The organism is Xenorhabdus sp. KK7.4, assembly GCF_963876465.1.
In the GTDB taxonomy this organism is placed as follows: domain Bacteria; phylum Pseudomonadota; class Gammaproteobacteria; order Enterobacterales; family Enterobacteriaceae; genus Xenorhabdus; species Xenorhabdus stockiae.
Genome location: NZ_CAWNQF010000067.1, coordinates 285,479 through 343,149 on the forward strand (window position 1 = coordinate 285,479; position 57,671 = coordinate 343,149).

44 protein-coding genes (2 of these 44 running past the window's edge) are annotated in these 57,671 nt (G+C 43.6%); 33 read left to right on the forward strand and 11 right to left on the reverse strand.

Annotated features, from left to right (window positions below):
* From prlC (AACS90_RS09265) to AACS90_RS09310, 10 genes are all read left to right on the forward strand, one after another.
* Nucleotides 1-1,344: the 3' portion of an oligopeptidase A gene (gene prlC / locus AACS90_RS09265; protein ID WP_099120408.1), read on the forward strand. 699 nt of this gene lie to the left of the window's left edge; only the last 1,344 of its 2,043 coding nucleotides appear in the window; the start codon falls outside the window, past its left edge; it ends in the stop codon at nt 1,342-1,344.
* Between the two features lie 487 nt (nt 1,345-1,831).
* A complete protein-coding gene (locus AACS90_RS09270) occupies nt 1,832-2,107 on the forward strand; it encodes a helix-turn-helix domain-containing protein (protein ID WP_099120409.1) in 276 nt (91 codons plus the stop codon).
* A complete protein-coding gene (locus AACS90_RS09275) occupies nt 2,100-3,344 on the forward strand; it encodes a type II toxin-antitoxin system HipA family toxin (RefSeq protein WP_099120410.1) in 1,245 nt (414 codons plus the stop codon). Before AACS90_RS09270 ends, AACS90_RS09275 begins: the two co-directional genes overlap by 8 nt.
* A gap of 126 nt (nt 3,345-3,470) precedes the next feature.
* On the forward strand, nt 3,471-5,513 hold the full coding sequence (gene prlC, locus AACS90_RS09280) for an oligopeptidase A (RefSeq protein WP_099120411.1): 2,043 nt from the start codon (nt 3,471-3,473) through the stop codon (nt 5,511-5,513).
* 17 nt (nt 5,514-5,530) lie between these two features.
* Nucleotides 5,531-6,274, forward strand: coding sequence for a 16S rRNA (guanine(1516)-N(2))-methyltransferase RsmJ (rsmJ, locus tag AACS90_RS09285; RefSeq protein ID WP_099120412.1), 744 nt, complete (start codon nt 5,531-5,533; stop codon nt 6,272-6,274).
* A 210-nt stretch (nt 6,275-6,484) separates the two neighbouring features.
* On the forward strand, nt 6,485-6,640 hold the full coding sequence (gene xyeA / locus AACS90_RS09290) for a XyeA family cyclophane-containing RiPP triceptide (protein ID WP_099120413.1): 156 nt from the start codon (nt 6,485-6,487) through the stop codon (nt 6,638-6,640).
* A gap of 62 nt (nt 6,641-6,702) precedes the next feature.
* Nucleotides 6,703-7,881, forward strand: a complete 1,179-nt coding sequence (gene xyeB / locus AACS90_RS09295) for a cyclophane-forming radical SAM/SPASM peptide maturase XyeB (RefSeq protein WP_099120414.1) — start codon at nt 6,703-6,705, stop codon at nt 7,879-7,881.
* 18 nt (nt 7,882-7,899) lie between these two features.
* Nucleotides 7,900-8,814, forward strand: coding sequence for a hypothetical protein (locus tag AACS90_RS09300; RefSeq protein WP_099120415.1), 915 nt, complete (start codon nt 7,900-7,902; stop codon nt 8,812-8,814).
* 106 nt (nt 8,815-8,920) lie between these two features.
* Nucleotides 8,921-10,060 carry an HlyD family secretion protein gene (locus AACS90_RS09305; protein ID WP_241538167.1) on the forward strand — a complete coding sequence of 380 codons (1,140 nt, stop codon included), beginning with the start codon at nt 8,921-8,923 and terminating at the stop codon, nt 10,058-10,060.
* Nucleotides 10,032-12,197 (forward strand): peptidase domain-containing ABC transporter, encoded by a 2,166-nt coding sequence (locus tag AACS90_RS09310; RefSeq protein ID WP_099120417.1) that lies wholly within the window; start codon nt 10,032-10,034, stop codon nt 12,195-12,197. The genes AACS90_RS09305 and AACS90_RS09310 overlap by 29 nt, the downstream gene beginning before the upstream one ends.
* Before the next feature lie 89 nt (nt 12,198-12,286).
* Here AACS90_RS09310 and gdhA read toward each other — a convergent pair whose 3' ends face one another.
* Complete coding sequence (gene gdhA, locus AACS90_RS09315) at nt 12,287-13,630, reverse strand: NADP-specific glutamate dehydrogenase (RefSeq protein WP_099120418.1); 1,344 nt, start codon at nt 13,628-13,630, stop codon at nt 12,287-12,289.
* Nucleotides 13,631-13,897: 267 nt separating this feature from the next.
* The gene (uspA, locus tag AACS90_RS09320) at nt 13,898-14,329 is read right to left on the reverse strand and encodes a universal stress protein UspA (protein WP_099120419.1); all 432 of its coding nucleotides are present in this window, start codon (nt 14,327-14,329) and stop codon (nt 13,898-13,900) included.
* A 337-nt stretch (nt 14,330-14,666) separates the two neighbouring features.
* Here uspA and uspB point away from each other — a divergent pair, with 337 nt between their 5' ends.
* Nucleotides 14,667-14,999 (forward strand): universal stress protein UspB, encoded by a 333-nt coding sequence (uspB, locus tag AACS90_RS09325; RefSeq protein ID WP_099120420.1) that lies wholly within the window; start codon nt 14,667-14,669, stop codon nt 14,997-14,999.
* 96 nt (nt 15,000-15,095) lie between these two features.
* Here uspB and pitA read toward each other — a convergent pair whose 3' ends face one another.
* Nucleotides 15,096-16,586, reverse strand: a complete 1,491-nt coding sequence (gene pitA, locus AACS90_RS09330; protein WP_099111019.1) for an inorganic phosphate transporter PitA — start codon at nt 16,584-16,586, stop codon at nt 15,096-15,098.
* Between the two features lie 321 nt (nt 16,587-16,907).
* On the opposite strand from pitA, the gene AACS90_RS09335 reads away from it, so the two are divergent.
* On the forward strand, nt 16,908-18,110 hold the full coding sequence (locus tag AACS90_RS09335; RefSeq protein WP_099120421.1) for an NAD(P)/FAD-dependent oxidoreductase: 1,203 nt from the start codon (nt 16,908-16,910) through the stop codon (nt 18,108-18,110).
* Nucleotides 18,111-18,250: 140 nt separating this feature from the next.
* Here AACS90_RS09335 and AACS90_RS09340 read toward each other — a convergent pair whose 3' ends face one another.
* Nucleotides 18,251-19,144, reverse strand: a complete 894-nt coding sequence (locus AACS90_RS09340; RefSeq protein WP_193757119.1) for a LysR family transcriptional regulator — start codon at nt 19,142-19,144, stop codon at nt 18,251-18,253.
* A gap of 90 nt (nt 19,145-19,234) precedes the next feature.
* On the opposite strand from AACS90_RS09340, the gene AACS90_RS09345 reads away from it, so the two are divergent.
* The 7 genes from AACS90_RS09345 (at nt 19,235) to AACS90_RS09375 (ending at nt 25,381) form a co-directional block, all read left to right on the forward strand.
* A complete protein-coding gene (locus AACS90_RS09345) occupies nt 19,235-20,602 on the forward strand; it encodes an MFS transporter (protein ID WP_099120422.1) in 1,368 nt (455 codons plus the stop codon).
* Nucleotides 20,581-20,982, forward strand: a complete 402-nt coding sequence (locus AACS90_RS09350; protein WP_099120423.1) for a hypothetical protein — start codon at nt 20,581-20,583, stop codon at nt 20,980-20,982. The genes AACS90_RS09345 and AACS90_RS09350 overlap by 22 nt, the downstream gene beginning before the upstream one ends.
* A 372-nt stretch (nt 20,983-21,354) precedes the next feature.
* A complete protein-coding gene (locus tag AACS90_RS09355; RefSeq protein WP_099120424.1) occupies nt 21,355-22,329 on the forward strand; it encodes a methyltransferase in 975 nt (324 codons plus the stop codon).
* Nucleotides 22,330-22,489: 160 nt separating this feature from the next.
* A complete protein-coding gene (locus tag AACS90_RS09360; RefSeq protein ID WP_099120425.1) occupies nt 22,490-23,434 on the forward strand; it encodes a flavin reductase family protein in 945 nt (314 codons plus the stop codon).
* 8 nt (nt 23,435-23,442) lie between these two features.
* Nucleotides 23,443-24,738 carry an aromatic ring-hydroxylating dioxygenase subunit alpha gene (locus AACS90_RS09365; RefSeq protein WP_099120426.1) on the forward strand — a complete coding sequence of 432 codons (1,296 nt, stop codon included), beginning with the start codon at nt 23,443-23,445 and terminating at the stop codon, nt 24,736-24,738.
* Nucleotides 24,728-25,204 (forward strand): aromatic-ring-hydroxylating dioxygenase subunit beta, encoded by a 477-nt coding sequence (locus AACS90_RS09370; RefSeq protein ID WP_099120427.1) that lies wholly within the window; start codon nt 24,728-24,730, stop codon nt 25,202-25,204. The genes AACS90_RS09365 and AACS90_RS09370 overlap by 11 nt, the downstream gene beginning before the upstream one ends.
* Before the next feature lie 9 nt (nt 25,205-25,213).
* The gene (locus AACS90_RS09375) at nt 25,214-25,381 is read left to right on the forward strand and encodes a hypothetical protein (RefSeq protein ID WP_193757120.1); all 168 of its coding nucleotides are present in this window, start codon (nt 25,214-25,216) and stop codon (nt 25,379-25,381) included.
* 111 nt (nt 25,382-25,492) lie between these two features.
* On the opposite strand, the gene AACS90_RS09380 is transcribed toward AACS90_RS09375, so the two are convergent.
* A complete protein-coding gene (locus AACS90_RS09380; protein ID WP_206601825.1) occupies nt 25,493-26,677 on the reverse strand; it encodes an MFS transporter in 1,185 nt (394 codons plus the stop codon).
* A gap of 652 nt (nt 26,678-27,329) precedes the next feature.
* On the opposite strand from AACS90_RS09380, the gene AACS90_RS09385 reads away from it, so the two are divergent.
* The 4 genes from AACS90_RS09385 to AACS90_RS09400 are packed head-to-tail and all read left to right on the forward strand — an operon-like array spanning nt 27,330 to nt 33,156.
* Nucleotides 27,330-28,460, forward strand: coding sequence for a LuxE/PaaK family acyltransferase (locus AACS90_RS09385; RefSeq protein WP_099120428.1), 1,131 nt, complete (start codon nt 27,330-27,332; stop codon nt 28,458-28,460).
* A 1-nt stretch (nt 28,461) separates the two neighbouring features.
* Nucleotides 28,462-30,891, forward strand: a complete 2,430-nt coding sequence (locus tag AACS90_RS09390; protein WP_099120429.1) for an acyl-CoA reductase — start codon at nt 28,462-28,464, stop codon at nt 30,889-30,891.
* Nucleotides 30,892-30,909: 18 nt separating this feature from the next.
* Nucleotides 30,910-32,151 carry a phenylacetate--CoA ligase family protein gene (locus tag AACS90_RS09395; protein WP_099120430.1) on the forward strand — a complete coding sequence of 414 codons (1,242 nt, stop codon included), beginning with the start codon at nt 30,910-30,912 and terminating at the stop codon, nt 32,149-32,151.
* 12 nt (nt 32,152-32,163) lie between these two features.
* Complete coding sequence (locus tag AACS90_RS09400; RefSeq protein WP_099120431.1) at nt 32,164-33,156, forward strand: GNAT family N-acetyltransferase; 993 nt, start codon at nt 32,164-32,166, stop codon at nt 33,154-33,156.
* On the opposite strand, the gene AACS90_RS09405 is transcribed toward AACS90_RS09400, so the two are convergent.
* Nucleotides 33,153-33,929 carry an APH(3') family aminoglycoside O-phosphotransferase gene (locus tag AACS90_RS09405; protein WP_099120432.1) on the reverse strand — a complete coding sequence of 259 codons (777 nt, stop codon included), beginning with the start codon at nt 33,927-33,929 and terminating at the stop codon, nt 33,153-33,155. The genes AACS90_RS09400 and AACS90_RS09405 overlap by 4 nt on opposite strands.
* A gap of 415 nt (nt 33,930-34,344) precedes the next feature.
* Here AACS90_RS09405 and AACS90_RS09410 point away from each other — a divergent pair, with 415 nt between their 5' ends.
* Nucleotides 34,345-35,040, forward strand: coding sequence for a pirin family protein (locus AACS90_RS09410; protein WP_099120433.1), 696 nt, complete (start codon nt 34,345-34,347; stop codon nt 35,038-35,040).
* 123 nt (nt 35,041-35,163) lie between these two features.
* Here AACS90_RS09410 and pckA read toward each other — a convergent pair whose 3' ends face one another.
* The 4 genes from pckA to AACS90_RS09430 form a co-directional block, all read right to left on the reverse strand.
* Entirely contained in the window at nt 35,164-36,783 is a 1,620-nt protein-coding gene (gene pckA, locus AACS90_RS09415) for a phosphoenolpyruvate carboxykinase (ATP) (protein WP_099120434.1), read from the reverse strand.
* A gap of 217 nt (nt 36,784-37,000) precedes the next feature.
* Entirely contained in the window at nt 37,001-37,861 is an 861-nt protein-coding gene (hslO, locus tag AACS90_RS09420) for an Hsp33 family molecular chaperone HslO (RefSeq protein ID WP_099120435.1), read from the reverse strand.
* Between the two features lie 86 nt (nt 37,862-37,947).
* The gene (hslR, locus tag AACS90_RS09425) at nt 37,948-38,367 is read right to left on the reverse strand and encodes a ribosome-associated heat shock protein Hsp15 (protein ID WP_099111038.1); all 420 of its coding nucleotides are present in this window, start codon (nt 38,365-38,367) and stop codon (nt 37,948-37,950) included.
* A gap of 113 nt (nt 38,368-38,480) precedes the next feature.
* Nucleotides 38,481-40,589, reverse strand: a complete 2,109-nt coding sequence (locus AACS90_RS09430) for an IgaA/UmoB family intracellular growth attenuator (protein ID WP_099120436.1) — start codon at nt 40,587-40,589, stop codon at nt 38,481-38,483.
* Between the two features lie 274 nt (nt 40,590-40,863).
* Between AACS90_RS09430 and nudE the strand changes: the two genes are divergently transcribed.
* Together nudE and AACS90_RS09440 are read left to right on the forward strand one after the other, a co-directional pair.
* The gene (gene nudE, locus AACS90_RS09435; protein ID WP_099120437.1) at nt 40,864-41,415 is read left to right on the forward strand and encodes an ADP compounds hydrolase NudE; all 552 of its coding nucleotides are present in this window, start codon (nt 40,864-40,866) and stop codon (nt 41,413-41,415) included.
* Nucleotides 41,416-41,866: 451 nt separating this feature from the next.
* Nucleotides 41,867-49,042, forward strand: a complete 7,176-nt coding sequence (locus AACS90_RS09440) for a Tc toxin subunit A-related protein (RefSeq protein WP_099120438.1) — start codon at nt 41,867-41,869, stop codon at nt 49,040-49,042.
* A gap of 111 nt (nt 49,043-49,153) precedes the next feature.
* Here the strand turns inward: AACS90_RS09440 and mrcA are convergent, their stop codons facing one another.
* Nucleotides 49,154-51,685 carry a peptidoglycan glycosyltransferase/peptidoglycan DD-transpeptidase MrcA gene (gene mrcA / locus AACS90_RS09445; protein ID WP_099120439.1) on the reverse strand — a complete coding sequence of 844 codons (2,532 nt, stop codon included), beginning with the start codon at nt 51,683-51,685 and terminating at the stop codon, nt 49,154-49,156.
* A 124-nt stretch (nt 51,686-51,809) separates the two neighbouring features.
* Here mrcA and AACS90_RS09450 point away from each other — a divergent pair, with 124 nt between their 5' ends.
* The 7 genes from AACS90_RS09450 to AACS90_RS09480 form a co-directional block, all read left to right on the forward strand.
* Nucleotides 51,810-52,712 carry a hypothetical protein gene (locus tag AACS90_RS09450; protein ID WP_099120440.1) on the forward strand — a complete coding sequence of 301 codons (903 nt, stop codon included), beginning with the start codon at nt 51,810-51,812 and terminating at the stop codon, nt 52,710-52,712.
* Nucleotides 52,709-53,263: a PilN domain-containing protein gene (locus tag AACS90_RS09455; protein WP_099120441.1), complete on the forward strand. Its 555-nt coding sequence runs from the start codon at nt 52,709-52,711 to the stop codon at nt 53,261-53,263. The genes AACS90_RS09450 and AACS90_RS09455 overlap by 4 nt, the downstream gene beginning before the upstream one ends.
* Nucleotides 53,253-53,819, forward strand: a complete 567-nt coding sequence (locus AACS90_RS09460; RefSeq protein ID WP_099120442.1) for a hypothetical protein — start codon at nt 53,253-53,255, stop codon at nt 53,817-53,819. Before AACS90_RS09455 ends, AACS90_RS09460 begins: the two co-directional genes overlap by 11 nt.
* Entirely contained in the window at nt 53,816-54,901 is a 1,086-nt protein-coding gene (locus tag AACS90_RS09465) for a secretin N-terminal domain-containing protein (RefSeq protein ID WP_193757121.1), read from the forward strand. The genes AACS90_RS09460 and AACS90_RS09465 overlap by 4 nt, the downstream gene beginning before the upstream one ends.
* 402 nt (nt 54,902-55,303) lie before the next feature.
* Nucleotides 55,304-55,825, forward strand: coding sequence for a shikimate kinase AroK (gene aroK, locus AACS90_RS09470; protein WP_038260059.1), 522 nt, complete (start codon nt 55,304-55,306; stop codon nt 55,823-55,825).
* A 45-nt stretch (nt 55,826-55,870) separates the two neighbouring features.
* A complete protein-coding gene (gene aroB / locus AACS90_RS09475; protein WP_099120443.1) occupies nt 55,871-56,959 on the forward strand; it encodes a 3-dehydroquinate synthase in 1,089 nt (362 codons plus the stop codon).
* Nucleotides 56,960-57,132: 173 nt separating this feature from the next.
* Nucleotides 57,133-57,671, forward strand: the 5' portion of a protein-coding gene (locus tag AACS90_RS09480) for an SPOR domain-containing protein (RefSeq protein WP_099120444.1). It continues 412 nt past the right edge of the window; 539 of the gene's 951 nt are visible here — the first part of the coding sequence; the start codon lies at nt 57,133-57,135; its stop codon lies off the right edge, out of view.

Sequence of the window (57,671 nt, forward strand, 5' to 3'; positions counted from 1 at the left end):
GAAGTCTATACCGCTTATATGACCCGTGCTTCTGATCAGGGTATGAATGCCTGTAAGTGGGACAATAACCCGATTATGGAAGAAATTCTCGCGCTACGTCATGAACTTGCTCTGCTGTTAGGTTTTAAAAACTACGCTGAAAATTCTCTCGCAACCAAAATGGCGAAGACAACTAAGGAAGTGCTCGATTTCTTAAACGGTCTGGTTGACCGCGCCCATGGACAGGGGGAAAGGGAGATGGAAGAACTTTGCGAGTTTGCCCAATCCCACTACTGTGTTGATGAGCTGGAAAGCTGGGATGTAAGGTATTACAGCGAAAAACAAAAACAGCACGATTTCTCTTTTGATGAAGAGCAGCTGCGTGCTTACTTCCCGGAAAAACGTGCCATTGAAGGGCTGTTCGAAGTTGTTCGCCGCATTTATGGCATTACCGCCAAAGAGCGTAACGATGTAGAAATCTGGAATTCTGATGTCCGTTTCTTTGAGCTTCATAATGATAAAGAGGAACTGCTTGGTAGTTTCTATATGGATCTCTATGCCCGCGCAGGTAAAAAAGGCGGAGCATGGCAAAGCAGCTATGTTGACAGAATGCGCCTTGCTTCCGGCGAGTTGCAGAAACCCGTTGCTTTCATTAACTGTAACTTCAGTGGGCCTGTAGGCGGTAAACCCGCACTGTTTACACATTCTGAAGTTTCAACGCTGTTCCACGAATTTGGACACGGTCTGCAAACACTGCTGACTACGATTGACACTCTGGATGTTGCCGGTACTAACGGCGTACCGTGGGATACGGTAGAGTGTCCGAGCCAGATTATGGAGAACTGGTGTTGGGAAGCGGAAGCACTGGAATTTATCTCCGGTCATTACGAGACAAATGCACCTCTGCCGAAAGAAATGCTGGATAATATGCTGGAAGCGAAAAATTATCAGGCAGCAATGAAGATGCTACGACAATTAGAATTTGGCCTGTTTGATTTCCGTTTACATGTTGAATATGACCCGGAAGAAGACGCTCAGATCCTGCCGATACTGGAGTCAGTGAAAGAGCATGTTGCTGTCGTTCCGTCATCAGACTGGGAGCGCTTCCCGAACTCTTTCAGCCATATCTTTAACGGTGGCTATGCAGCTGGCTATTACAGCTATATGTGGGCTGATGTACTGGCAGCAGATGCTTATTCACGCTTCTCTGAAGAGGGTATTTTCAACCGCACAACCGGTCAGTCATTCCTTGATGATTATCTGGGGCGCGGTGGTTCAGAAGACCCTCTGACACTGTTTATCCGCTTCCGTGGCCGCGAACCAAAACTGGATGCACTGCTGAAAAGACTGGGCATTACCGGATAGTTATTTGTTTAATCAATAATAAGGCGCTGATAGCAGTGCCTTATTTCAGTTATGAACAAATATGATCCGAACCCTATATTCAGATCACCATTATTGGATAAATTACTTTCTATCTAATATACCCGTCGCCTTTCAAGCTGCCTCTTTGTTGGCTACGTTCACGCACCCCGGTCACATAGTTTTCTATGCTCCCGGGGATGTGTTCCTTCGCCGCCGCGATGCAACTTGAAATCCATAGGGTATAGATTCAGTCGGTTAATAACATAATTAAAAAATAGGTTTTAAAGATAATTTTTCATATAAAATTTATCAATGAGCCAGCACAGTCATCTGCTGGCTTTTTTATGATGACTATTTTACCTGTGTTGCCACCCAAAACAGGTCGCATTGACTCTATCAATAAAATGTCACTATTATGACAAAAGCACACGAAATAGACCATATTTTTGCTACAATAGTAGCAAAAATAGCAATATGAGGTATTCGTATGTTTTCTCTCTACACCGCCTATGATGTGCAACATGAATTAAAAGATTTTATCAAGCGGCAACGGAAACAACAAAAATCGTCTGTTGAAGAGTTAGCCAACCGTTCCGGCGTACCTTATAGCACTATCAGAAAATTTGAGCGTACCGGTAATATTTCATTACGACAGTTCCTCATGTTATTGGAGGCAGTGGACGGACTGCATTCCCTGCATGAACTCACTAAAGAACGTCCGCGTGAACCAACCACCATTGCTGAGGTACTGAAAAATGCTTAATACCCCTCTGAATGTCAGGAGAAAATTATCCGATGGCAACAACGTGCTAGTCGGGCAATTAGCAGAGAATAAAACAGGGGTTTATTTTCAATATGATGAAACCTATCTTACAGCTCATCCTAAATCTCTTTCTCCATTTTTGATTAACGCGGATACTTCATTACAAAAAGCCCCAAAAGAACCTCATTATGGGTTACATGGCGTGTTTGGTGACAGCCTGCCCGATGGCTGGGGGCTGTATTTAATGGACCGTGTGTTTCGGGAAAATGGCTATAATCCCAAAATGGTGACAGCATTGGAACGACTGGCGTATCTTGGTGAGCGGTGCTCTGGAGCGCTTTATTATGAACCTGCTACGCACGCTTTCAGTCCAGATGAAAGAGATATCGATATTATTACGCTTGGCAAAGAAGCCGTTAAAGAATTTGAAGGTATAGACTCTCATTTTCTGCATTCTCTGATAGATGCCAGTGGTTCAGGTGGTGCTCGTCCCAAGCTCAATGTGACAAAATGTACAGATGGTCGATTTTCAACCCGGACTGATGTCATTGGGGAAAAGCTAATTATCAAACTAACCTCTGCGCAATTTTCTTTGAAATACTCGGAAAGCCTTGTTGAATATGCCTATATGAAAATGGCCAGAAATATTGGGATCGAAGTACCTGATTTCGAATTACTGGATGTGGGAAATGGTCATTTCTGGTTACAACAAACACGGTTTGATTGTTGCCCGGGGCAAGGTCGCTATCACATGATTTCAGCGTGTGGACTGCTGGATGCACCTTTCCGGGAGCCTTCTTTGGATTATGTTGACTTAGTTAAAGTCACAAGACATTTATGTGGTGTACAGGAAGCTAAGAAACTAGTGAAACGTGCTCTATTTAATTATCTGACCGTCAATCAGGATGACCACGCCAAAAATTTTGCTTATTTGGCTGACGATGCTGACAACTGGCGTATTTCACCATTTTATGATGTTGTGTATATGCCATCTCCTTATGGTGAACATATGACTTCATTTAATGGTAATGGCAAAATAATTACTTCTTCTGCATTAGAACAATTGGCAGGGCAGGCTGGATTTTCTTCTATTAATCCGTTAATAAACATGCTCGAAGAAATTTATGCTGAAACACGCCGTTTTCCGGTAATTGCTCATGAGTTAGGCATTGATAATACCGTAGCGACAACCATTGCCCTGCATATGGAGCAGAAATGGCTGGATCTAAAACTATGACATTAGCGGCATACGAAACTAAGCATTGAACTCACGCTATTTTATCCCCATCTATCACCCATACCCCATAATGGGATATCAGGCTGATAACAGCTTATACCCACATGCAAAGATAAGGCGCTCATTATGACTAACCCGTTACTGACATCTTCAGTATTGCCTAAGTTCGCTGACATTAAACCTGAACATGTCGTTCCTGCCGTAAAAGAAACGCTGGCAAACTACCGTCAGGTCATTGAGAAAATTTTAACTGAGAACTCCGCTTTTACCTGGGATAGTCTGTGCCAGCCGCTTTCTGAAGAGCAAGATAAACTTTCCCGTATGTGGTCGCCAGTCGGGCACCTGAATTCAGTCAAAAATAGCCCAGAGCTTCGTGAAGCTTATGAACAAAGCCTGCCTCTGCTCTCCGAATTCAGCACCTGGCTTGGGCAGCATAAAGGGCTATATCAGGCTTATAAATCACTAAAAGAGAGTGAGATTTTTAATTCACTGTCCCAGCCACAACGCAAGTCTATCGAAGATACTCTGCGTGATTTTGAATTATCCGGCATTGGTCTACCGGAAGAAAAACAGAAACGCTACGGTGAAATTGCAGCCCGTATGTCAGAGCTGGGTTCCCAGTTCGGCAATAACGTACTGGATGCCACGATGGGCTGGACGAAACTCATTACCGATGAAAACGATCTGGCTGGTTTACCTGAAAGTGCCAAAGCTGCTGCCAAAGCCGCCGCAGAAGCCAAAGAGCAGGAAGGCTGGTTACTGACGCTGAATATGCCAAGCTATCTTCCCGTCATGGCGTATGCTGATAACCGTGAACTGCGTCAGGAAATGTATTACGCCTACACGACTCGAGCGTCTGATCAAGGGCCAGATGCCGGGAAATGGGACAATAACGCTATTATGGCGGAAATGCTGGCATTACGGCATGAACTCGCTCAATTGCTGGGTTTCGCAAGCTATGCAGAAAAATCCCTTGCCACCAAAATGGCGAAAAATCCTCAGCAGGTACTCGATTTCCTGAATGATCTGGCTAACCGTGCGCATGGTCAGGGCAAGAAAGAGCTGGAAGAACTGACAAACTTTGCCCGTTCACATTACGGTGTTGATAAGCTGGAAGCCTGGGATGTCACCTACTACAGCGAAAAACAGAAACAGCATCATTTCTCCATTGATGATGAGCAACTGCGCCCTTATTTCCCAGAACAACGTGCCGTTGAAGGGTTGTTCGAAGTTGTTCGCCGCATTTATGGCATCACTGCCAAAGAGCGTAACGATGTAGAAACCTGGCATTCTGATGTTCGTTTCTTCGAACTGTATGATGAAAAGGGGGAACTGCGCGGTAGCTTCTATCTGGATCTCTATGCCCGTGAGCATAAGCGTGGTGGCGCATGGATGGATGACTGTGCCGGCAGAATGCGTTTTGCTTCCGGTGAATTGCAAAAACCTGTTGCTTACCTGACCTGTAATTTCAATAAGCCAGTGGGTGATAAACCTGCTCTGTTTACTCACGATGAAGTGATAACGCTGTTCCATGAATTTGGTCACGGCCTGCACCATATGCTGACCGAAATCGAAACACTGGATGTTGCCGGCATTAACGGTGTTCCGTGGGATGCGGTAGAACAGCCAAGTCAGTTTATGGAAAACTGGTGCTGGGAGCCGGAAGCACTGGCGTTTATCTCCGGTCATTACGAGACGAATGAACCTCTGCCACAGGAAATGCTGGATAACATGCTGGCAGCGAAGAATTATCAGTCCGCGATGTTTATCCTGCGTCAACTGGAGTTTGGGCTGTTCGATTTCCGCCTGCATTCTGAATATGATCCGGCAAAAGGCGCTCAAATCCTGCCAACGCTGTACTCCGTGAAAGAACAGGTTTCTGTTGTGCCATCACCAGAGTGGAACCGTTTCCCTAACTCTTTCAGCCATATTTTTAATGGTGGCTATGCCGCAGGCTATTACAGCTATTTATGGGCTGATGTACTGGCAGCAGATTCCTACTCCCGCTTCTCCGAAGAAGGTATTTTCAGCCGTACAACCGGTCAGTCATTCCTCGACAATATCCTGTCCCGTGGCGGTTCTGAAGATCCAATGACGCTGTTCATCCGCTTCCGTGGCCGCGAACCAAAATTGGATGCCATGCTGAAAAGTGCTGGGATCACGGGATAATTTGTGTGGAAACTCGCGTGAAAATTTGTTTAATTTGCGAACAGGGCGCTGATAGCAGCGCCTTATCTTATTTGGCTGAACGCTGGGGTCTGGTACACGATGAAGATTCCGTTATGGCCTTGGTTCTGACCCCCGAGCGGCTGGAACTGCGTAAACTCGATGAGCCGAAGCTGGGCGGAATTTATGTTGATTTCGTGACCGGAACAATGGCACATCGCCGCCGCTTTGGAGGCGGACGCGGTGAAGCCGTTGCGAAAGCAGTCGGCATCAAGAAAGATTATTTACCCACAGTCGTTGATGCCACAGCAGGGCTAGGAAGGGATGCTTTTGTTCTGGCCTCAATCGGTTGCCATGTCAGAATGCTGGAACGCAATCCGGTCGTTGCGGCATTGCTGGATGACGGGCTACAGCGCGGTTATCAGGATGAAGAAATCGGCGAGTGGCTGAAGGAACGCATGACCTTAATCCACGCTTCAAGTATTACCGCCCTGACCGATATCACTCCGCAACCGGATGTGGTTTATCTTGACCCGATGTATCCGCATCGACAAAAAAGTGCTCTGGTCAAAAAAGAGATGCGTGTATTTCAGTCTCTCGTAGGTGCTGATGAAGATGCTGATGCGCTGTTAGAACCAGCCCGTACTCTGGCAAAGCGCCGCGTTGTAGTGAAACGACCTGATTACGCCGAACCAATGGCAGGAGTGAAAGCATCCGCCGCCATTACTACCAAAAACCACCGGTTTGATATTTATCCTTGTTGATGACACACCACCATCCCCATTAAATATATTTATTTTTCAGGTATTCATACCTGAAAAATAAATACTCCACAGTTATGTTTTAAATAAGAAATAAAACAGTATATAAATTGTTATGCTTTTGTTTAGCGTTCGTATAAATAACTAACTCTATACTCCGGAAGTCATCACTCTTTTAGATATGACATCTCATTTGAAAAATAAGGAGATACCATGAGCAAATTACAACGTGAAATAGCAGAAAATAAATCTCAAATAGTCAATTCAGATAAAAATAAAACTCAGCGAAAAGAACTCGTTGATGGTCTATTAGATACAGTTTCCGGTGGCTGGGTGAATGCCTTTGGAAATTGGAGTAAGTCTCTGTAATAATCATAAAATAAATAGGAGAGATGTGTTTATCTCTCCTATTTATTCATGGAGATGTGACGATGGCGATAATAAAAAATGAGAAGATTAAACATCTTGAAATAATTCTAAAAGTCAGTGAACGATGCAATATTAATTGTACTTACTGTTATGTATTTAATATGGGAAATACATTGGCTGCTGACAGTGCTCCAATTATATCTCTTGATAATATAGCGGCACTGAGAGGATTCTTTGAACGTTCTGTAATAGAAAACCATATTGAGGTAATTCAGGTAGATTTTCACGGTGGCGAACCACTGATGATGAAAAAAGAACGTTTCAATCAAATGTGTGAGATTCTCCGCGAGGGTAACTATGGTAACTCTCAGCTAGTTTTGGCATTACAGACCAATGGTATTTTGATTGATGATGAATGGATTGCTCTTTTTGAAAAACATCAGGTTCATGCAAGCATATCTATAGATGGACCAAAACATATCAATGATAGGCATCGATTAGATCGAAAAGGCAAAAGCACTTACGAAGGAACAGTTAATGGCTTACGTATGCTGCAAAATGCGTGGGCGCAAGGACGTATTCCGGCAGAACCAGGAATTCTCTCTGTGGCAAATGCTAACGCCAATGGAGGAGAAATTTATCATCATTTCTCAAAAGAACTCAAATGCCAGCGTTTCGATTTCCTCATACCTGATGATCAACATGCTGATAGCACTGACGCCGAAGGTATTGGCCGATTCCTCAATGAAGCGCTTGACGCCTGGTTTGCTGACGGTCAGCCAAATATTTTTGTCAGGATCTTTAACACATATCTGGGGACAATGCTTAATAGCCAGTTTCACCGTATTATAGGCATAAGTGCCAATGTTGAATCGGTTTATGCTTTCACTGTGACTTCTGATGGTCTGCTCCGTATTGATGACACCCTGCGATCAACCTCAGATAAAATATTTAATCCCATTGGACATGTCAGAGAATTAACTCTCTCAAGTGTGCTCGAATCAACTAATGCTAAAGAATATTCTTCCCTGAATAGCGAATTACCTGAAGATTGCAATGACTGTATATGGAGTAAAATCTGTCATGGTGGTCGTCTGGTTAACCGTTTTTCACCAACCAATCGCTTTCATAATAAAACGGTTTTCTGTCCATCCATGCGGGTTTTTCTCAGTCGCGCTGCATCACACCTGATTGAGGCTGGTGTTAGTGAAGAAACAATAATAAAAAATATCCAACAATAAAAATAGCGAATTACAACAATGATAAAATTTAATTATTGGTTATCTGTTCTGTCATTTTTTGCCTTAGCCATTTTATCAAAGAATTCCGTCGCTAATAATTCTATTGATAATTTAGAAAAACCTATAACTCTGAAGCTGAGCTTTGATAAATATTCTGTTCCCTATTCAACATTTATTATTGATGGACAGCCAGTATATGCAATGATTGATACAGGCTCTTCTATGGGGTTTTATCTTTACGAATCTCAGATAAACAAAATCAAAGGACTCAAAAAAGAAAATATTTATCACAGTACAGATTTAACCGGTAAGGTTCAGAAAAACATAAAATATTCAGTCAGCTCATTAAACGTAAATAATATGGAATTTAAAAACGTGAGCATTACTCCATTTAAACCGTGGGGGCTGCTAGTTTATAAAAAAGGAAATTTACCCGATAAACCTGTTGTGGGTCTTGATGCTTTTAAAGATAAACAAATAACATTAGATTACATCTCTAATTCACTCACAATAAAAAATAGCGTTACCGATAAAAACAAGCCACCAAAAGGGTTTACAGAACTTCCTTTCCAGAGATCTTCCAGTGGAATGGTTTTTGATGTCGAGCTATCTGGTCATAAATACCACATGATCCTGGATACCGGTGCCACCGTATCGATGATATGGCGTGAAAGACTTAAAGCCTATGCACCAACAAGTTGCCTCGTGGTGAATCCGGAAATGGATAATAAAGGATGTGAAGCCACAATGCTTACAGTTAAATCAGTGACCGGAAAAGCAGAACAGTTCGGGGCTGTAATTGTTGACGGACATTTTCAGCATATGGGAAAAATTGATGGCCTTCTCGGAAACAGCTTTCTCCGAAACCGAAAATTAATCATAGATTTTAAAAATAAAAAGGTCTTTTTTTCCGATGAGCACAGAAAAGCATGAAAACTCCATCTATCGTGCCGAAGCTCTGCAACATAAACAGGAGGGATGGCTTGGCGTATCTTATCTGGATATTCCATCCAGCCTCTCCATTTGTATTCTGACAGGCATGCTGACTGTTGCTTTTATTGTCTCAATCATCATATTCGGCTCTTATAGCGAAAGAGTTAACGCCACCGGTAATGTCATTTATGACCCTCCGGCTGTGTCACTCATTGCACAAAACAATGGCATCATTATTAATTCAGTCGCTTCAGAAAAGAAATTCATTAAGCAGGGTGAAGTTATTTTTTCTGTGAGTGATGAAACTGAAACTAATCTTGGTGCTACTAAATTTGAAATAGAAGAGAGTTTGAAAAAACAACGGGATATACTGTTGAAAAAAATTAATATTATCACCACCGAAGCTGAGGAAAATAAAACTTACTTTATTGAGAGAATAAAAAATAAAGAGCAGGAAATAAATAGTTTAAATATTCTGATAAAAAATGCGGAAGAACAGAGGAAATGGTTCGAAAAAAAATCCGGCTTATATGAACAATTACGCAAAAAAGGCCTTGCGCGTGATTCTGAATTTATTGACAGGAAGAAGGATTATTATTCAGCTATAGTAAATCTCTCATCTGCAAAGGTAAAAATAATTACCCTACAAGGAGAGTTGCTGGATTTGAAAAATAAAATATCAGCGACGGATAGGGAGTCGGATTCAGCGAAAAAATTAATTACAGCTGAAATTGCTGGCATAAAACAAAAAATTCTGAATATAGAAAAGCAAAGAGAATATCTGATTGTCGCACCATTTAATGGAAAGATAACCAGCGTGACAGCCCATAAAGGCGAGAGAGTAAAAGCAGGCCAACAAGTCGCCGTCATCGTTCCCCTGGCTGCAAGGCCAAAAATTGAACTGCTTTCTTCATCCGATTCTCTCGGCGATGTGGCTGATGGACAACAGGTAAAAATGAGGATAGCAGCGTATCCATATCAATGGTATGGAAAGGTTGCAGGAGTCATCGAAACAATCTCAGAAGCCCCGGTCAATATCCCTCCATCCACTCAGACCAATAGTGAAGGTAAAGCACTTTTCCGCATAACTGTGCGGCCAGTTATGACAGAACAACAAAAATCACTCTCTCTTCTGCCGGGTATGAAAGTAGAGACAGAGATATATGTAAGAACCAGAAAGAATTATGAATGGCTCTTTATGCCAGTGAAGAGGGTATATGAAAGAATATGTGACAACACACAATAAGGATACACGATATAAAATCAGTGGCTTTTTCGAGTTTTTCACTAAAAAACTACCTGTAATCATACAAACCGAGGTGACAGAGTGCGGATTAGCCTGTTTAGCCATGATTGCAAGCTGGCACGAACGGGAAACTGATGTTTACAGCATGAGGAAAATTTTCGACGTATCAAACAATGGCATGTCATTAAGACAACTCATCACAGTAGCAGATAGAATAAATATGAATGCCAGAGCCATACGCCTTGATCTCGAAGAACTCAGAAACGTCAGGCTTCCATGTATTCTGCACTGGTCCTTTAATCATTTCGTCGTGCTAAAAAAAATCACAAAGAAAAACGCCGTTATCCATGATCCTGCCTTAGGGAAAAAAATCATTTCCCTAAAAGAGTTGTCAAATAAATTCACGGGAATAGTTCTGGAAGTATGGCCACGCTCTGATTTTAAAAAGGAAAAAGTGAGTGAAAGTATCACTATCACAGATATGTTCCGGGGTGTAGCTAATCTTAAAAGTACGCTGCTAAAAATCATTCTGATATCACTTTTTATTGAGGGGCTAGCCCTCTCAATTCCCCTCAGCTCTCAATTTATTATCGATATTGTTTTGCGATCCAGTGACTTCGAAATGCTGAATCTGATTGTTATTGGCGTTATTTTTCTACTTATTCTCCGCTCTGCACTCAGCATTATCCGGGCCTGGACCCTGATGGCGATGCGCTACTCTTTGGGAATACAGTGGAGTATAGGTTTTTTTAACCAGTTACTGAGCCTTCCGTTAACATTCTTTGAAAAGCGCCATGTAGGAGATATAGCGTCCCGGCTGACATCACTCAATGAAATTAAAGAAGCCTTCACCGCAGAAATGCTGACTTCCTTGCTTGATGTGCTCATTCTACTAACTCTGATAACGCTAATGTTTTGTTACAGCGCGCTTCTGGCTTTTATTTCGCTGCTCATTATCTTTATTTATCTCAGCGTAAAACTTGCCCTCTATAACACATACAAAAGTGCCCGAGTTGAGGCCATTCACAATGAAGCATTACAGTCATCTCATTTCCTTGAAACAGTACGAAATGTGGCATGTGTCAAAGTATTTTCCCTGACAGAAAATCGGCGTATGACATGGCTTAATAAAGTTATTAACACAGCTAATGCCAGAGCTCATTTATTCAAGATAGATCTGATAAACCAAACCCTGTCAGGGTTTCTCACAGGGCTTTCATCAGCAACGATTTTATTCTTTGGTGGTAATCTCATGGAACATGGCGCAATAACAACAGGGACTCTATTCGCCTTTATGCTCTACGCTAATATGTTTCTTACCCGCTCTATTAAAGTGATCAATTCACTTTTTAATTTTCGCCTTATATCAATACACTCAGATCGCCTAACGGACGTTGCAATCGCAGAAACAGAGGACGCTTGGTATTCAAAAAACTTAGTTCCGCTTGAGGCTGTGGAAGGCCGGATAACGCTCAATAATCTCTCCTATCGTTACGGCGAAGCTGAACCCTTTATTTTTAAAGATATCGATCTGGAAATTAATGCAGGCGAAAATATCGCAATTATCGGGCCGTCGGGTTGTGGTAAATCCACTCTTCTCAGAATAATGGCCGGCTTAGCCCTTCCCCAATCAGGAGGTGTATTGATTGATGGAACCAGCATACGACAGATTGGTATTGACGAATATCGGCGACATACCGCATTTGTGATGCAGGAAGACAAACTTTTTGCGGCTTCTCTGATGGATAATATTTCCTCTTTTGATCCTCAGCCCGACTTTGAATGGATGTATGAGTGTGCTAAAGCAGCAGCAATCCATAACGAAATTATAGCTATGCCAATGCAGTACGAAACAATGATAGGTGATATGGGGAGTATTCTTTCAGGAGGACAAAAGCAGCGCGTATCTCTGGCCAGAGCACTTTATAAGCGCCCACGAATCCTTTTTCTTGATGAAGCAACGAGTGACCTCGATGTATTTAATGAACGAAAGATCAATAACGCGATAAAACAGATGCCCATCACCCGCATTTTTGTAGCACATCGGCCTGAAACGATTGCTGCCGCAGATAGAATATATAATCTAAAAGACAAAACTTTTACGGAATTTGCCAGATCCGGCACTGTTTTATTCTGATTGTACTTAAGATTCAAAAAAATAAGCCCCATTCAACATGGGGTTTATTCATCAAAAATCATTTATTGTTTACTGGTAAGCTCACTTAATTACAAAATCCCTTGCGCCAGCATGGCATCAGCAACTTTAACAAAACCAGCTATATTCGCACCCTGTACGTAGTTGATCTGTTTGCCTTCCCCGCCATATTCCACACAGGATTGGTGAATATCGAGCATGATGTGATGTAAGCGGATATCCACTTTTTCTGCTTTCCAGTTCTGGCGTATCGCATTCTGCGACATTTCCAGGCCCGAAGTGGCTACACCTCCCGCATTGGCGGCCTTACCCGGCGCAAACAGAACACCTGCTTCAAGGAAAGCATCAGTAGCTGCGATAGTTGCCGGCATGTTGGCTCCTTCTGCTACCAATTTCACACCATTCTGAATCAGTATTTTTGCATCTTCCAGATGCAGCTCATTCTGTGTCGCGCAAGGCAGAGCGATATCTACAGGCACTGACCACGGGTTTTGCCCTTTAAGGAAAGTCAGCCCACGTTCTTTGGCGTAATCCTCAACACGCCCATAACGTTTATTTTTAATCTCTTCCAGATGAGCCAGTTTCTCTGGAGTGAATCCTTCTTCATCCAGAACAGTACCGCCAGAATCGGATACCGTTACCACTTTAGCCCCCAGTTCCAGACATTTTTCGATGGTATATTGAGCGACATTTCCTGCTCCCGAAACCGATACCCGCATACCATCCAGCGCCATACCATGACGTTTCAGCATCGCATGAATGAAATAAACCAGACCATAACCCGTCGCTTCCGGGCGGATCAGACTGCCACCAAAAGAAAGCTCTTTACCTGTGAAAACACAGGCCGTGTTGTTGGATAACTTTTTCATCATCCCGGCCATAAATGCCACTTCCCGGCCACCAACCCCGATATCGCCGGCAGGAACATCAGTATCAGGCCCCAGATGGCGATACAACTCTGTCATTAATGCCTGACAAAACCGCATAATCTCACCCTGACTTTTCCCTTTAGGATCAAAATCAGAACCACCTTTTCCACCGCCCATTGGTAATGTTGTCAGCGCATTTTTTAATGTTTGCTCAAAACCCAGAAACTTCAGAATAGAGAGATTAACGGAAGGGTGAAAACGCATCCCGCCTTTAAATGGCCCAATGGCCGAATTGAACTGTACCCGCCATGCGCGGTTTACCTGAACCTTTCCCTGATCATCAACCCAGCTGACGCGGAATTGAATAACTCTTTCTGGTTCAACCAAACGCTCTAATAACCCCTGTTCACGATATTGCGGATTCCGCTCAAGAAAAGGCCAGAGAGAGGTCAATACTTCTCTTACTGCCTGTAAATATTCTGGTTGATGTGGATTGTGATACTGAACAGATTCAAGAAATGAGACTAAAGATGATGGTACATTCATTTATAGCTTCCTTTATACATTCAGATGTGATGCCCTCCCCATTTCCTTTGTTATTTTTTGTCGAAAATGTGAGGTAATTACGGTTTGCTTTCTGAATATACCACTATTTTATGATTGAATTTCAATAACTATTTTTATTAATTTTGTTAAAAATAAATTTTATAATTTCTGAATAAGAAGCTTTTTAAAGCACCTTATCCTTTACGGAAGCAAAAAAATCGCCTGCAATGAGCAGGCGATTCCATAGAATAAGTTTTCAGCAGAATATTAATCTTCGTCACGCAACGGAACGATAAGCATATCAACATGGACTGTGTTAATGAGCTGACGAGCTGATGACATCAGCTTGCTCCAAAAATCCTGATGATGACCACAGACAACAAGATCCATATCATATTGCTTAATCGCATCAACAAGTACTTGCCCTAAATCGCCGCTACCACTCAGCGTTTCCTGAATTTCATAGCTTGAATTCTCTGACAGCTCTTTCAGGGAGTTACGGGTTTCATCTGCGATACGTGCCTGCATATCACCAAGATTGACATCTATCAGGCCGGTGTATAAATCAGAGTAATTTACATCAACATGGATCAAGGAAACCTTAGCATTGTATGGCCTTGCCAAAGAAACCGCTTTATCCACCAAGACCCTGCTTTCTGGAGATAGATCAACTGCTACAAGAATATGTTTATAAGCCATATAAGTGAACTCCTTCCATAAAATGGATTGGCGGCATTAAACGCCATGATTTTATACTTATACTATAACTGCTTGACGCCTCTTTTGAGTGTCGTCGTGATCACAACTTGTTACTTTATTTAGTTAACCAGTTGAAAGAAAAGATATCTGCTTTCAATACCATAACTGTATTAAACATTTTATCTCTGATACTGAGGCCATTTTTCAATATCACTTGGCTTTTCTAATAAGCCATTTCCTCCTAAAATTTAATACTGTGACTATTTACATTGCTACCTTTTCAGATAAATTCTTAATCCATACACAATATCCCGTTGCCACTCTAAGGAGGGGGAATATGTTCAGTATGCTTGCATTCTTCTGGGCAATTTGCATTATCTGTATTATCAATATATTACGTTATATTTCTTCACTACGTGCTTTATTATCTATTCTGCGTCAGGCAGATCCGATGCTATATCAAGCCATTGATGGGAATGGTTTTTTTACTGGTAATGGCCAATTCAGTAAACAAATGCGGCTGGTACGCTACATTAACACACAAGGCTATCTCAACCATCACAATGATGATGTCATCTTTTTCTGCGAAAGGCTGCGTAAGCAGTTTTTATTGACGAAAGTGTTATGTGGGATTGTCTTACTGTGTCTGGTAGGAATAGCGATAGTCTGATAACAACAGAGAGGGAAAGCGAGTTGAAAATAAAAAGTGGCAATAAAAAGGGTTGAGCTGCTGATAGAGCTGCCAACCCTTTTTAATAACTTAAGCTTAGATCAATTGCAGCGCAATCCAATACAGGCAGCCTGACAGAGCAATTGAAATCGGCAATGTCAGTACCCACGCCAGCATGATATTTTTGATAGTTTTACTTTGAACACCACCGCCATCAACCAGCATTGTACCTGCGACCGCAGAAGAAAGAACCTGTGTCGTCGATACCGGCATCCCCGTATAACTAGCAACCCCAATCGATACTGCGGCGGTCACCTGAGCGGAAACCCCCTGAGCATAAGTCATGCCTTTTTTACCGATTTTTTCACCAATAGTGACAGCAACACGTTTCCAGCCAACCATTGTGCCCAGAGACAGTGCCAGCGCCACCGCGATGATTATCCACATTGGTGCATATTCAACGGTATTCAGCAGATCTTTACGCAATTTATGCAGGAAACGTGCATCTTCCATGCTGGTTTCTGGCAATTTAGCCACAGCACTTGCTGTATCAGCAATACACATCAACATGCGACGCATGCTGTTACGTTGATCCGGATTCAGCTCACTATAGTTCTGAATACTTCCCAGCATTGTTTCCGTGGTATTCAGCACATCCAGTGCCCGTGAATTATCACAGTGGAAATTCATATCCAGTTGATCTTCAACCGGAGATATGGCCGGAGTCAGCTCAATTGCATGAGTAAGCGCAGGTTCATGATGCTCATAATACTGCTGCAAATGCACAACAGCATCATGGGTACGAGCAATGTCATAGCTTGTTGAGTTCATATTCACAACAAAGCCAGCAGGCGCGACACCAATCAGTACCAGCATGATCAGACCAATCCCTTTCTGGCCATCATTGGCGCCATGAGAAAAACTCACACCAACAGCAGAAAGGATCAGAGCTGTTCGTGTCCAGAATGGTGGTTTACGTTTACCATCCTGCTTTTCACGTTCAGCCGGCGTCATATGGATACGACGGCGCTTTTTAGTACCACTCCAGTAACGGCGCAGTAAAAAGACCATCGCTCCCGCGATCACCAAACCAATCATAGGAGACAGAATCAAGGACATAAAAATCTGTATCATCTTCGGAATATTCAGCGCATCAACAACAGAAGAGCTGGTCACTATCGCATTGGTCAGGCCAATTCCGATAATAGAACCAATCAACGTATGAGAGCTGGATGCCGGGATCCCGAAATACCATGTGCCCAGATTCCAGATAATTGCCGCCAGCAGCATGGAAAAGACCATCGCCAAACCATGGCTTGAGCTGACATTCAGTAGGAGATCTGTAGGTAATAGATGAACAATCGCATAAGCGACACTTAATCCACCAAGTAGAACACCAAAAAAGTTAAAAACCCCTGCCATGACAACAGCAAATTGCGAGCGCATAGCGCGGGTATAAATAACAGTTGCTACTGCATTTGCGGTATCATGAAACCCATTGATGGCTTCATAAAAAAGCACAAACAACAGAGCAAGTACTAACATAAGGCCGGTATAAAAATCCAGGCCAGTAAACAGATGTAGCATAAACGTTAAGCCAGTTAGTAGGACATGAACGCGGCGCATTATCAGTGACAAACGCTGGCGGGAAAAGAGAAATATGACCTTTTTTTGATTTAATGACAATAAACCGGCAGCGAATGATTTACTTTTATCATAAAAATCAAAAAATTATGTGATTTTTATCTTTTTATATTTTTTTGATGAAAAATGGTCTGCCATAATAAAAGTTCAACCAAGTACTTATTTTTCTCTGCATTTCGCAGATAGTCCCTCCACAATGAAGTGTATTTCCTGAAAAATAATCCGGCAAGAAAGTTATTCTGCAAGTATAGAGATAGCAAACGAATGGAAAAATTTGATGTAGTAATTATTGGTGCTGGCGCGGCTGGCTTGTTTTGCGCAGCACAGGCCGGGCAGTCAGGACTAAATGTTCTGGTACTGGATAATGGTAAAAAAGCAGGCCGCAAAATTTTAATGTCCGGGGGCGGACGCTGTAATTTTACCAATATGTATGCCGAACCCGCAGCCTTCCTTTCAGCCAATCCGCACTTTTGTAAGTCAGCACTTGCTCGCTACACACAATGGGATTTTATTGATTTGGTGCAACGTCATGGTATTGCCTACCATGAAAAAACGTTAGGGCAGCTTTTTTGCGATGACTCGGCTCAGCAGATTATTAACCTGCTTTTGAAAGAGTGCGAAGCCGGTCAGGTTACGATTCGCTTACGTAGTGAAGTCACTCAGATAGAGAAAAATGAGCAAGAGTTCGAAATTACTGCATCAGGGAAAAAAGTAAGCGCGCACTCACTTGTTGTGGCTTCTGGCGGATTATCTATGCCCGGTTTAGGTGCCTCTCCTTTCGGTTATCGCATTGCGGAGCAATTCGGTCTTAATATCCTGCCAACTCGTGCCGCCTTAGTTCCTTTTACCCTACACAAGCCATTGCTGGAACAGCTTCAAACTCTCTCCGGTGTGGCGGTTCCTTCCGTTGTTACCGCACAGGACGGAACGGTGTTCAGGGAAAATATCCTGTTTACTCACCGTGGACTTTCCGGCCCCGCTATTCTACAGATCTCCAGCTATTGGCAGCCCGGTGAATATGTGAGTATTAACTTACTCCCGAATATCGACTTGGATGACTTCTTAACTCAGGAACGTGAAACCCACCCTAACCAAAGCCTGAAAAACACCCTTGCCAAACTGTTGCCAAAACGTCTGGTGGAGTGCCTGCAATCTCTGGGTCAACTACCAGAACTCTCTCTGAAACAGCTCAATTCAGCACAGAAAAAAGATCTGGTCACTACCCTGCAATGCTGGCAGGTACAGCCAAATGGTACTGAGGGATATCGCACCGCAGAGGTGACTCTCGGTGGCATAGACACTAATGAGCTGTCATCGAAAACAATGGAATCCCATAAGGTGAAGGGATTGTATTTTATCGGTGAAGTTGTCGACGTTACCGGCTGGCTTGGCGGGTATAACTTCCAGTGGGCATGGAGTTCAGCCTGGGCCTGTGCGCAGGCACTGGTGGCTGTGGAAAGACAATAACATTTATCTGTTGGCAATAAATTTTGCCCATAAGAACGATTCGATTCTTGTTCTTACGGGCAACCATAGCTACCACTACAGGGATTCAGAGTGAAATACAGCATATCCTTAAAAAGGATAAATTAGTGCTTAAAATCAGCTTAATTAAAATGCAAATTCTGTATCAGATAATCAATAAAAACGCGGCATTTGAGGCGAATACGATGATCACCGGCAAATACAATCGTGATGTCCTGCTTGGGCAATGTATAGTCGGGAAACAACTGGATCAGCTCCCCTTTAGCAATTTCCTCTTTCACCATCCACTCCGGCAGAATGGCTACACCGAGTCCGGAACACACCATCGCCTTAATAGCTAAGGCTGAATTAGAGTGAAACCGGGCCATAGCACGAAATTCGAACGCTTCCTTTTTATCGTTGCGTAAAGTCCACTGTGTTGGTGCCTGTAAGTTACTGTTAGCGATCCACTGCACAGCATTTAAATCATCAAGGGATTTAACGGGATTGTTTTTTAACCACTCTGATGAGGCCACCATAACAATGGCATAATTACCCAGTTTTCTGCTTCTTAAAGTCGAGTCACGTAAAGTCCCTAAGCGAATAGCCAGATCAAACCGTTCTGAAATTAAATCATTCAATGATGAATCAGCGTAATAACTGATGCCTAAATTTGGATGAAGTTTGCAAAACTCACCAATTAAGGGCAGCAAAAATTGCGCTCCAAATTCCGCCGTGGATGTAATACTCAAAGTTCCGGACAAAGAACGATGAATGTCAGATATGTTTTCAATAGATGTCTGAATATTAGAAAATATTTCCCGAAAATCCTTATATAGGACTTCACCGGCTTCTGTCAGAGTGATACCTCGTGTATTGCGAATAAGCAGCGGCACATTCAGCACTTCCTCCAACGATTTCACATGAATACTCGCCATCGCTTTGCTAATGAAAAGCCGTTTTGCAGCAAGAGTGAATGACCCACAATCTACTACCGCAAGAAACGTTTGAATTCGGTTTAAGTGATTAAAAATCATAGATTGTTAAATATTAGTAAACACTGAGTTCAATTTAATCTAATCGACACTACCGAGCAAGCCAAATTAGACTCCGAACTGGAGGATAAAATGACATATCGTTATCGTATTGCCTTTATTTTTTTAGCTGGCTTTTTCATTGACTGCATAAATCTTTTTATGTCAGCAATTGCATTGCCTAATATTTCTCACGAACTCAACATTTCTGAATCTAATGTGGCCTGGGTAGCAAACAGCTATATTCTGGGGTTGACGCTCATTATTCCACTAAGTACCTGGCTTGCCAGTCATCTGGGTGCCAGATTGACCATGGCCGCTTCCATGGCAATATTTTCTGTAGGGGCTTTACTATCAGGGCTATCCAACGATTTTGTGTCATTGATCCTGTTTCGATTTATTCAGGGGATAGGCGGTGGATTACTGATCCCGGTAGGTCAGGCACTCACCTTTGGCCTGTTTAAAAAAGATGAACGCGCAAAAGTATCGACGCTGATTATGGCTGTCGCGCTAATTGCACCGGCTATTTCTCCCGGTGCAGGCGGAGTCATCGTGGATCACTTTTCCTGGCGCTGGGTATTTCTCTGTAATATCCCTTTCAGTCTCATCACGGCATTACTGGCAATATTGTGGATCAAAGAGGAAAAAACCACCGCCCGCCGACCGGATCTCATAGGGCTATTATTGGTGAGTCTGGCACTGACTGTACTGTTGTTTGGCATGTCACTGTATGCGGGTTCTACCAGTTCGTGGCTCCCATTCACCTTAGCCGGGCTTGGCATTTTCTTTAGCCTGCTCTACGTCAGACATGCTCGCAGCATAGAACACCCAATTCTCGACCTGAATGTGTTGCGCAATAACCGTATGCTCTTCTCTGTCTTAGTTTACTATGCTGTACCGGGCATATTTACCGGTGTGAATCTACTCAATATTTTCTTTCTCCAGCAGGTGATTGGCTGGACAGCCAGTGAAACCGGGCTTTTGATGATATTGTTCGCGGGGGGATCGTTCTGTGCCATGGTAGCTTGCGGTCATCTCTATAATCACATTGGCGCTGCCCGACTATTCTGTACTGGCCTGATATTGCATGCCGGGGGACTCGTCTTGCTGACGCTGGTCGGGGCGGAACATGAGTTACTCTTGCTTGTTGCTGCTTACTTGCTGATGGGAATTGGCGGAGGTATTTCAGCCAATACCGCTCAGACCACTGCGATGCTGGATTTTGAGGGGGAACATCTGGCCCGCGCCAGTACTGTCTGGAACCTCAACCGCCAGATGTCATTCAGCATCGGCGCTGCGGTTTTTACACTGCTCTTTAATCTGCTACAACAGCAAACTACCACGACATCTGCTTACCATTTCACATTCCTTATTGCCGCCGGGTTAGGACTACTTCCCCTGCTAAAGCTCATTCAACTCAGTCAAAAAACGGAGTCCGTATGCAATCAGAAAAAGAATTAATTGCTCACCGCAGCCTAATCGAGCTTCCTCAATGGATAGAAGAGGTATTTACTGGCCGGGAAGGTCATCCATCCGCGATGAAGAAACTACTGGGCAGTTTTCCCGCTGATTTCAGGATGATAACAATGAAAGGCCAAAGTATCGGTCTGACTGAAGTAGAAAACCTGTTTCGTCACAATATAGGCACCCGGCCTCAACTACGCATTGTTATCGATGCCTGTGAAACATTAGCGGAAACCACAGAAAGCGTGATATGCCGCTATCGCGAAACTCAACATAATGCAGGCACTACGCTGGTTCGCTGGTCCACAGTCATTATAGATATTCATGCGGGGCAACCTTACTGGCGCTATCTGCACGAAACAGCCATTGAGGAATAAAAAAAGAAGTATTATTCAATCAATCAACATAAGTCAGCCATACTTATTGCCTTTCAAGTTGCAGCTTTATTGGCTGCAACTTGAAGCCTGGAAAGTATATATTCTACTTTTGTCTTTTATCATTGTTTAATGAAAACCTGCCCTTATAAAATATTAAAGACAGAGGAAAATAAAATATTCAATATATTGAAAGTCATTTTCTTTCGATGTATTAATGGTGTTGCTGATGAATAACATCATTCATTTTAACACGAAAAGAATATTGCCATTTATTATAAGATATTGAAACGATACTTGATTAGATCAAAGAATTTGAAAGAACAACATTTAAAAAACAGATAAATCAATTTAATTAAAAATTAAGAAAGGGGAATGATGATGTCATTAGAAATGGTTACTGCTTACCGTAAATCAAATGCTCTATTTTCTTTTGTAGACAGTGAAGCGCCATTACATTTAAGCACTCAAGATGGCAAAACAGTGGAACAACTTGCTCAGCTATGCAATGTTTATCAGGATAGATTCCATCGGTTATTGGACTATATGCAAACACTCAATGTGTTAATAAAAAAAGAAGATAAGTTTTATCTCACCGAACAATGGGCATCACTCAGTAAACCAGACAGCTTTGAAACGTTATATATAAAATTCGAATTAGACCCCGCTTTCTGGAGCGCCTGGGCACAATACAGCTCTTCATTAAGAAAAAATAATAATAAATCTGCTTTTGAAATTACCCATAATGAATCATTCTTCGATTATCTCAGTGATGGGAAAAATAAAAAAATAAAAATAACTTTTGATAATTTAATGGCGAAAATGACCAATATGATGAATGAATATGTTATTGATCGCCTGCCTTTAAATAACACCTCTTCATTTATTGATATTGGTGGCGGAGTGGGTTCTTTTGCAAAAAATATAAAAAGGCATTATCCCCATATTCAGTGTCATGTCATGGATCAATATGATTTTACCGAGCAAGAATCAGAAGGCGTGACTTTAATTAATGGCAATTTCTTTTCTGCTATTCCATCAGGATATGACGTTTATTGTATGAAAGGTGTTTTACATGACTGGCCAGATAATCAGGTCATCCATCTTCTCAAAAACTGCCATCAAGCTATGCGGGAAGATTCTGTCTTATATGTTATCGATATGATCAAAGAACCAGATGAAACAGCATCATTTGATTTGTATATCGATACCCTTCTGTTAGGCCGGAAACGGAATCAGTCTGAATTTGAATTTGTGGCAAAACAGGCCGGATTCTCTATTACAAATATCTACAATCTGAATTTCTCTACCGTAAATGGCAGCCAGTACATTATTGAAATGAAAAAGTAAATTTACTCTGAAGTAACAGATATGTCGCTATGACTACTCGTGTAATCCGGCTGAACGGGGTAATACCGACTCACAAACGGAGTCTATGCGAATTGATTGATATTCATGCAGGGCAGCCCGCCGACACAACCTGCATGAAACAGCTATTGTGGGGCAGAAAATGCAGCAGTATCCGATCTGCAATATTCGTATTCTCAGTGACACGATCCGGGAGTTTACTTTGGAGGCGCCAGAATGGGAACTCGCTGCGTTAACACCCGGCAGTCACTTCCGCTGGTTGATGCCCGACAATATTGGTACACGTAGTTATTCCTGCGTGATGCTGACGATACCAACAGCCACACTGACATTTGCCATCCAACTCAATACCGCTTCTGCCAGTAGCCAATATTTACAGAGCCTGAAGGTAGGTGACAGCGCCAGGCTTGAGGGGCCATTTAACCACTTTCCACAGCTCTCCGCACCTGAGGGCGGGCGGGATATAGTGATTGCAGGAGGCATTGGCATAACCCCCATCATCGGCATCATAGCGCGCCTCATTGCTATGGGAAAACACCCGGAATGTCACTACCTTATCTCTTCACAAGCACAGGCTGTCTACGCAACCGAATTGGCAACTCTCGCCGCTTCATATTTTTATCTACACAGTACAGAAGAGCAAAAGGTCTGTCTTTCCAAATTATTGGGCGCATTACAAGCCTGCGATCGGCTGCATGTATGTGGTCCTGTGCGCCTGCTCAATGCCGTGTTGGACTACTGTGATAACCACCATTTTCCACGGCAACACATTGCCTTTGAACTTTTCACCACACCATCAATTGAAGCTGATATCGCCGAGACGGGTTACGAAGTAGAAGCAGCAGAATCAGGTATCAGGCTACAGGTCGCAGCTGGCCAGTCACTACTGGATGCACTGGAAGCGGCAGGATTAGAGCCACTGTATGATTGCCGGCGCGGGGAATGCGGTCTATGTGCACTAAAAGTGATCGAAGGTGACGTCGAGCACCACGATTTCATTATGACACCGCAAGAAGCGACTACCTCCCGAACCATTTATCCCTGTGTTTCCCGAGCAAAGGGAAGCTTCCTTAAACTAGCATTGTGAATCGTTTTATGAATAAAAATCTTATATTTCGCGGCACAGAAATTCACAAATCTGCATATCTCGATGAGGCTATATTCATCACCGAGCAAAATACCGTCTTTATGCAGAGCTGGCTCTATCTGTGCCACGGCAGCCAGATCCCCACAATCGGTGACTATTTCACAACTGAATTAGCATCACAGCCATTAGTCGCGATTCGCCAGAAAAATAATGAAATAAAAGTACTTTATAATCGCTGCCCACATAAAGGCGTAAAGATCTTACCGGAAACCCGTGGTAACAGTGGGCGTTTTCTGCGCTGTCCCTACCATGCCTGGACATTCAAACCTTCAGGTGAATTACTCAGCATCCCGGTAAAAACCGAATATGATCCCGGTGTACTGTCCGAGTGCGAATCCAGCATCGGTATGAAAGCTGTTGACAATATAGTGTGTTATCGCGATTTCATCTTTGTACGATTAAGTGCTCAGGGTCTGCCATTTGATATCTTCTTCGGCGATGCTCTCTCAACGCTGGACAATATGATCGATCGCTCTCCTAAAGGAGCATTACGAGTCGTTGGTGTACCATTGCGTCATCGTCATCACTGTAACTGGAAGATGGTGATAGATAACCAAACTGACACTTGTCACCCCATGGTGGCGCATGAATCTTCAGCAGGAGAAGCGATTAATCTCTGGGCTCAGGCTGATCAGCAAGGTACTCAACCCACAGCGGTGGAACTTTTGTCTCCTCTTATGTCTCCCCACGCTTTTTTTTCTGAGATGGGGATCCGCATCTGGGCCAATGGTCATGGACATACCGGTGTCAGTAATTCCATCCATAAAGACTATTCAGAAATCCCCGATTACTGGGAAAGTATGGTGGAGAGTTATGGTGAGGAGCGGGCACAGCAAATCTTGAACGATACACGACACAATACCGTGTACTTCCCTAATCTGGTCGTAAAAGGGCCTATCCAGACGTTACGTATTATCCGTCCGGTTTCCGCCAGCGAGACTATTGTTGAATCCTGGATTCTGGAGCTGGTAGGGGCACCACAAAAGATGCTAGAGCGTACTATACAGTACAACAACTTAATCAACTCCCCTTGTTCAATAGTGGCGCATGACGATGTGGAAATGTATGAACGCGCTACCGAAGGACTAAAAAGTCAGGCTAACGAATGGGTCAATATCGCTCGCCTCTATGATCCTGCGGAACGCTGGGATCGAACCACTCAAATGTCAGGAACCAGTGAAGGCGCAATGAGAAACTTTTATTCCATGTGGCAACGCATGATGGAGGAAGGCAATGGAGAATAACAATGTCATACAGACCCTGACTGATTTGATTTATCACGAAGCCTGGCTACTTGATGAACAGAAATTTGACGACTGGTTCGCTTTGCTGGCGGAGGAATATACGTGGTGGATTCCATCACGACACGATCAACTTAGCCCGCTGACAGAGTCTTCTTTACTGTATGAGGATCGCTTTGTCACACAACTGCGTATTAATCGACTTCGTAATGCGCGTAATTTTTCGCAGCAGCCACGCAGCCGCTCACAGCATCTGCTCCAGCGCCCCATTATCAGCTGGACTGAAGAGAGTGCCAGTGGCGTTAGTCAATTACTCTACAGCGAAAGTCGTGGTGACAGAGAGTGGCATTACGCCGCACGTCTCGAACACCAGTTTCACTGGCGTGAAGGACAATGGCTGATCAGCGGACGCAAAACCGTCTTACTTAATCTTGCGTGCCCTTTCGACAGTTTGCAGTTGATTATCTGAGACTCAATCATGACAACAAATGATATATCCTCAGCCCCAACCCCCTCATTTCCGTTTACCGACACGCTATTTGACTATGCAGCCTTTTTAGAACAAGTTGAATCACAGCAAGCTATTGGGCATTTACCTGACAGTCAGCAGCATCAACAATGGGATGTATCCGGTTTGGTTCATTGATATTTCTCCCGACATTTTGGCCTGTCTCTTGATCATAATTCATAACTCAAGAGACAGGTTTCAACCGGAGCTTGTAATAATAGAGACTGACTCAAAGAAAAATGGCAGCATTTATCGTCGTCTCCCATTTGCAGTCAGTGAAGCGCTGCCTGCAACGCAAGTGGCGGCCAGAAGCATTACCACCGCAAGACCGATCAGTAGCCCGGTGAAACTGGATACATCAGCCACAATGAGTGGCCCGGTGCTGGCACCGATAAACAGGATAAATCCATTAAGAGCCATACCTCCAGCCCGATTGGGAACAGACATTGTACCAAATTGCGTAATCATCGCCGGAATGGCGAGTGCCACACCAGCAACAAAGATCAGGCTCCCAACAGCAACGCCGGTAAGAGATTGTGGTAAGACTGCCACCAAAAATAAGCCAAAAGACGCAAACATATAACCCGTAATAGCAACGCCCTGCATCCCAATCCGTGTAGCAATCGGCCCGGCTAACAGTGCTGCAAACATTCCGGGTAATCCAACCATACGCAGCAGAATAATTTTTTCGGGCTCCAGTCCCAGAACTACAAGATGTGGCCCCAAAGCGGTATAGATAGCAACAAATGACAGTAGTAACGTGATGTGAGCACAAGACAGCAATAACACAGCCGGACGTATGGTAACCGCTCCCAACTCTATAAAGCGATATCCCAGATGCCCATTAACAGCAGCACGTTCTGGTTCTCTGACCATCGCTGCAACAAATGGAATAGCCACCAGCAGACAGGTTCCCGTTATCAGAAATACCCAATACCACTCCCATCTCAGTACCACCCAAGCAGCCAGTACCTGCCCGAAAATACCGGCAACAAGAAATGAAGTCGACATTGCTCCGGTTGCTATCGCACGTCGGCGAACCGGAATCGCTTCACTGAGATAAGCGAGTGCTGTCGGTGCAAAACTGGATGCTGCCAGCCCTTGCATCGCCCGTAGCCCGGTCAGCCATGATAATGATGGCGCGAAAGCACATGCAAAGGTCGCAATCGACAATATAACTAACCCCGTCAGCATCACCGGACGACGTCCATACTGATCGGATACAGGCCCCCAAATCAAGAATCCACAGGCATAGGCCAGACTGAAACTTGTAGCAAGTGCAAACGTTACATGCCGCGGGCTGGTCGGGCTAAAATCCTGACCAACTTGTGCCAGTAGAGGGATAACCATATAAAGTTGAGTCAAAACAAACAGCGCAATCACGACCAGCAACGTAATGACACCGCCACTCGCCGCCTGAGACTGGTTATGCATGACACTTTGTCTCCACTGAGCCAAACATGACGATGGTTTACTCATCCATAAAAAATCAACAAAATGCTGGATCTGAGTCTAGTATGGTTTTTGTGATACTGACAGTTGTATAACCAATATATTTCGAGGATATTAAGTTGCTACAGAAAATATAAATAATAAACTTCTGCGATTAATATATTCAATTATAAATAGACCTTTCAATTAATACTAAAATCCCTCCTATTATTTAAAAATGCTATTTCTCCCGGGCTGGAATAAATAATGAAATAGGTATATCAAATATTGATACAAGATTCTGTATGATTCAGAGTTAAACATTAGAAAAACAGATTGATTATTATATTTCTATTTGGAATAATGCGCGGCAAATTAGGACTGACAACAAACTATAAAACTGGATAAAGCACGTTTACCCAGTCAAAAACCCAATTAAGATAGTTTAAAAATAACTTTAAAAACGGTCAGAACCTTCCAACATCATTCTTCAACAAAGCCTCAGGGATTAATTATTAGTACAAATGATTTATATCGGATAACGAAATAAATCTATTAGAAATCATTACATCCAAAATATGAGCAGACAAATTTATTAACCTTTATTGGGACATGGATCCCAAGATTGTTCTGTTCAAAAAAATGAGTCTTAACTATGCAAAACTTAACCCATGTTAAAGCGCTATGTGCTTTAGCAGATCCTTATCGTGCCTGTGCCGATCATGATGCGTTATTTAATGATGCCATGCGTGAACTGACGTTATATCACTGTGAGCATACTCCGGGCTATGAACAGTGGCTGGCAAATAATGGTTTGAATAAACAATCTGTAATGGCAATGGATGACTGGTCAGCCCTGCCACCTCTTTTTGCCAATTATTTCAAACGTAATTTGATCGTGAGCAACAGCTCGGTAGATGCTTTGGAGTTAACGTCCTCAGGCACAACCGGACAAAAGAGCCGTATGCACTATGACAACCGAAGTATTACGGCTGCGCAGAATATGGTGGATCGTATTTTTAATTATTATGGCTGGAATACACCTGACCAACCCTGCAATTATCTTCTACTCAGTTATGAACCTGCCGGAGCCATTTCTTTGGGAACCGCTTATACCGATCAGTTTCTGTGTAAGTATGCACCGGTAAACCGCTCCTACTATGCCCTGCGTCATAACGGAAAAAGTAATGAGTTCGATCCTTTCGGTACGATTAAAGCCTTACAGGAATTTGCTGAAGAAGGGCTGCCAGTGCGTATTTTCGGCTTTCCGGCTTTCCTGTGGTTTACCCTGCAAAGAATGGAGCAAATGGGACTACCCCCACTGAAATTACATCCGGATTCACTGCTGTCTCTGGGTGGTGGCTGGAAAACACATTCCGATAAAGCAATCTCTAAACAAGAACTGTACCAACGATTGGAAAAACAATTAGGTATTCCGAATGTACGCTGTCGCGATGGATACGGTTCCGTTGAACATCCAGTGCCTTATATGGAGTGTTCTCATCATCGTTTCCATGTTCCGGTCTACTCACAGGTCTATATCCGTCATACCGCTAATATGTCACGGCAGCCTTATGGCGAACCGGGTTTTCTGCACTTCGTCTCTCCTTTTATCACTTCCAGCCCGGCGCACAGCATCGTTATGAGTGATCTGGCGGTACTGCATCCCGGAAGTCAGTGTGGCTGTGAGCTGGATACTGATTGGTTTGAGTTGCTTGGTCGTGCTGGTACCAGCAAAAGTCGTAGTTGTGCTATTGCCGCTTCAGAATTGATAAAAGAGGCCTGAGATGTCTTCCATAGAAAATATTAATGAACAGCTTTCTGTAGAACAGCTGGCAAAACAAAAAATTGCAAAATTAAGTGCGCGTTTACCAGAGCTTCTGGCACGGCCTCATACTGCGGAACAAGTGCTTGAGTGTGCACAACGCTTTGCCGATCATCTTGCCGATATGGATGATCACCCTCTTTTTGATGCTAAAACACGTGAAGCATTAATTGCTTTCTGTCAGCGTGAAGCGCTACAGGCTAAGCTGGAGCGGGAACTGGGAAAAGACGCATTTTCCCTGCGCCGGTTCGATTATAACCAAAACCGCTATGAGTCATGGAAGCCACTGGGGTTGGTCGTTCATATCACACCTTCCAATGCTGCACTACTTCCTTTTATGGCTGTGCTGGAAAGTTTACTGGTCGGCAATATCAACTGGCTACGTCCGAGCAGCAGTGATAAAGGCTTTAGTGAACAACTTCTGCATGCGTTCCTTGCTCATGACATTTCCGGTGATTTAGCTGATCGCGTCGCTGTTCTGTCGTTACCTGCCACACAGCTGGGAACGTTGTTAAGTCAGGCCGATGCTGTTTCTGCCTGGGGCGGAGACTCTGCATTATCTTCCATTCGTAGCCAGTTGCCAGCCGGCTGCCGCTGGATAGACTGGGGACACCGTATCAGTTTCGCCTGGCTGAACCCTGATGTAGTCAATGATGCTCAACTGGATGCGCTGGCAGATGATATTTGTTGTTATGACCAGCAAGCCTGTTCCAGTCCGCAATGCCTGCTGGTTGATAGTGATGATCCGGCCGTTTTGCAGAATATCGGGCAGCGTATGGCAGCCGCCCTTGAGCGTCGTGCCGGATTGCATCCTGCATTGCAGGCAGATGTACAGGAATCCGCTGAAATTACCACTCAGATGGCATTTCAGCACCTCGATTTCGCCTTCGCTCCGGTAAATGGCAAACTCTGGCAAAACGATGGATGGCGGGTAGTATGGCGACATGAGCAGGAGCTGGCGGCTTCTCCCCTGTTCCGTTCACTACAGTTACGCCCGGCACCCCGTCAGAAATTATGTTCTATTCTGCGCCCGTGGCGTAATCACCTCCAAAGCTGCGCTTTGATTACCCGTCAGGAAGATATCGCAGAAATGAGCCATGCTCTGTTCGCTGCGGGAGTCAGCCGCATAGCCTCTGCCGGTCAGATGCATAATGGCTATAGCGGTGAGCCGCACGATGGCGTTTATGCATTGTCACGCCTTGCCAAGCGGGTTTCTGTCAGCCTGCCTGCTGGTACGCTGGATGGTTGTGCGCATCTGAATACTCCGCCATCCCGTCCATACGGGCTGGATAACCTGCCAGTTATGAATAAGGCCGATTTTCAGGCACTGACTCCAAACGAAAAAGGCCGTTTGTACTTCCGTAGCGGAGGCAGCAGCGGGGCACCAAAACTGGCGGCTTACAGCTATTCCGATTATCACACGCAAATGCAGTCCGCCGCTGACGGGATATTCGCTTGCGGGCTTGAGCCTGCTACAGACCGGGTCATGAACCTGCTGTACGGCGGAAAGCTATATGGCGGCATGATGAGTTTCTTCACGATTCTGGATAAGCTGGATGTCGCTCAATATCCGATGGGCGGCCCCACTGACAGTGATTTCAGCGAAATAGCGGACTTAATCATACAGGAACGCATTAATACACTGGTCGGTATGCCAAGCACGATACACCGATTATTCCTGAGTGAAGCCGATAAGCTGCGCCAGTATGGCGGAGTTCGTAAACTATTTTTGGGAGGCGAGCACCTGAATGTGGGTCAGCGTAATTTTCTGAATGAATTCGGCATCACCCTGATACGTTCAGCAGCCTACGGTTCAGTAGATGCAGGCCCATTAGGCCACGGATGTACAGCCAGCGAAGATGGCGTTTTCCATTTAATGGCTGATACCCAATGGCTGGAGATCCTTAATATTCATGATGATAACCCCGTAGCAGAAGGGGAAACCGGTCGTCTGATATTTACCTCTCGCCACCGCGAGGCGCAATCCGTCCAGCGCTATGATTTAGGCGATCTCGGGCACTGGGTCAATGAACCTTGTTCCTGCGGACTAATTACGCCTCGTTTCCGACTTGTTGGACGTAATGGTGCTTTACTGCGTGTCGGCAGTATTTTTATCAATCTGGCTGAATTGTCAGAACAGCTGGAAGCGCCTGTGCAATGGATAATCGATCATAACGAAGAAGGTATCGGTGGTATCCAGTTATTGATTGAAAATCCTGATGTTGCCACAGTCCGCCAATATTTATTGGATCTGGAGCAGAATTCAAAAATTAAGGAAGTTGTCGACGGTGGAATGTTGAATCTGGATGTTACATTTTGCCCAGTATCAGAATTTCGTCGAAATGCTCATAGCGGAAAGGCCCCATTGTTCATTGACTTACGTAAATTCTGATTAAGTGAAGCGAATATCATGAAAAGCATAGCGTTAATTGATCTGTTCAATCATGTACGTAAGCATTCTGTTTATTATCGGGAGCTCTACAAGTCCGTTCCTGATAACTGGACGCTACAAGATTTACCCTTAGTCGAACCCGGTAATTACTGGGTCGGCTCAGAAAATTTACAAACGTGGCCGGTGCTTACTGCCCCACTGGAAGGGGGGCATGTGTTTAAAACGGGTGGCTCAACCAGTGATGGTCGGCTGTCGGTTTTCAGCCAGCAAGAGTGGAAAGCATTTATCCAGTCTTTTGGCAAAGCTGTTGCCCGTCAGCTCCAGCCGGGAGATCGCGTCGCCAATTTGTTTTTTGCGGGCGATCTTTATACCAGTTTACTGTTTATTCATGGTGCTTTGTCTAACTCATCATTACCTATTGTGGAGTTTCCTTTCACTTGTAAAGTCGATGACAATTTGCTGGCTCACAACATTCAGCATCACAATATCAATGTGCTGGCAGGTGTTCCCGTCCAGCTCATCCGCTTTGCTCAATATCTGAAAGAAAACGGGCAGACTCTGCCAATGGTAGAAACCATTCTGTTTGGTGGCGAGAGCCTGTTTGAAGGGCAAATCGCAGCAATGCGGCAGGTTTTCCCGCAGGCTCGCTTTGGTTCTGTAGGCTGTGCCAGTGTTGACGGCGGGTTAATCGGCTTTGCTGATCCCGAATGTGGGCCGGGAGAACATCGGGTTTTCAGTGAAGAAACTGTTATTGAAATTATTGATGAGGTTACTCATGAGCCCATCACGGAACCGGGACACCGGGGAATGCTGGTGGTTACCAACCTACAACGGCAGCTAATGCCGGTACTCCGCTATCCTACCGGCGATCTGGCCTGCTGGTGTGAACCTGAGCAGACCCATCGTAAGTTTGCACTTCAGGGGCGTGCCAATCAGGGCTACCGGATCAGAGTGGGTGATCTTTCCTTATTCCCTGACGACTTAGCAACTCAGTTGTCACCGCAAACCGAACTACTCGCCTGGCAATTGGTACTATCTCAGGAAGAGTCGGAAGACAAAATCAGATTATTGGTGGCCAGCCCTGAACCCATTAATATCGAGAAAATACGCCATAATATGCTGCTGGCATTTCCGGGTCTGAACACAGCACATTTCCGGCAAAATATGCTGGAGATTGTTCAAACCAATATCGATGCAATGTATACCCACCCGCGTTCAGGCAAATTGCAGCGGGTTGTGGATCTGCGTAGTTATAATTGAAGGATAAAATTTATGACTACTTTTCCTTCAGCTATTTTGGATTCTGCTATTCAGATCCGCAGCTACCAATCGGGTGACAGCAAACATATCAGCAAATTATTCCGTGATATTTACGGTGATTCGTATGTTTATCCTGATATCTATCTGCCCAAATTGATAGACGATTATCAGACTACAGGAAAATGGTATTCCGCTCTGGCTTTTTCTCAGGGGCGGCTGATTGGTCATGCATCACTTGTGAAGGATGCGGTTCAGCAGGCTCAGGCAGAACTAGCTCTGGTTGCGGTATACCCAGAATTTCAGGGCAAAGGTATTGCTACCTCTTTGGGCAATTATTTATGCCACTATGCGAAAGAACAGCAATATCGTTTGCTGACGATAAAACAAGTTTGTTCGCATATGAAAAGTCAGTATTTAGCCCAGAATCTGGGCTTTTATTCAACCGCGCTGATGCTGGATTATGTCGATTCTCCCTTCGGGTTACCGGAGCCTGAAAGCATTGTTCAGGGTATTTTGCCACTGGAATCGTTTCCATTGCCTAAACTGAATTGGCCGCAATCCTGGCAGAACTGGGCCAACCAGATAAGCCAATATGTTGGTGAATCATCACCAGATCAACAACAAAAAGGCTGCAACCCTTTTACTTCCGGTGCATACGCGACTTCCCAGATAAAAGGACGACGTCTGGAAATCACATTGTATGAAGCTGATCCGGACTTCCTATCTGAGATCATAGATTACCCGGCTAATCAGCTAATCTATCTGAAACTTCCGGCTAATGAAGAAGCACTACAGTTCTACCCACAATTGCAAAAAGGCGGATTCCGCTTTGCCGGACTATGCCCTGACCCCCAAGAAGGGTGGTTTTTGCTCTGGCTACGGGGTTACCAACCAACGCTCTATAAGTTTTCCGATATCAGCATCCAGCATCTCTACCAAATGGAATTGGGAGAAACGACAGGGCACTCACGACAACCCCGCGTAAGTGAACTGATTCCGGGTTAAAACAGCTCGTCTAACTGCTCGAAGAATTCACGCTTGGCTGCGTTATCAAAGTCGCCAAGCGTATTAAGAAACTCCGCGGCTATATCCACTGAAATCTCTTCACGCAAGTTACGGTGCACAAATGCGATATCCAGCCAGCGATCAGCCACACCTCCCCGCCCAAGATCAATAAAGTACAAATCGTCATGTTCATCAACGAAGATATTGCTGTCACAGAGATCACCGTGGGAAAACGCTCGCTCCTCACTGGGTAAAGTGGCATGCAGATGCTTCAGCAAACTCTGCGGAGTCGTTATCCCCGGCCACTGTTCAAGATCATATTGCTCAGCACACAAACCGTGGTTCAGAAAATACTCAAGCTCATTGAGACGAAACCCCGCGCCAGAATCAAACGGACAATCAACAATAGGCACAGACTGCATCTGGCGGACAGCTTCGTGAAACAGTTCCAGTACCGGCTGTCGCGCCTTGAGGCGTTCGTATAATGGCTTACCGGGAACAGCGCGGGAGATCATAAATTCACCTCCTGAATTTTCTGCCACACAGACAACTTCCGCGACATTCAGGCGATCAGCCAGCCAATCCAGTACTGAGGCTTCCCGCATGACACTGTAAGTCGTATTGGCATAAACAGATGGAGAGTATTTGAGAAAAAACCGATCATTCCCGCGTATGAAGCTGTAAACACGACAAGGAGATTCACCAATTTTATCAGGGATTAAAGCAGAATTGCCGATAAAACAGTCAATAAATGGGGGCAGTTTAGGCAGCATTTATCTCCCTTTTGTCATTTGAATGACCTAAACACAATTTAATTCACAGGCTTGCCATCGAGCTACTCTATGTTCACTTATTTCTGCCATTTTCTTAACTAGATTCGTCAATGTTCTGATCAGAAAGCCGATCAGGATCTAATTTTGGTCAGAAAAACACTTTACAAATGATATTGAGAACGATTATCATTATTAACACTTTCAGTGCACCACCTTCAGGGTCATGTGAAAGTACGACATTGCTCACATTGCTTCCAGTGTTTACTTTATAGCCAGCATCTTGATGTTGGCTTTTTTTTATGCTTAATATCCTCTTTTTATTATTCAAAATTTTTGATTATTAATATTAAATTTCTAATATTTCATATTTAATTCCATCAACTAGACTATGAAAAAATGTTGAGGGATTTTGAAGATGATTTACCTACGTAAGGCTTCAGAACGAGGCCACGCTAATCATGGCTGGCTGGATAGCTGGCACACTTTTTCATTTGCACATTATTATGATGCCAACTTCATGGGCTTCTCTACCCTAAGAGTCATCAATGAGGACCTGATTGATGGTGGTCAAGGATTTGGCATGCATCCTCATCGTGATATGGAAATTCTGACTTATGTTCTGTCCGGTACAGTAGAACATCAGGATAATATGGGAAATCTGGGGCAAATATCAGCAGGCGAGTTTCAGATAATGAGCGCGGGTACTGGTATTCGCCACTCAGAATATAATCCACATCATGATAACCCTCTTCACTTATACCAAATCTGGATTATGCCAGCAGAAAATAATCTGACGCCCCGCTATGAACAACGCCGCTTTGAGTCGGAAAAAAACCACCAGCTCATACTTTCACCTGATGCCCGTGATGGTTCATTAAAGATATTTCAAGATATGACGTTATGGCGTCATACATTGAAACGTAGTGAAAGGTACGAATATCATATAGAAAAACCGCGAAAAATCTGGCTTCAAGTGGTTCACGGCGAAATCGATGTCAACGGTGTAAAAGCAGGGATTAGCGACGGTATCGCTATCAGGGATGAATCCGACATTCAGATAACTGCAAATCAACAGAGTGAAATCTTATTGTTTGATCTGCCGCCTAATTGATCACTCTTCCAAAAAGTAAGAAACGTCATAGTGATAAACCCCGCTAGTTTTTCAACGGGGTTTGTTAACAACTTGAAGTGGGATCGTTCTCCCACTTTATTTAATGCAGGTAGTCTGAAACTCTTACAACTTCGGCCCAGCTTTTACCAATGCAGCGCCAGCGGCGGTATCGGTATATTTGTCGAAGTTATTAATGAAACGCTCAGCCAGATCTTTGGCTTTAACATCCCACTCCGATTTATCTGCATAAGTATTGCGTGGATCAAGAATACCGCTATCAACACCCGGCAATGTCGTTGGGACAGTCAGGTCAAAAATCGGCAATTCGACGGTATCTGCATCTTCAATATCGCCACTTAGGATTGCATCAATAATCGCGCGGGTATCTTTGATAGAGATTCGTTTGCCTGTGCCGTTCCAGCCAGTGTTAACCAAATAGGCTTTTGCACCGGATGCCTGCATACGCTTAACCAGCACTTCAGCATACTGTGTCGGATGTAACGACAGGAATGCCGCACCAAAACACGCGGAGAATGTCGGCGTTGGTTCAGTGACACCACGTTCTGTTCCGGCAAGTTTAGCGGTAAAACCAGACAGGAAGTGATACTGAGTCTGTTCTGGCGTCAGGCGGGAAACAGGAGGTAATACACCGAAAGCATCAGCCGTCAGGAAAATAACTTTAGTTGCGTGTCCGGCTTTTGATACCGGCTTAACGATATTTTCAATATGGTAGATAGGATAGGAAACGCGGGTATTTTCTGTTTTAGAACCATCGTTGAAATCAACCGAGCCATCTGCCAGCACGGTGACATTTTCCAGCAGAGCATCACGGCGAATAGCGTCATAAATATCTGGTTCAGCTTCTTTCGACAGATTGATGGTTTTTGCATAACAACCACCTTCAAAGTTAAATACGCCGTCGTCATCCCAGCCATGTTCATCATCACCAATCAGTTTACGTTTCGGATCAGTGGAAAGCGTGGTTTTTCCTGTACCGGAAAGACCAAAGAAAACAGCAACATCACCCTGCTCACCCACGTTAGCGGAGCAATGCATGGAAGCAATACCTTTCAGTGGCAGCAGGTAGTTCATCATTGAGAACATGCCCTTTTTCATCTCACCGCCATACCAAGTACCACCGATCAATTGCATTCTTTCTGTCAGGTTAAAAGCAACAAAGTTTTCAGAGTTCAGGCCCTGCTCTTTCCATTGTGGATTCGTGCACTTAGCACCGTTCATCACAATGAAGTCCGGCGTGAAATCGATTAGCTCTTCATCCGAAGGGCGAATAAACATGTTTTTGACAAAATGAGCCTGCCACGCCACTTCTGTGATGAAACGCACTTTCAGGCGAGTATCCGCATTCGCACCACAGAACGCATCGACCACAAACAAACGTTTGCCTGAAAGCTGCTGAGTAACTAACCCCTTAAGATGAGACCAGGTTTCCTGACTGAGAGGTTTATTATCGTTCTTACCTTTTCCCTGATCTGCCCACCACACTGTATCGCGAGTCACTTCATCACGTACAATGTATTTATCTTTAGGAGAACGCCCTGTAAAAATCCCAGTATCTACTGCGACAGCGCCAAGGTTGGTCAATGTTCCTTTCTCATATCCCTGTAAAGAGGATTTAGTTTCTTCAGAAAATAACAATTCATAGCTTGGGTTATAGATAACTTCGCTGATATCACGAATACCATAAACCGCAAGCTCCTGCGCAGTAACGCCTGTAACGCTCATTTATTGCTCCTGATCAGTTAGATTTAATCTCTGTCTCAGCCGGAAATAATAAATAATTATGACTAATTAACCGCGATTGTTATCAAAAAATTGAAAACTTATTATTTTTTTTAGTGTTATATGAGACACAGAACACGAAACAAAAAATTTTTAATAATAAAAAGGGCGTATAAATACGCCCTCCAAAATCAATACATAAATACAATCAATATAATTATTATTGCTTCACTTCTTTTATTTTATTAATCGCTTTTTCATCGAAAATATAATGCATTCCACAGAACTCACATTCCATGTCAATTTTGCCATCTTTATGCAGAATATCTTGCAGATCCTCTTCTGGTAAAGTTGCCAGAGTATCGGCACAGCGTTGATGAGAACAGCCACAACGGAATTCAACCTGCTGAGGTTCATACAGGGTGACATCTTCTTCATGGTAAAGACGATACAGAATTTCTTTGATATCCAGTGTAAACAGTTCTTCACCTTTGATGGTTGTCGTGAGCTGAACCAGATGGTCAAGCATATCAACATCACCGGTTTGCGCGCTCGGCAAGCTCTGCAATAACATACCACCCGCCGCCATTTTGCCATCCTGTACACCTGTGCGGATGAACAAGCTGGTTGGTAACTGTTCTGACTGCCTGAAATAAGCATCCAGACATTCCACCAGCGTCTCTCCTTCCAGCGCTACAACACCCTGATAGCGCTCACCTTCTGTTGGCGTAACTGTAATGACCATATAACCATTACCAACCATATCACGCAGGCTGCTTTCAGCACTGATATCACCATCAATACGGGCAGTACCACGCATTTGTTGCTGGTTATTACCATTGATAACCGCCAGCTTAACTGGCCCGTCGCCCTGAATTTGTACGGTAATATCGCCGTTGAATTTCAGGGTCGCGGTCAACAGGCTGGTTGCGACCAACAATTCACCCAGCAACTGCTGTACAGGTTGAGGAAAATCGTGATTTTCCAACATCCGCTGGTAAGTCTCACTGACAGTAACAAGTTCACCCCTGACAGAATGACTTTCAAATAAAAAGCGGTGTAATTGGTCATGCTTGATCATAAATCTCTCTCATTTCACTGAGGCGGTTATTCCCTTTATCTTTCAAGCCGCCGCTTTGCTGGCAACGCGAAGCAACTCGAATTTAGTTAGGAATGTCCCGACTCATTTAATTTTGTATTCTTGAACTTAATCAGTGTACGCCGCTCTTTCTTGTCCGGGCGACGATCAGGATGTGGCATCGTTAGTGCATTCATTTTACGGGCTAACGCCATTTTTTCCCGTTTAATAATGCTTTCTTCCGTTTCCTGATAAAGCTGCTGGGCTTCTGTAGCACCACGCCTTTGGCTGCTGAGGGCCAGAACGGTAACTGTTCTCTCATCACTACCCTGACGCAGTTTAATGACAGCATTCAACTCAACCAGTTTACTCGGCTTTCCACGCTGACCATTATAATGGACTTTTCCTCCATCAATCATGTCACGCGCAGTGGAACGGGTTTTGTAAAAACGGGCTGCCCACAGCCACTTATCAAGGCGAACAGCTTGATCGTTGTCTGAATTAGGCATGATTGTTCTCTCTGATTGTTCTGTTTCAATATTAACGGGTAATGTGTAATAACAATACCTGATCGGAGATGACAAAAAACAGGTTCAGGGTAGCATAGCCCACCGAGTTATCGCTAACTCATTGGTGGTTGTTTCACATTGAAGCAACTATCGTAGTGCTGTTTTATCCGCAGCAAACGCTGTCTGTTTTTTTGTTTTTTCTGGATAACCAGTATCCCATTGACTATCAGCGTCGCCATAATTACCGCCAGAAAAAGGCAGCTACCCAGATAACGAATCAGTGTTATAGAATCAGGCTCACTGTGCAGCGTTATATGGCGGGTGCCATTTGCATCTTCCGATAACGCCGTGACGATGCCTTTCGTTTCAAATGGTACATGCGTCAACATTCCCGCCTGCCGTAATAATTCATGCCATTGCTGCAATGCATTGGAATCATAAGTAACAAACGATGAAATAGGATATTCAACTAATGGACGATTTTCATCACTAATCAATAAAACGCCCCCCGGTGGAGGACTGTTCAGGAGAATACTGTATCTATCCGTTTCCTGCTGGACAAATGAAGCTGCAGTGGAATCAACTAACTTTCCTAATGCATCCGCACTGACAGAACGTAGCAGAACCTTAGTTCCATTCAGTTTCCCTTTTTCAGCCTGACTTAGGAGATTATCCCAACTTTTGGCATTACTTAAATTGACGAGTGCATTTTTCAGCCGGTTACAATCGCCTTCCTTGAAGCAAAGCGCATTCGTCTTCAAAATAATCTGAGGAAAATTGTCGAGCAATATCATTCCCGATTTAGTAATCACTTCATTCAGGCCGGGATTATATTTCCGGGCATGCTCCATAGGACGCAATTGCTCATTCACTGTTGTCAGTAACGCCGAAGCTTTATTAATAATCTCCGATTCCGGAATAGGTAATGAGCTGCCATTGTTCCAATAGATACCAAGGCAATCAAACGGTAAAAAAGAAAAATCATCCGGGGAAGAAAGTGTCCCTGATTTTGGTGGCATGTAACACATTCCCGTACCTTTAACCCTCAGTACATCCCCTTCCCGCAGTGGTATATTCGATAACTCACCGGCATCAGTAATGACTGTGGTGTTATTGCCATGCAGCCACGCGAAACTTAATCGCATCGATAGGCTAACCGGCTGATAAAGATACAGTATAAGCATGGCTAAGATAGAAAACACCACCAGCATCTGATTCTTCTGGTAACGTTGATAAGGGTAAAGCCTTTCCTCCTCATTCAATGAAAGATGCTGCCCCTGACGGACAACATGGCCATTGGAGTACATTTCTACATCAGTATTTTTATCAAGTTCATGCGCAACATACGGCTCCCAATGAACAGGATAAATGAGATCAACGCCTCCCAGAGAGATGTTCTTCTTGTTTTCCGGCTCAAATTCACTGAATACCCCCCAGCGTTTCAGAATGCCGCTGAAGCAGCTTATATTCAAATAATTACGTGCAGAGGGTAATCTGAAAAACGGCCAGAAACTGGCAAGAATAAACAGCACAGAAACCAGCATCAGCCACGGCAATAGTGGAGAAGGAACAAAAAGCGCCAGAAACCACAACGATAAGCCAACACACATCAGCACACCTTCCTGAATACCTGTTGAGTGACGCAGGCGATACTCTTCCGGGGTTTCTTTACGCAGGTACAGCAGGTTAGCATTCGAATTACCGTTTTTCTGAATTGAAGCGTGCTCTGCTTTTTTGATACTCGGTGTAACCAGCAGGTCTTGCTGATAGTCTGTCAGACTGTGACCATTTACCGCAATGACCAGCGGAATTGAAGAAGTTTCAACAATATCGATTGTATTTCGCTGATTAACGAAAGGTTCAAGCAAGGCTGGAAAATAGATTTCTGTTTCATCGAGATAGTAACGCCAGTGCTGCGTTTCCCCGGAAACAGCAGAAAAGCGGGTGATAGTATGGCTGATGGTATAAACGTTATTATCCCTGATGGGAAATATCGGGTAGCCGGATACGTAGCTTCTGTCTAATTTCGTCTGGGGTAAGATATTTTTCAAATAAGATTCAATAACCTGAAATTCGACTGCACTCAACTTACGACTGACTGTGTTAGTCTTCAATGACATATAACGCGCGTTATCAGACCGCCTCCATCTGAAAGTCAGAAAGGAAGCCATTATAGTCAGGCTAATAATAAAAATAGCCAATATAATGACCAGTGAGCTCATTTGTTCTCCACGCCCATGACAGCAGGTAAGAAACTGACAAAATAACAATCGAAAGAAACCCGCAGAATCAGGTTATTCCTATTCTCGACTTCTATTTTTAATTTTATTTACAACATGTTATATAAATTTTCTCACACCAATTCACAAAAAACAGCATTTTATGCAAAGTAAGACCATAACAAAAATACATACAAGCGATAATCGCTATCATTTACTAACATAATCAGCCATATTAAAGCAAAGTTTAAATACGCAACAACCATCAGGGGCAAGCATGATTGAACTGAAAAAGCCTAAAATATTGAATATAAATGATATTGCCCATTCTCGTTTATTCAACATCCAGTCCGTCGATCTTGAATTCAGTAATGGTGCCAGACGTATTTATGAACGAATGAAACCTGCCAATCATGAAGCGGTTCTCATTATTCCGGTAATTGGTGATGACTTACTTCTGATACGTGAGTACGCCGTCGGTATTGAACAATATGAATTGGGTTTTCCTAAAGGCGCGATTGATGCAGGGGAAAGTATTCTTGAAGCGGCTAATCGTGAATTAAAGGAAGAGGTGGGATTAGGTGCCAGAAAACTGGAGTTGTTGAAAAAATTGACGATGGCGCCTTCTTATTTTTCCAGCAAAATGAATATCGTGATTGCACAGGATTTATACCCCGAAGATCTGGAAGGAGATGAACCGGAACCACTGGTACAGATCCGCTGGCCGATAGCAGACATGATGTCACTACTGGAACACCCCGATTTCAACGAAGCCAGAAATGTCAGCGCTTTATTTTTTGCACAACGATATCTGAATGAAGCATGTTAAGACTACATTTACAGCAGCGCTGATGGCTTATCTGAATAATTGAAATTAATAATATAACTTTATGAAAAAGGGGTATTGGAGACAACTATCTTTAATACCTATTTTTTCACTATACTGAGCATACACAAAAGAATTCACTTTATTAAAAATAACAAATAAACATATTTATTATTATTTAAAAATTAATACCCGCAATCGCGATATTCCTCTGACAATCCCTTTATGATTCATTTAATAAACTCAATTTTAAAAATCCCATTGAAATAAAATAACTTTTTAATAAACGATCAGATCCGAAATATATTTTAGGCTGGATAGCTCACAATAACAGGCCATAGTGTAACCGTTTTAATAGCGCCAGAAACATAACTTAATGTTATGAGAAAGGTGTTACGAAGAATAGAAGTGCTGTTTTCTTTTAATCGAATTTCTATTTCAAAGGTAATCATGTATGGCAAATAATATAAATTCACAGATTAGTTATAAGACACTCTTTAACGATAATCAGGATCTTTATTGTTTTCCGGGTTTACCCGAAGCCAATGACGGGCCGTTAGCCTATCTGGTTGAGCTGTACCAACAGATTCAGATGTTTGAAAAAGATGCAGACAAAGAAAGTGCCCGTTTTCTCAGCCAACGGCGGGCTGATATCGAAAAATTATTGCTCGATAGCACTAACCTCAATCAGACCAGTAGCCTGTTACCACTCGTCATTGAAGCTCTGGCCGAAAAAGTCAAAACTCATATCAATAATAACCAGCCTTTGACCCATTCTCTGGCTGATATTCATTACCCGCTTTCGTTGCCATTCCACTTTCCGCTCAAGCAAACGACAACCGTATTAGCAAAAAAAGAGATCCCATTACTGGATTTGATCCAACGGGCAGACAGCAAGTATCCCAATTTTATCGATGACAATCTGAGTGCTGACTCGCTGCAAACAGCAATGATGATAAGCAGCACACTGGCACCAAAACTTCAGGCATTATTGCTGGAAAAATCACAAAGCAGCCAGAAAGATTTCTTCGAAAAATATTACGGTATCAAAGGAGATACAGCCAAAGCCGCAGGATCTCTGGAGCGTCTTACCAGATTCACTCAACAAACCGGCCTGACGTCTCAGGAAGCGGAATCGTTGCTTGCGGTTAACGGAATAGCCGAAGAAACCAAGACTCACAGTATCGTCACCTACTCCGGTAACGTCACGAAACCGGATAATGCGGATAAACAATTTCCCTCCGGGGCCAACTATGCCGCTTCCTATATCAACGCAGGTAAAGCCCCCGCTCTCTATCTGGAAAAAACAAAAGATAAAGACACGGCAAAAGATGTTATCCGGATTAAAGAAGCCAGTAACGATAACTTTGACCGTATCCAGCGTTTTCTTCATATCCAGAAAGCATTAAAACTCAGCTATGAAGATCTAGATCTATTATTGGCAACAGCCAGTAAAGCAGAAAAACAGACTGAGTTTTTAATAACAGAAGCAACTCTGCGCACGTTGGGAGTATTTCTGCATTTTCAGCAGGAATATAACGTCACCGCGGAGCAATTTGCCGCTTTTATCGGCCAAGTAACTCCCTACTCTCTTGAGAACAAACTCTCTTTCTTTGATCAGCTTTTCAATGCGCCGGGATTGTCACAACAGGCATCTTCTTCATTTGTGCTGGTTCTGGATGATAAAGAATTTGATCCCGCCGCGACCGAAGGCATCGATGCACTGACTATCAACCAGTTATGCCGGGGGTTGAATATTGATGATGCAACCTGCCAGATATTACTTTCTTTCGTTATGCAGGCACAGAACCTGAGCAAGCCCAAACGTTCGCTGGATGTTGTTTCCGCCCTGTATCGTCTGGTTGCCATACCCCGCATATTGCGCATGTCAGTGAAAGAAGGTCTGGGGCTATTGTTGCTATTGAACCGCGATAATCCGAACTATCTGCAACAACTGGCAGGTATTCCGATATTAGCTAAAGACGCTAAAGCCATTGATATTCTCGATGTACTTATCGCTGTCATGAATGCCACGCAATGGATTAAGCAGCATAATCTATCTCCCTTGTCCCTTAACCTATTACTGATGCCTTATCAGTCCGGCAGCAATACCTCTGCTGATATTGAAAATATTGATTGGATTAAAAAAATCAGATCCGTTATTCCCAGTGCAAACGATGCCTTACTGAGTGAAGATAAAATCGCTTCTGCCATGCAGGGGTTTCAGGCAAAAAACACATCCGTCATTTGGATGACTGCGCTCGCCAAACTGGTGGATACACAATTCGGTATTATTCTAGACAGTGTAATTTCAACTAGCGGCGAGAGCGAAAAAGCCCTGTTCAATGAAGTGAATAAAATACTCAAAGATCTGGCTCAGGAAGCCGCATGGAAACAACAGGGGGATATCTGGACGCAAAATCTGGTAACGTTACTGACCAATGCGTTTATTGCTCAGCAAGATCTCATTATTAACGCCGTTAATCATGTATTTGGCATTGATAATACACTTTCCCTACCGCTATTACGCTGGACAAACAACAAACAAGCTGATTTTCTGCGTAATACCATAGCACTGTCCCGCAATTTAGGTGATCAACAACGCAAAGATAAAGCTGTTGCTGCATGGTACGATCTCAACCGTTACGCCGCGATTTGCAATATATTCAAACTGACAGAAAAAAGCATAGAAACCCTGATTGACCATCCGGATTGGTTCAAACTGCAAAAAGATGGCAAACTCCGCGCCCTTGATCTGACCTTCCTCCATCGCCTGAGCCGCTATAGTGATTGGCTGAGTTTATTACCTGAGAATAAAACAGAAGACGATGTTATTTATTATCTGCGTCAGGCCAACCAAATCGGTCAGAACCCACCTGCTACAAACGTCTGGACCTCAGAGCAGGCAGCCGCAAATCTGGCTGAATTAATAGGCTGGTCAGATAAAGAAATCCTTCGCGTAACACAATACTTTGCGCCGAAAGTGGCACAAAACATTGTCGGCATCAGTAACGTGATGCGGCTAAAAGCACTAGCAGAGAAAAGCGAAATGTCAGTTCAGCCATTATTAGATGTGGCTAAACTGAGCACCACATCCAGTTATGATCACTGGCATCAAGTCAGTAGTGCTTTATTTGCCGCTATTAATCCCAAAGATCAATCCCAACCGGAAGGTTTACTCAATGAACTCTGGCGTGATGCACTGGTAGATTACCTTTTACGACGCTGGGCACCTTCTGATGATTCATTGTCAGATATCGTCACCATTGAAGACCTTTCAAACTATTTTCTGACTGATATACAGGTAGCCGCAGAAGTTGATACCAGCCGGGTAGCTTTCGCTATCGCCAGTCTGCAACGCTATTTGTTCCGTCTCTTTTCCTGTATGGAAATAGGCTATGGTGTGCAAACTATTTCAGATGAACGTGTTGAAAACTGGAATCGGTATCTGAGCCAATACAGTCACTGGCAAGTTTTACAGAGACAAAACAACTTCCCGGAAAACTTTATTGACCCAGCCCGTAGGCTACGTAAAACCCGCGCATTTACCGATTTGGAAAATGATTTAGGCCAGTCTCGTTTAAATAACGACATGATCCAAACCGCTATCCTACGTTACCTGACAGAATTTGAACGAATCAGTAACTTACAATTAATTAGTGGTTATATCAACGGTACAGATCCAGCGAGTGATAGCTATCATTTTATTGGCAAAAATAATGCTGAACCAGTGGAATATTACTGGCGATCACTTGATATCAGCCTACGTGACAGCAATAACGTCATTAGCCCACTAGCTTGGCGTGAATGGGAAAAAATCACTCTTTCGCTATCAGGAACCTTACTGGCAATCCGGCCAATTGTTATTTCTGGTCGTCAATATGCCATCTGGGTTGAACGTGAAGCCACTCCATTGATGGGAGTTGATCAAAAACCAACGGATTACCGTGCCATCAATGTGAAATTTACCTTCAAGCAAAGCAACGGTGAATGGAGCGCACCTAATATGTTATTCCGTCTGGATGGTACAGACTCTAATGGTGAATATCCGACCAAAGACGGTAAGCGAATTCTTGATAAGGATAATCCTTACCTGAAAGATGAAAAATACAAACCAGCATTGATTGCAATGGTAGATGTACAGCGTGAAGATGATCCGTGGATGGGAGTCTTGTTATATGATTCAACAAAAACAGATACCAGCATTTGGAAGAAAAATACAGATTACTACCTTGAGTTACGCGATTTACTACTGGTAGATAAAAAAACTCTCGATGAAGATGGTGAAATAAACCTCATTAATACTTGGCATAAAATCTTCAAGAATCCTGATACATTACAGCACCATTATGCGGGTACGCAAAAATTTATCATATTAAAACCTGCTGAAAATAACCTCTATACTAACTTGTTATTAAAAGCCAAACTTAACGAGGATGGAACGAAAATCATTCTGAATGGTTTTAATACATTGATTAAACAAAACCCTATAGATATGGGCACTAGGAATTGGGTGAAAGTTGATATAAACAATACGTCATCACTCCCCTCTAAAGAAGTTAACACAGAAATTCACAATAATGATATGCACATTAAAGTACAAATTCCAGCAAGTGATAACAGTATAAAAACATTTAATTTTGAATGGCTGGGAGAAAAAGAACCAGAGAACACGTACTCTATTCTATATAATCAAATTGAATTATTTAAGATATCATCTAGCGAGTGGACAAACAAAAAAATAACAAAAAGCGTTAACTTTAAATGGATAAATGAATCAACATATCAAAAAAGCACTCAATGGAGTGACAATATTGACAAAAAAATATCTATTTTGACTGAAAAAGAATCTTATTTATCAGGAATAAATATTTCAATCGGCAATAGATGGAGAAACACAGAAACAGAATTAACTCTAAAACTTAATAAGCCTTATCACAAAGAATTAACTAAGAAAAAAAACAAACTAAATGGTAAGGCATCCACTGGTGAAATTATCTTTGATCTTATTTCAGAAGAAGAGCAATATAATTTTACATTCTCTTCCACGCTAGAGGTACAAATAACGGATAAGTATAGCCCATACGGTAATGGTATTTATACTTTGCATACAGGAGAAATTTCTAATGAATATCAATTAACTGTAACAGATATCGATAAGGTATCTTCAATTACATTACGCCGGACTGACAAACAAGCTCAATATTTAGATATGCAGAGTCTGAACTTTAGTTTTAATGCTATCCGTTTAAATACTCTCTTTGGTAAACAATTAGTTGCTCGAGCCACCCAATCCATCGATCGAGTTCTGGCATGGGATACTCAATCTTTATCTGAACCTGAACTGGATGATACACATCCTCCAGTAAAAGTTGACTTTCACGGAGCCAACGGACTCTATTTCTGGGAGTTATTTTTTCATATGCCTTTTTTGGTCTCATCGCGGCTTAGTGAAGAACAGCGCTTCTATGATGCCCGTTATTGGTTGCTCAAATATCTATTTAATCCTTATGGGACTATCAGAATGTGGAATTCTCGTCCCATAATAGAACCCGGCAGTAATTTACCTCAAATAAGAAACTATGATCCTGATACGATTGCTTATAGCCTGCCTATTTATTACCAGAAAGCATTATTTCACTTTCTAATCAGGCTCTGGATACAAGAAGGGGATAACCTGTATCGGCAGTTGACAAGAGATAGCCTCAACGAAGCAGGATTATGTTATCAACAAGCACTATTACTACTTGGCACATTACCGGAAGGTCTGGATGCAACTCACTGGCATCCGATGACTCTTGAAGAGATTAAAACTTCCTTTAAACCCCAAATATCACTCGTTAATAGCTTATTTAAATCACCCTTTAATAACCAATTAATTAACGCTCAAAAAACACTGGAAAATAGACTCCACAACCTGCGTCACGGCTTGACTCTGGACGGAAAAATACAGCCTTTACCTCTTTATTCCAGTATTGCAGATTCGAATAGTCTAGCACTAAGAAACTCAGCGTATGCCAACAATTTACCAAGCAATCTACAGCAACAAGTCCCGTCATATCGCTTCCCCATTATGCTAAGACGTGCTAGTGAAGCCGTGAAGCAACTCACTGAAATGGGACACCGATTATTTCAGGCGATTGAAAGCAAAATTAATATAGAGCAAAAAGTGCTGGAACAATCACACGTTCTCAGATTATCTGCTTTTGCCATTGAACTACAACAGGAAGCCGTTCAGATTGCCAAACTGGGTAAAGCGACTCTGGAAGAGAGTAAAAAGATGGCGCAAGAAAGGCATGAACATTACCACAATCTATATGAAGAAAATCTTTCTGCTCTGGAAACATCCGCGCTGGCAATAAAAACATCAGCAGAAGCAGTCAAAGCAGCAGCATCTCCTTTTTATGCCGCTGGTGCCGCACTGGAAGTTGTTCCTAATATTTTTGGTCTGGCTGTTGGTGGAGGAAAATACGCCGCTCCGATTAAAAATGCAGCCATCATTTCTGAATTGATTTCCAGTGTATTAGCTCTTACGGCTGACAGGCTTCAGGACAGCGCAGACTACGAACGTCGCCGTCAAGAATGGGAAATTGAATATAAACAGGCTCAAAGTGAAATCAATATCATCGAGAGTCAGTTACAAGAACAGGAATTACTCATCAAAAGTGCTAATACAGCTCTGCGGGAAGCTCAGGCTCAACAATCCGCAGCCCGTGAGCTATATGAATTTATGACCAGCGGATTTTTGATCGTTCCCACCTACCAATGGCTGATGGGGCGTCTGGCTGCCCTGTATGCTCCGGCTTATGACGCAGTTCTCTCCATGTGCCTGATGGCAGAAAGTAGCTGGCGCTATGAAGTCGGAGATTACAAGCGCCAAGGCTTTATCAAGACCTCTGCATGGAACGACTCTTATCGTGGGCTACTGGCCGGGGAATCATTACAGCTGGATCTGCTGCAAATGGAAAACGCATGGCTACAGCGCAATGAGCGCCGTCTGAATATTAAGAAAACGGTCTCCCTCAGTTCATTACTGACGAGCGGCGGGTTAAGAAAACAGATCGATAATAAACAATCCATCAGCTTTACCCTGAATTCAAAACTGTTTGATGACAATTATCCCGGCCATTATCTGCGTCAGATTAAACGGATTTCCGTTTCAATCTCTCTGGATACTCTGAATCTTGGCTCTGTCCTGTCATCAGAGATTAGTGCGATCCTGACCCAGACCAGTAGTTCTACCTTAACACATCCGGATATGGACGGAGTTAATTGGCTCTATGATCCAAACAGGAAAGCAGGTAACAGCAAAAATGTGGTTAATAATCTGCGCGCTCAACAGCAAATCGCTCTTTCTTCTTTGAGTGATGATGATGGCAGTGTGGCGAAAGAAAATTGGCTATATACCCTGATGTTTGATGATGACCGTTATCTGCCGTTCGAAGGTACAGGCGCTATTTCCACCTGGACACTTGAGTTCCCTGATCAGGATGTAATCGATAACATATTTTATTATCCGGGGCTCGTACCTGTGTGGCGGTTAAAAGATATCAATATTCATATTCACTACACCGCTGTGGATGGCGGTAAACCATTCGCAAAAGCTGTGAAAGATAAAATGAATAAATAGCCGTTATGCTATAAAAATTAATAAATAACCTATAACAAAAGGCTCCGTCAGGAAACTGACAGAGCCTTTTTATCTCGGTTTAATACCTGCAATACAGGCATCTAAAACTGATCAGAACAGTTCTTGGCTTTCACCATTCTCGATGACAGTCGTACCCGCTTCTGGTACGGAATATTCTGTCGGTTGAGTGCCCTCAATAAAATATTCTGCACGGGTATTTTTTCCACCGCTAGAGAGCTTACCCGTAGCCCGATCAATCGTGACAGACACAATGCCTTGAGGAGCCTCCATCAGTTTTTCAGGCACTCCTTCTAATGCCATTTTCATGAAGTCATCCCAGATTGGCTGAGCCGTTTTCGCTCCACCTTCTCCTTTCAGAGCCGGAGTACGTCCCAGACTTCTGCTGTGCTCATCAAAACCAATCCAGACTGTTGCCACCATATCCGGCCCATAACCAGAGAACCATGCATCTTTCGAGCTATTGGTTGTCCCGGTTTTACCGCCAATATCACGACGTTTCAAATCGCGGGCGGCGCGCCAACCCGTTCCCATCCAGCCCGGTTCACCAAAGATGTTGGTTTTCAGGGCATCATGGATTAAAAATGCCAGTGGCGTGCTGATAACATGCGGAGCATATTGCTGATCATCAACGTACAGATTAGGCGCGACACTTTCCAGATCCGGCTGTGGTAGTAACACTGGGTTTTGGGAAACATCGGAATGAGCTACGTTCTCAATCGAATCTTCAGACAGCTCAATAGAGCGTGTTGTATCCCCGTAGATCACCGGAATATCAGTACATTGTGGGCAGGCAACCTTAGGTTTCGCTTCGTACAGAACTTTTCCTTCATCATTTTCAATTTTGTTAATGAAGTAAGGATCAACCAGATAGCCACCGTTCGCCATCACTGCATAGCCGCGTACTAACTGCATTGGTGTGAAAGAAGGTGAGCCCAGCGCCAGTGATTCTGTACGAACAACATTCTCTCCCGGTAAGCCAAAGCGTTTCAGATAGTCAGCCGCATAATCGACACCCATCGCACGCATAGCACGTACCATCACCACGTTCTTGGACTGCCCCAGTCCCTGACGCAAACGAACCGGGCCATCATAGGTCGGAGGCGAGTTTTTCGGGCGCCAGTCAGTACCTGCACCAGCATCCCAACGGCTGATAGGTGCATCATTCAGCAATGATGCCAGCGTCAGCCCTTTATCCATCGCAGCGGTATACAGGAATGGCTTGATATTGGAGCCAACCTGACGCAATGATTGAGTCACCCGGTTAAATTGGCTTAATTCAAAATTGAAACCTCCAACCAACGCTTCTACCGCACCATTTATTGGGTTAATGGAGATCAACGCCGCATTCACTTCCGGCAATTGAGCCAGCCACCAGACGTTATTGACCTTTCTGACCCAGATCTGCTCACCAGCCCGAATGACGCTATTCACACTCTGTGGTGCCGGTCCTTGCAGGCTGTCAGTTTTGAACTGACGTGCCCAGCGGACTCCCGCCATAGTCAGCTCAATTCTGCTGCCATCTGTCAGCATCACTTCAGCCTGATTAGCATTAGATTTCATGACAACCGCAGGCAACAAAGGGCCATATTTCGGTAAGGCTTTCAGCTTATCGATAATCTTAAACTTGTTCCATGAAAGCTGGCCTGGCTTCCATAACACATCCTGAGCACCGCGATAGCCATGACGCATATCATAGTCAATCACATTAGTACGAACGGCATCGACGGCAGCCAGCTGGATTTTGCGTGTCACCGTGGTATAGACCTTATAACCATCCGTATACGCATTCTCACCATAACGGTTTATCAGATCCTGTCTGACCATTTCAGTCAGATAAGGTGCAGAAAACGCAATCTGCGGGGTGTGGTAACTGGCAACTAATTTCTCACTTCTGGCCTGATAATACTGCTGCTGAGTAATGTAGCCCTCTTCCAGCATACGCCCCAGCACCACATTACGGCGATTAGTCGCGCGCTCATAAGAATACAGCGGGTTTAAAGTTGAAGGGGCTTTAGGCAATCCGGCAATCATCGCCATTTCACTTAGTGTCAACTCATTCACGTTTTTGCCGAAATAAACATGCGCTGCAGCACCGACACCATACGCACGATAACCAAGATGTATCTTATTAAGATACAGCTCAAGAATTTCATCCTTGGTTAACATCTGCTCAATTCTAATCGCCAGAAATACTTCTTTCGCCTTACGAATCAAAGTCTTTTCCGGGGTAAGAAAAAAGTTTCTCGCAAGCTGCTGTGTGATGGTACTCGCTCCCTGAGAAGCGTGCCCCGAAGTCATCATAATGGAAGCAGCACGAATAATACCTATCGGATCAACACCGTGGTGTTCATAAAAACGGCTATCCTCTGTGGCAATAAAGGCTTTTACCAACAACGGAGGCATTTCGGATAGGGTAAGCGGTATACGGCGTTTTTCGCCATATTGAGCGATGAGTTCGCCATCAGCACTGAACACCTGCATCGGTATCTGTAATCGGACATCCTTTAACGTCGCGACATCAGGTAACTGTGGCTCGATATATTTGTACAAACCAAAAATCGAGGCAGTTCCCAGAAAAATGCAAAAAACGACAAGGATCAAAAAATACTTTATGAACTTCACCTGAAATTTCTCACGCCATGTTAATGAGGCAGTTTATAAACGATTAGTACGTAGTATAAAGGCTATACAACACGATGAATATGACCTTTCATTAATTACTAATCACTGATAAGGAAATCACTATATGTACCCAGCTAAATGGTATATCGGCCTGGATATCCATAATCATTACATTCGTGCGCTTGCCGCCACTAAACGCCGTCACGGCTGGCAATTCCGGCACTGCTGGCACTACTCTTTATTTAATGAAACACCGTCATTTGGTGAAACTCCCTTATTAAATAAGGTACCAAACACCCCTATCTCAGGGGGATGGTTACAGTACCCAGAAAAATTACGCAAAATTTTAACGCAGTGGCGGCAAATATTACCTAACAAGGTTAAATTAAGGCTGGCACTACCTGTTCAACAAACATTACAGAAACAAATTCCTCTGCCTCAGCACATCTCATTACAGGAGCCGGAACTCGGTTGGTTTGTCCGTGCTAATGCCGAAAAGCAATTCCCTACCACTGATCTGGCTCTCGATTATCGGGTACATGGGCAACAAATCTGTATAAGTGCTACCCGCCAAAAAGACCTTAATTTCTGGCTCAGCCTGCTCGCAGAAGTCGGTTTATCACCCGATGCCATCGATATTGCCCCCTGCGCATTACGCTATGTAGCCGAATTTGCCGGAATACCCGGTAACAGCTGGCTGGTTCATCAACGCAAAACTGACTGGTTATGGCTGGCCCCGGCGAGCCTGCCTTTCAGTTATGGGCTGGTATCAACTCAGTCTCATGCCAGTCTGACACAGGTCATTAACCAGCTCCCCATTACTCCGGACAGGGAAAATTACCCGATTTATTACAGTGATGAACAACCCACCAGCCTTACTCCCATAAAGCAGCAGGCCTCGCCAGCAGGATCCGTTCAGGTCTGGCACCTACTGTCAGCATTTTGCCATTACCAGCCCCCAATACCGGAAAACATCGGTGCTTTCATGATAGCGGCAGGATTAGCACTACGACCGGATGACCAATGATGCATCAGGTGAATTTTCTACCCTGGCGACAGGCAAGACTTAAACGTCGGAGTCATAAATGGGGGCTGTTCCTCGGGTTGCAACTGTTCCTGTGGATTGCCGCTCTGGTAATCATTTCAATAGAGCAAAAACAACAAATTGGACAATATCAAAACCAATTTACTGAAAATAACTACCAACTTGCGCAATTAAAACAAACTATCAGTGAAACAGAGCAGGCTGTTCATCAGCAACAACAACTGGCTCAACAATTAAGGAAAAAAAAGTTATTCATGGAGCAGAACCAGCGATATTTACAGCTATTTCGCCAGCTTCCTCACTTATTACCGGAAAAAAGCTGGCTAACCACATTCAGCGATGATTCCGGCCAATTAGTTTTTGCTGCTAATAGCCAGAGTTATGAAGATGTTTCTGATTTATTGGATAACCTGACAGGCAATATTTCACTTATCAATGTCCAATTGAAAAAAATGACAACGACATCTGAAGACTATCTCCGGGTATTTACCATTGATGCTGAGTGGTTGATGGGGAACAGTAATGAAAAATAATTATCTGGTGTGGTTATTTCGCCCTGCATGGCAATTATTTTTATTACAGCAATTGGTGATCGTTCCTCTTATTTTGGGGTTCTATTTTTTTGTCTGGCAGGAAAATAAAGATGCCATTCATTCTTTTCGCTCCAAAATGGCAGAACAGAAAAATGATATTACATTATCTCAAACCCGTTTTTCCGAACTACCGGACTTAACCGAACTCCATCAGCAGATCCAACAGATAACCGCTAATCTCGACTCAAATAGCCACATGATATCATCCCCGAAAGCTACGGTACTTAAACGCCTCCACCAGCCTTTAACCCGTTCCGGCAGCCAACTGATGGAATGGAAAAGCCACAAAGAAGGTCATCAGGTTTTATGGCATATCATATTGTCACTGACCTATGAGCAATTACTCCGCTTTCTGAGTGAAATTCAGCAGTTGCGGCCATTATTGCTGATTAAACACCTCACAATCACCCCCGCCGATAATAGCCTGACCGTCCGCATGGTACTGGCAGATATGAGTCATGAGGAAAATATAAATTATGAGGAAAAGCAGCAATGAAGAATTGTGTTTACACCTTACTGGCTCTCCTGTTTTTATCCTTTTTCAGTTGTGCTGAAGATACTGAACCGGAAGAAACGGCTTTTTCCATAAATGTCAGAGATCCTTTCCAGCCGCCACACGACCCTATCAATGAAAATACGGCAGATGAAGCAACGGAGTTCCATCAGTCAGAACAGGATGATCAGGAAATCGAATATCAGGTTATTACCCTGCAATACGCTGATGCAGGAAAAATAACAGAACAATTGCAAAAAAATACCCCAGCGTTGCTGACAAAATGGGGAAAAGTAGAACATGATGCTTTAACAAACAGCCTGATATTAGAAGATAAATTTGATGCTATTACTCGCATCAAAAACTGGCTGAAAGAAGTGGACACTCCACAACAACAAGTACAAATTACAGCGCATATTGTCACCAGCAGTAGAGAAGCATTGCATGAATTAGGTATTCACTGGGGCATGACCGCCGATCCACTAAATCGGGCACTGGGGTTTAACCGACTGAACCTGCATCAGCCTGCAGGTAGCCAGAGCCATCGTTTAGTGCTAAATGCAGCCCGTATCCATGCCACTCTGCTGGAAATGGAACTCAGTGCATTAGAACAAGAAAATCAACTGGATATCATTGCCAGCCCACGACTGACAGCCTCACATCAGCAACCTGCCAGTATCAAACAGGGTTCTGATATTCCTTATATCGTACAAAATAAGGATAAAACAACGATTCAGTTTAAAGAGGCCGTATTGGGAATGGAGGTCACTCCACACATTTTAAAAAACGGAAAAATCCGGTTAATACTCAAGATCAGCCAGAATGCGCCCGGCCTTCCCATTAATCAGGGCGGAAATGAAAATCTGGCGATTGATAAACAAGAAATAATGACACAAGTTACCGTTAGAAATGGTGAAACGCTTATTTTGGGCGGTATTTTTCAACAGAAAAAAGGCGCCAGTCTGCAAAAAGTGCCCTACTTGTCAGAAATTCCTATATTGGGAGCATTATTTAACCAACAGGGAGAACGACATAGCCGAAGGGAGCTCGTAATTTTTATTACACCTCAATTGACTGATATTTAATCACATTAAAATATAGATATATTTATCAGTTGGTTAAATGCAGCATATGTGATTTTATCGCCCGATTATCAGCCATTTTCCTTGGTCTGACCTGTTTATGGATTTGACGCTGAGGGCAATTTAGCATACAAGGATTATCTAATTGAGTGAGCAGGTCTCTCATTACCAGCAAAAGCCTACCAAAATATTCATGGGTAGGGTTACAGTCAGCCAGAAAAAAAGCATGAACCCGATTCAATCGGTTCGTGCTGATTTATATAGTTGCAATATAGGCTGATGTGCTGAGATAATTTTTCCATCTGATCTCACATTTCACTCATGAGGTTTCAGTTTAGGTCCCGCGGCTAATCTGATTGGCGGGGCGGGTTATCATTAACAAATAGTCTTAGTAATACCAAAAACATGGCAGAGAAACGCAATATCTTTCTGGTTGGGCCTATGGGTGCCGGCAAAAGCACTATTGGTCGTCAGTTAGCTCAGCAACTCAATATGGAGTTTTACGACTCCGATCAAGAAATTGAGCGACGTACCGGAGCTGACGTGGGCTGGGTATTCGATGTGGAAGGCGAAGAAGGCTTCCGTGAACGCGAAGAAAAAATAATTAACGAACTGACTGAGAAACAAGGCATTGTATTGGCAACTGGGGGGGGTTCTGTTAAGTCAAAAGAAACCCGCAATCGTCTGTCTGCCCGTGGTGTTGTCGTCTATTTAGAAACAACTATCGAAAAACAGTTAGCTCGTACCCAGCGCGACAAAAAACGCCCTTTACTTCAAGTTGATGCACCAGCACGTGAAGTTTTAGAAAATCTGGCTGATGAGCGCAATCCTCTGTATGAGGAAATTGCTGACCTGACAATACGTACAGATGAGCAAAGCGCCAAAGTTGTAGCTAATCAAATTATTGAATTATTGGAAAAAAATTAATTTCCGCGGATTCAATCCGTTGCAAAAAATAAGGCGAAAGCTGATATGGAACAAGTGATTGTTACGTTAGGTGAAAGAAGCTATCCAATTACCATCGCCCAAGGGCTGTTTTCGAGCAGTGAAGCATTCAGGCCCCTGCAATCTGGTCAGCAGGTCATGATAGTGACCAATGAAACACTGGCTCCCCTGTATCTTGAACAGGTGAAATCCACATTGCTGAATATGGGCCTTCGGGTGAATGAAGTTATCTTACCTGACGGTGAACAATACAAATCACTTTTTGTGCTCAATGATATATTTTCGGCCTTACTGGAAAATAATCATGCTCGGGACACAACGCTTATCGCTCTCGGTGGTGGTGTCATCGGTGATATGACGGGGTTTGCTGCTGCCAGCTATCAGCGCGGCACCCGTTTCATTCAGGTGCCCACCACTCTACTTTCTCAGGTTGACTCTTCTGTTGGTGGAAAAACCGGAGTCAACCACCCCCTCGGAAAAAACATGATTGGGGCGTTTTACCAGCCCGCCTCTGTGGTCATTGATCTCAACTGCTTAAATACCCTGCCAGCCCAAGAGCTGTATGCAGGGCTGGCTGAAGTGATCAAATATGGCGTGATTCTGGACAGTGAATTTTTCGACTGGCTTGAAGGCAATATCGAAAAATTATTGGATCTCGATCATCAGGCTATGGCTTACTGCATTCGTCGTTGCTGTGAGCTGAAAGCCCTTGTTGTTGCAGCCGATGAGCATGAACGCTCAGGTATGCGGGCTTTATTAAATCTCGGCCATACTTTCGGGCATGCGATTGAAGCTGAAATGGGATACGGAGTCTGGCTGCACGGGCAAGCAGTCGCAGCAGGGATGGTCATGGCTGCACGGGCTTCTGAACTTGTTGGCTCATTCTCCGGTCAGGATACACAGCGCATTATCAGCCTGCTGGAAAGAGCAAAACTGCCTGTACATGGCCCGTCAGAAATGCCTCCTGAAAATTATTTACCTCATATGATGCGCGATAAAAAAGTCACTGCGGGCAAGCTTCGGCTGGTATTACCCACAGCTATCGGGAAAGCAGAACTTCGTTCTGATATCAGCACCGATGTCATATTAAATGCCATCCGACGTTGTCGTGAATGATCCCTAATTTTCTGGCTGTTTGCTATAAAATAGCTACATTGATAGATATATCCGATAGATTTTTCAAATAATGGGTATAATGTGAACAGCTTCAGTTAGGTCAGGTCGCCAAACCTATAATTCTATTATTAGTCACATAGCAATTGGCAGTATTATCTCAGCTGGGAGGGCATATGGACGAATTAAAATCAGAAAATAAACAAAAAACAGAAAACGAGTTTAAACCCGATACATCTGATCGTCCTCCTCAGCGATCACGCCCTCAGAAGCAGAATCCAAAACTGGCAATATCCCGTCAACAAATGATGATTGGAGCCGGTATCCTTGTTCTTCTACTGCTCATTATCGCTATCAGTTCTGCCCTGAAATCGCCAACAGAACATGAAAAGCAGCAGTCATCAAATTCAGTCGAGAAAAGTATTAATCTATCCGGCACTTCATCATCTTCCGACAATGAGCAAAATAGCACACAGGAAGCACCATCCACATCTGCAACTTCTGCCACTGACCATCCGCATGAAATCGGCATGCCGCCAATCAGCAGTACCCCTAGCCAGAACCTTTCCCCGACCAGCGGAACAGGAGGCTACAACCAACGTATCGAATTACCCGGTGATATTTCTGATGCTTTGAATCAGCAACAGAGCAATATCAACAATGCGGTACAAAAAAATACGGAACAGGAAAACCAGCCGTCCTCACAACCGGCACC

Bases quoted from the DNA above. Each gene is read 5' to 3' on its own strand.
- hslR (WP_099111038.1), bottom strand. From the start codon at position 38,367: ATGCCTAATTCAGACAACGATCAAGCTGTTCGCCTTGATAAGTGGCTG.
- AACS90_RS09365 (WP_099120426.1), top strand. From the start codon at position 23,443: ATGAATAAAAATCTTATATTTCGCGGCACAGAAATTCACAAATCTGCA.
- AACS90_RS09440 (WP_099120438.1), top strand. From the start codon at position 41,867: ATGGCAAATAATATAAATTCACAGATTAGTTATAAGACACTCTTTAAC.
- AACS90_RS09465 (WP_193757121.1), top strand. From the start codon at position 53,816: ATGAAGAATTGTGTTTACACCTTACTGGCTCTCCTGTTTTTATCCTTT.
- xyeA (WP_099120413.1), top strand. From the start codon at position 6,485: ATGAGCAAATTACAACGTGAAATAGCAGAAAATAAATCTCAAATAGTC.
- AACS90_RS09340 (WP_193757119.1), bottom strand. From the start codon at position 19,144: ATGATTTTTAATCACTTAAACCGAATTCAAACGTTTCTTGCGGTAGTA.
- AACS90_RS09360 (WP_099120425.1), top strand. From the start codon at position 22,490: ATGCAGCAGTATCCGATCTGCAATATTCGTATTCTCAGTGACACGATC.
- xyeB (WP_099120414.1), top strand. From the start codon at position 6,703: ATGGCGATAATAAAAAATGAGAAGATTAAACATCTTGAAATAATTCTA.
- AACS90_RS09375 (WP_193757120.1), top strand. From the start codon at position 25,214: ATGACAACAAATGATATATCCTCAGCCCCAACCCCCTCATTTCCGTTT.
- AACS90_RS09305 (WP_241538167.1), top strand. From the start codon at position 8,921: ATGCTGACTGTTGCTTTTATTGTCTCAATCATCATATTCGGCTCTTAT.
- AACS90_RS09335 (WP_099120421.1), top strand. From the start codon at position 16,908: ATGGAAAAATTTGATGTAGTAATTATTGGTGCTGGCGCGGCTGGCTTG.
- aroB (WP_099120443.1), top strand. From the start codon at position 55,871: ATGGAACAAGTGATTGTTACGTTAGGTGAAAGAAGCTATCCAATTACC.
- nudE (WP_099120437.1), top strand. From the start codon at position 40,864: ATGATTGAACTGAAAAAGCCTAAAATATTGAATATAAATGATATTGCC.
- hslO (WP_099120435.1), bottom strand. From the start codon at position 37,861: ATGATCAAGCATGACCAATTACACCGCTTTTTATTTGAAAGTCATTCT.
- AACS90_RS09450 (WP_099120440.1), top strand. From the start codon at position 51,810: ATGTACCCAGCTAAATGGTATATCGGCCTGGATATCCATAATCATTAC.
- AACS90_RS09400 (WP_099120431.1), top strand. From the start codon at position 32,164: ATGACTACTTTTCCTTCAGCTATTTTGGATTCTGCTATTCAGATCCGC.
- uspA (WP_099120419.1), bottom strand. From the start codon at position 14,329: ATGGCTTATAAACATATTCTTGTAGCAGTTGATCTATCTCCAGAAAGC.
- AACS90_RS09300 (WP_099120415.1), top strand. From the start codon at position 7,900: ATGATAAAATTTAATTATTGGTTATCTGTTCTGTCATTTTTTGCCTTA.
- uspB (WP_099120420.1), top strand. From the start codon at position 14,667: ATGTTCAGTATGCTTGCATTCTTCTGGGCAATTTGCATTATCTGTATT.
- pckA (WP_099120434.1), bottom strand. From the start codon at position 36,783: ATGAGCGTTACAGGCGTTACTGCGCAGGAGCTTGCGGTTTATGGTATT.
- AACS90_RS09350 (WP_099120423.1), top strand. From the start codon at position 20,581: ATGCAATCAGAAAAAGAATTAATTGCTCACCGCAGCCTAATCGAGCTT.
- AACS90_RS09455 (WP_099120441.1), top strand. From the start codon at position 52,709: ATGATGCATCAGGTGAATTTTCTACCCTGGCGACAGGCAAGACTTAAA.
- AACS90_RS09390 (WP_099120429.1), top strand. From the start codon at position 28,462: ATGTCTTCCATAGAAAATATTAATGAACAGCTTTCTGTAGAACAGCTG.
- AACS90_RS09270 (WP_099120409.1), top strand. From the start codon at position 1,832: ATGTTTTCTCTCTACACCGCCTATGATGTGCAACATGAATTAAAAGAT.
- AACS90_RS09310 (WP_099120417.1), top strand. From the start codon at position 10,032: ATGAAAGAATATGTGACAACACACAATAAGGATACACGATATAAAATC.
- AACS90_RS09430 (WP_099120436.1), bottom strand. From the start codon at position 40,589: ATGAGCTCACTGGTCATTATATTGGCTATTTTTATTATTAGCCTGACT.
- AACS90_RS09345 (WP_099120422.1), top strand. From the start codon at position 19,235: ATGACATATCGTTATCGTATTGCCTTTATTTTTTTAGCTGGCTTTTTC.
- AACS90_RS09410 (WP_099120433.1), top strand. From the start codon at position 34,345: ATGATTTACCTACGTAAGGCTTCAGAACGAGGCCACGCTAATCATGGC.
- AACS90_RS09275 (WP_099120410.1), top strand. From the start codon at position 2,100: ATGCTTAATACCCCTCTGAATGTCAGGAGAAAATTATCCGATGGCAAC.
- prlC (WP_099120411.1), top strand. From the start codon at position 3,471: ATGACTAACCCGTTACTGACATCTTCAGTATTGCCTAAGTTCGCTGAC.
- AACS90_RS09395 (WP_099120430.1), top strand. From the start codon at position 30,910: ATGAAAAGCATAGCGTTAATTGATCTGTTCAATCATGTACGTAAGCAT.
- AACS90_RS09370 (WP_099120427.1), top strand. From the start codon at position 24,728: ATGGAGAATAACAATGTCATACAGACCCTGACTGATTTGATTTATCAC.
- AACS90_RS09355 (WP_099120424.1), top strand. From the start codon at position 21,355: ATGATGATGTCATTAGAAATGGTTACTGCTTACCGTAAATCAAATGCT.
- pitA (WP_099111019.1), bottom strand. From the start codon at position 16,586: ATGCTACATCTGTTTACTGGCCTGGATTTTTATACCGGCCTTATGTTA.
- AACS90_RS09380 (WP_206601825.1), bottom strand. From the start codon at position 26,677: ATGCATAACCAGTCTCAGGCGGCGAGTGGCGGTGTCATTACGTTGCTG.
- aroK (WP_038260059.1), top strand. From the start codon at position 55,304: ATGGCAGAGAAACGCAATATCTTTCTGGTTGGGCCTATGGGTGCCGGC.
- AACS90_RS09405 (WP_099120432.1), bottom strand. From the start codon at position 33,929: ATGCTGCCTAAACTGCCCCCATTTATTGACTGTTTTATCGGCAATTCT.
- AACS90_RS09385 (WP_099120428.1), top strand. From the start codon at position 27,330: ATGCAAAACTTAACCCATGTTAAAGCGCTATGTGCTTTAGCAGATCCT.
- gdhA (WP_099120418.1), bottom strand. From the start codon at position 13,630: ATGAATGTACCATCATCTTTAGTCTCATTTCTTGAATCTGTTCAGTAT.
- AACS90_RS09460 (WP_099120442.1), top strand. From the start codon at position 53,253: ATGAAAAATAATTATCTGGTGTGGTTATTTCGCCCTGCATGGCAATTA.